Origin of the sequence: Escherichia sp. MOD1-EC6021, from assembly GCF_002965245.1 — a bacterium.
GTDB lineage: Bacteria > Pseudomonadota > Gammaproteobacteria > Enterobacterales > Enterobacteriaceae > Escherichia > Escherichia coli_F.
The window spans coordinates 1-50,245 of record NZ_PTRU01000027.1; the positions used below are offsets into that span (position 1 = coordinate 1).

Annotated in this window: 38 protein-coding genes and 2 pseudogenes; 27 read left to right on the plus strand and 13 right to left on the minus strand. The window is 48.4% G+C overall.

What is annotated here, in order from left to right; genetic code table 11:
- Positions 1 to 211: pseudogene (locus tag BEB54_RS29445) on the minus strand (hypothetical protein); the annotation flags it as partial.
- A 618-nt stretch (positions 212 to 829) separates the two neighbouring features.
- Between BEB54_RS29445 and BEB54_RS22305 the strand changes: the two are divergent.
- From BEB54_RS22305 to opgB, 6 genes are all read left to right on the plus strand, one after another.
- Complete coding sequence (locus BEB54_RS22305; protein ID WP_001361172.1) at positions 830 to 1,600, plus strand: threonine/serine ThrE exporter family protein; 771 nt, start codon at positions 830 to 832, stop codon at positions 1,598 to 1,600.
- Positions 1,591 to 2,064: a threonine/serine exporter gene (locus BEB54_RS22310; RefSeq protein WP_000538188.1), complete on the plus strand. Its 474-nt coding sequence runs from the start codon at positions 1,591 to 1,593 to the stop codon at positions 2,062 to 2,064. The genes BEB54_RS22305 and BEB54_RS22310 overlap by 10 nt, the downstream gene beginning before the upstream one ends.
- A 107-nt stretch (positions 2,065 to 2,171) precedes the next feature.
- On the plus strand, positions 2,172 to 2,711 hold the full coding sequence (gene dnaT, locus BEB54_RS22315) for a primosomal protein DnaT (protein WP_000098818.1): 540 nt from the start codon (positions 2,172 to 2,174) through the stop codon (positions 2,709 to 2,711).
- Positions 2,712 to 2,713: 2 nt separating this feature from the next.
- A complete protein-coding gene (gene dnaC / locus BEB54_RS22320; protein ID WP_000799911.1) occupies positions 2,714 to 3,451 on the plus strand; it encodes a DNA replication protein DnaC in 738 nt (245 codons plus the stop codon).
- 48 nt (positions 3,452 to 3,499) lie between these two features.
- Positions 3,500 to 3,994, plus strand: coding sequence for a DUF2501 domain-containing protein YjjA (gene yjjA, locus BEB54_RS22325; RefSeq protein WP_105277312.1), 495 nt, complete (start codon positions 3,500 to 3,502; stop codon positions 3,992 to 3,994).
- Positions 3,995 to 4,247: 253 nt separating this feature from the next.
- Complete coding sequence (gene opgB, locus BEB54_RS22330; protein WP_001292659.1) at positions 4,248 to 6,539, plus strand: phosphatidylglycerol--membrane-oligosaccharide glycerophosphotransferase; 2,292 nt, start codon at positions 4,248 to 4,250, stop codon at positions 6,537 to 6,539.
- Positions 6,540 to 6,673: 134 nt separating this feature from the next.
- On the opposite strand, the gene lgoD is transcribed toward opgB, so the two are convergent.
- Positions 6,674 to 7,699: an L-galactonate oxidoreductase gene (gene lgoD, locus BEB54_RS22335; protein ID WP_000106034.1), complete on the minus strand. Its 1,026-nt coding sequence runs from the start codon at positions 7,697 to 7,699 to the stop codon at positions 6,674 to 6,676.
- 138 nt (positions 7,700 to 7,837) lie between these two features.
- Here lgoD and BEB54_RS22340 point away from each other — a divergent pair, with 138 nt between their 5' ends.
- Positions 7,838 to 8,752 carry a GntR family transcriptional regulator gene (locus BEB54_RS22340; protein ID WP_000091572.1) on the plus strand — a complete coding sequence of 305 codons (915 nt, stop codon included), beginning with the start codon at positions 7,838 to 7,840 and terminating at the stop codon, positions 8,750 to 8,752.
- Positions 8,753 to 8,966: 214 nt separating this feature from the next.
- On the plus strand, positions 8,967 to 10,328 hold the full coding sequence (locus BEB54_RS22345; protein ID WP_000410142.1) for an MFS transporter: 1,362 nt from the start codon (positions 8,967 to 8,969) through the stop codon (positions 10,326 to 10,328).
- Between the two features lie 48 nt (positions 10,329 to 10,376).
- Here BEB54_RS22345 and tsr read toward each other — a convergent pair whose 3' ends face one another.
- Complete coding sequence (gene tsr, locus BEB54_RS22350; protein WP_105277261.1) at positions 10,377 to 12,041, minus strand: methyl-accepting chemotaxis protein; 1,665 nt, start codon at positions 12,039 to 12,041, stop codon at positions 10,377 to 10,379.
- Between the two features lie 181 nt (positions 12,042 to 12,222).
- On the opposite strand from tsr, the gene BEB54_RS22355 reads away from it, so the two are divergent.
- The gene (locus BEB54_RS22355; protein ID WP_105277260.1) at positions 12,223 to 13,086 is read left to right on the plus strand and encodes a MurR/RpiR family transcriptional regulator; all 864 of its coding nucleotides are present in this window, start codon (positions 12,223 to 12,225) and stop codon (positions 13,084 to 13,086) included.
- 9 nt (positions 13,087 to 13,095) lie between these two features.
- Here the strand turns inward: BEB54_RS22355 and BEB54_RS22360 are convergent, their stop codons facing one another.
- The 3 genes from BEB54_RS22360 to BEB54_RS22370 all read right to left on the minus strand — a co-directional run bounded on the left by BEB54_RS22360 (position 13,096) and on the right by BEB54_RS22370 (position 16,509).
- Positions 13,096 to 14,565 carry a sodium:solute symporter family protein gene (locus BEB54_RS22360; protein ID WP_105277259.1) on the minus strand — a complete coding sequence of 490 codons (1,470 nt, stop codon included), beginning with the start codon at positions 14,563 to 14,565 and terminating at the stop codon, positions 13,096 to 13,098.
- A 102-nt stretch (positions 14,566 to 14,667) separates the two neighbouring features.
- Positions 14,668 to 15,057, minus strand: a complete 390-nt coding sequence (locus BEB54_RS22365) for a RidA family protein (protein ID WP_000023754.1) — start codon at positions 15,055 to 15,057, stop codon at positions 14,668 to 14,670.
- A gap of 9 nt (positions 15,058 to 15,066) precedes the next feature.
- A complete protein-coding gene (locus tag BEB54_RS22370) occupies positions 15,067 to 16,509 on the minus strand; it encodes an N-acyl-D-amino-acid deacylase family protein (RefSeq protein WP_105282284.1) in 1,443 nt (480 codons plus the stop codon).
- Between the two features lie 200 nt (positions 16,510 to 16,709).
- Here BEB54_RS22370 and BEB54_RS22375 point away from each other — a divergent pair, with 200 nt between their 5' ends.
- From BEB54_RS22375 to yjiA, 4 genes are all read left to right on the plus strand, one after another.
- A complete protein-coding gene (locus BEB54_RS22375; RefSeq protein WP_105277258.1) occupies positions 16,710 to 17,930 on the plus strand; it encodes an amino acid deaminase in 1,221 nt (406 codons plus the stop codon).
- Between the two features lie 267 nt (positions 17,931 to 18,197).
- Positions 18,198 to 20,348 carry a pyruvate/proton symporter BtsT gene (btsT, locus tag BEB54_RS22385; protein ID WP_105277257.1) on the plus strand — a complete coding sequence of 717 codons (2,151 nt, stop codon included), beginning with the start codon at positions 18,198 to 18,200 and terminating at the stop codon, positions 20,346 to 20,348.
- A 49-nt stretch (positions 20,349 to 20,397) separates the two neighbouring features.
- The gene (locus BEB54_RS22390; RefSeq protein WP_000467859.1) at positions 20,398 to 20,601 is read left to right on the plus strand and encodes a YbdD/YjiX family protein; all 204 of its coding nucleotides are present in this window, start codon (positions 20,398 to 20,400) and stop codon (positions 20,599 to 20,601) included.
- Between the two features lie 10 nt (positions 20,602 to 20,611).
- Positions 20,612 to 21,568 carry a GTPase gene (gene yjiA / locus BEB54_RS22395; RefSeq protein ID WP_001297640.1) on the plus strand — a complete coding sequence of 319 codons (957 nt, stop codon included), beginning with the start codon at positions 20,612 to 20,614 and terminating at the stop codon, positions 21,566 to 21,568.
- A gap of 65 nt (positions 21,569 to 21,633) precedes the next feature.
- On the opposite strand, the gene BEB54_RS22400 is transcribed toward yjiA, so the two are convergent.
- From BEB54_RS22400 to BEB54_RS22410, 3 genes are read right to left on the minus strand one after another with little or no spacing between them, the layout of a single operon-like run.
- Positions 21,634 to 22,383: a hypothetical protein gene (locus tag BEB54_RS22400; RefSeq protein ID WP_105277256.1), complete on the minus strand. Its 750-nt coding sequence runs from the start codon at positions 22,381 to 22,383 to the stop codon at positions 21,634 to 21,636.
- A gap of 38 nt (positions 22,384 to 22,421) precedes the next feature.
- Positions 22,422 to 23,438: an AAA family ATPase gene (locus BEB54_RS22405; protein WP_105282285.1), complete on the minus strand. Its 1,017-nt coding sequence runs from the start codon at positions 23,436 to 23,438 to the stop codon at positions 22,422 to 22,424.
- Positions 23,422 to 24,552 carry a DUF262 domain-containing protein gene (locus tag BEB54_RS22410; protein WP_105277254.1) on the minus strand — a complete coding sequence of 377 codons (1,131 nt, stop codon included), beginning with the start codon at positions 24,550 to 24,552 and terminating at the stop codon, positions 23,422 to 23,424. The genes BEB54_RS22405 and BEB54_RS22410 overlap by 17 nt, the downstream gene beginning before the upstream one ends.
- A gap of 240 nt (positions 24,553 to 24,792) precedes the next feature.
- On the opposite strand from BEB54_RS22410, the gene hsdR reads away from it, so the two are divergent.
- The 4 genes from hsdR (at position 24,793) to symE (ending at position 31,066) form a co-directional block, all read left to right on the plus strand.
- Entirely contained in the window at positions 24,793 to 27,225 is a 2,433-nt protein-coding gene (gene hsdR, locus BEB54_RS22415; RefSeq protein WP_105277253.1) for an EcoAI/FtnUII family type I restriction enzme subunit R, read from the plus strand.
- 66 nt (positions 27,226 to 27,291) lie between these two features.
- Positions 27,292 to 28,761 carry a type I restriction-modification system subunit M gene (locus BEB54_RS22420; RefSeq protein WP_001387312.1) on the plus strand — a complete coding sequence of 490 codons (1,470 nt, stop codon included), beginning with the start codon at positions 27,292 to 27,294 and terminating at the stop codon, positions 28,759 to 28,761.
- A complete protein-coding gene (locus BEB54_RS22425; protein WP_105282286.1) occupies positions 28,761 to 30,503 on the plus strand; it encodes a restriction endonuclease subunit S in 1,743 nt (580 codons plus the stop codon). The genes BEB54_RS22420 and BEB54_RS22425 overlap by 1 nt, the downstream gene beginning before the upstream one ends.
- Positions 30,504 to 30,724: 221 nt before the next feature.
- Entirely contained in the window at positions 30,725 to 31,066 is a 342-nt protein-coding gene (gene symE / locus BEB54_RS22430; RefSeq protein WP_000132619.1) for an endoribonuclease SymE, read from the plus strand.
- A 46-nt stretch (positions 31,067 to 31,112) separates the two neighbouring features.
- Here symE and BEB54_RS29450 read toward each other — a convergent pair whose 3' ends face one another.
- The 3 genes and pseudogenes from BEB54_RS29450 to BEB54_RS29990 form a co-directional block, all read right to left on the minus strand.
- A complete protein-coding gene (locus BEB54_RS29450; protein WP_143425165.1) occupies positions 31,113 to 32,276 on the minus strand; it encodes a GmrSD restriction endonuclease domain-containing protein in 1,164 nt (387 codons plus the stop codon).
- Positions 32,277 to 32,552: 276 nt separating this feature from the next.
- A pseudogene (locus BEB54_RS29455) lies at positions 32,553 to 33,206 on the minus strand (DUF262 domain-containing protein); the annotation flags it as partial.
- 96 nt (positions 33,207 to 33,302) lie between these two features.
- Positions 33,303 to 33,467, minus strand: coding sequence for a DUF1127 domain-containing protein (locus BEB54_RS29990; RefSeq protein WP_000394264.1), 165 nt, complete (start codon positions 33,465 to 33,467; stop codon positions 33,303 to 33,305).
- 176 nt (positions 33,468 to 33,643) lie between these two features.
- On the opposite strand from BEB54_RS29990, the gene BEB54_RS22445 reads away from it, so the two are divergent.
- Positions 33,644 to 35,056 (plus strand): aminotransferase-like domain-containing protein, encoded by a 1,413-nt coding sequence (locus BEB54_RS22445; RefSeq protein ID WP_000199312.1) that lies wholly within the window; start codon positions 33,644 to 33,646, stop codon positions 35,054 to 35,056.
- 241 nt (positions 35,057 to 35,297) lie between these two features.
- Here BEB54_RS22445 and BEB54_RS22450 read toward each other — a convergent pair whose 3' ends face one another.
- Entirely contained in the window at positions 35,298 to 36,254 is a 957-nt protein-coding gene (locus BEB54_RS22450; RefSeq protein WP_105277737.1) for an Rpn family recombination-promoting nuclease/putative transposase, read from the minus strand.
- A 478-nt stretch (positions 36,255 to 36,732) separates the two neighbouring features.
- On the opposite strand from BEB54_RS22450, the gene mdtM reads away from it, so the two are divergent.
- From mdtM to BEB54_RS22510, 9 genes are all read left to right on the plus strand, one after another.
- On the plus strand, positions 36,733 to 37,965 hold the full coding sequence (mdtM, locus tag BEB54_RS22455) for a multidrug efflux MFS transporter MdtM (RefSeq protein ID WP_105277736.1): 1,233 nt from the start codon (positions 36,733 to 36,735) through the stop codon (positions 37,963 to 37,965).
- 40 nt (positions 37,966 to 38,005) lie between these two features.
- Positions 38,006 to 39,286, plus strand: coding sequence for a DUF445 domain-containing protein (locus BEB54_RS22460; RefSeq protein ID WP_105277735.1), 1,281 nt, complete (start codon positions 38,006 to 38,008; stop codon positions 39,284 to 39,286).
- Positions 39,287 to 39,401: 115 nt separating this feature from the next.
- Positions 39,402 to 40,553: a double-cubane-cluster-containing anaerobic reductase gene (locus BEB54_RS22465; RefSeq protein ID WP_105277734.1), complete on the plus strand. Its 1,152-nt coding sequence runs from the start codon at positions 39,402 to 39,404 to the stop codon at positions 40,551 to 40,553.
- Between the two features lie 9 nt (positions 40,554 to 40,562).
- A complete protein-coding gene (gene yjiL, locus BEB54_RS22470; RefSeq protein WP_105277733.1) occupies positions 40,563 to 41,330 on the plus strand; it encodes a putative 2-hydroxyacyl-CoA dehydratase activator YjiL in 768 nt (255 codons plus the stop codon).
- Entirely contained in the window at positions 41,327 to 41,593 is a 267-nt protein-coding gene (locus BEB54_RS22475) for a DUF3343 domain-containing protein (protein WP_105277732.1), read from the plus strand. The genes yjiL and BEB54_RS22475 overlap by 4 nt, the downstream gene beginning before the upstream one ends.
- A 312-nt stretch (positions 41,594 to 41,905) precedes the next feature.
- Positions 41,906 to 43,996 carry a pentapeptide repeat-containing protein gene (locus tag BEB54_RS22480; RefSeq protein WP_105282287.1) on the plus strand — a complete coding sequence of 697 codons (2,091 nt, stop codon included), beginning with the start codon at positions 41,906 to 41,908 and terminating at the stop codon, positions 43,994 to 43,996.
- Positions 43,997 to 44,256: 260 nt separating this feature from the next.
- Entirely contained in the window at positions 44,257 to 45,099 is an 843-nt protein-coding gene (locus tag BEB54_RS22490; RefSeq protein ID WP_123059760.1) for an SdiA-regulated domain-containing protein, read from the plus strand.
- A gap of 66 nt (positions 45,100 to 45,165) precedes the next feature.
- On the plus strand, positions 45,166 to 46,344 hold the full coding sequence (locus BEB54_RS22495; protein WP_105277730.1) for an MFS transporter: 1,179 nt from the start codon (positions 45,166 to 45,168) through the stop codon (positions 46,342 to 46,344).
- 209 nt (positions 46,345 to 46,553) lie between these two features.
- Positions 46,554 to 50,245, plus strand: a 3,692-nt coding sequence (locus BEB54_RS22510; protein WP_236943378.1) for an inverse autotransporter beta domain-containing protein, incomplete at its 3' end; no start/stop codon positions are given.

The following is a 50,245-nucleotide window of genomic DNA, read 5'->3' on the forward strand; positions in this document are numbered from 1 at the left end:
CCACGGGAATATCTACGGCAGCAAGCCAGTAATGGGTTAAGTGATAACAGGTGTCTGGAAATATAGGGGCAAATCCAGTAAGGTCCTCCGCAGAGGCGCTGGATATTATTTTATATTCAGGGAAGTGAGTCCTCATGACCTCTTTTAACCCTGCTTGCATAACAGGTATTTTACTGATAACAATTCCATTTTTGCAGCATCCTGGCAACATATTTCCTCCACATCCACTGTCTAAAAATCATGATGGTCTATTCAGGATATTCATTCCTTAAATGTTTCCAGCAAATTAATAGATTAAGCGAATAAATTATCCTTTGCATTCACTTTCATATCAGCATACTCCTGCTGCACAATAACTCCACTGCATGTGTCAGAAGGTTAGCATCAAATGATAACCTGGTGAAATAGCCTGGAGACATTTAAAATATCTACATTAAGTTGTTAGAAATACTTAATGAAAAACAGAATTCTCATTCATTTAATTTATAATTAAGTGATATCCCTTCCCGCAGGATGCAAAATCACACAATCAATATTTATTCAATAAAATCTGATAGTTTTAACTTGTTAAAATTAAAAAACGCGCCCAGTTATCTTTTATCCTGATTCGTAAGGGCTAAACAATAAATTCATTATAGTGATAATATTCATGCGATAATTTGTTTGCGGCGAGAGATAATTCGCTTTTTAACACCGAGCTTCTCCCGATAACCAGGATTAATCAGCGCAATTTTGATCTTAACCTGCCGCAAAACAACCGCGCTTCATGATACAAATGGATTCTCATTATCTGAACAATACGCAGCACGTCTATGACAAAGGGCGAGTTATGCAAACTGAGCAACAGCGAGCCGTAACACGGCTTTGTATCCAGTGCGGATTATTTCTTTTGCAACATGGTGCGGAAAGCGCGTTGGTTGATGAACTTTCCTCACGACTGGGTCGGGCGTTGGGAATGGACAGCGTCGAAAGTTCTATCTCTTCGAACGCCATCGTGCTGACAACCATTAAAGATGGGCAATGCCTGACATCGACACGTAAAAATCACGATCGCGGCATTAATATGCATGTGGTGACTGAAGTCCAGCACATTGTGATTCTGGCGGAGCATCATCTGCTGGATTACAAAGGCGTAGAGAAAAGATTTAGCCAAATTCAGCCATTACGTTACCCGCGATGGCTGGTAGCCTTGATGGTCGGCCTTTCTTGCGCCTGTTTCTGTAAACTCAATAACGGTGGCTGGGACGGTGCCGTCATCACCTTCTTTGCCAGTACGGCCGCGATGTATATCCGCCAGCTGCTGGCACAGCGTCATCTTCATCCACAGATCAACTTTTGCCTCACCGCTTTCGCCGCCACCACCATTTCCGGTTTGCTTTTGCAACTTCCCACTTTCAGCAATACACCCACCATCGCGATGGCCGCCAGCGTTCTGCTGCTGGTGCCGGGCTTTCCGTTGATTAATGCCGTCGCCGATATGTTTAAAGGCCACATCAATACCGGACTGGCACGCTGGGCGATCGCCAGTCTGCTGACACTGGCTACCTGCGTCGGCGTGGTGATGGCACTGACGATTTGGGGGCTACGCGGATGGGTGTGATCGAATTTCTGTTGGCGTTGGCGCAGGATATGATCCTCGCCGCCATTCCTGCAGTCGGCTTTGCGATGGTGTTCAACGTTCCCGTTCGGGCGTTACGCTGGTGTGCGCTGCTTGGTGCGATAGGTCATGGTTCCCGAATGATCTTAATGACCAGCGGGCTGAATATTGAATGGTCAACCTTTATGGCCTCTATGCTGGTCGGCACCATTGGTATTCAATGGTCGCGCTGGTATCTGGCACATCCGAAAGTGTTTACCGTGGCGGCTGTTATCCCCATGTTTCCGGGCATCTCTGCTTATACTGCAATGATTTCGGCGGTAAAAATCAGCCAGCTAGGTTACAGCGAACCGTTGATGATTACCCTGTTAACCAACTTTCTTACAGCTTCATCGATTGTTGGTGCATTATCCATCGGCCTTTCCATTCCTGGATTATGGTTGTACCGCAAGCGCCCTCGCGTATAAAATTGCCTCACTTAAAGCACGCGGATGAGAGACAGCCTCCTCTCCTCCGTGTGTTACTATAAAAGTTATCTCCCTTCTCGTTCATCGTTCCATATTTGAGAAACAGTATGTCTTCCAGAGTTTTGACCCCGGACGTCGTTGGTATTGACGCCCTGGTACACGATCACCAAACCGTTCTGGCAAAAGCTGAAGGCGGTGTGGTTGCCGTATTTGCTAACAATGCCCCGGCGTTTTATGCCGTCACGCCTGCGCGCCTGGCTGAACTGCTGGCGCTGGAAGAAAAGCTGGCGCGTCCAGGAAGCGATGTCGCTCTGGACGATCAACTCTATCAGGAACCGCAAGCCGCTCCCGTTGCTGTACCCATGGGGAAATTCGCCATGTATCCGGACTGGCAACCCGATGCCGACTTTATCCGCCTGGCGGCGCTATGGGGCGTGGCGCTAAGAGAGCCGGTGACCACCGAAGAACTGGCCTCATTCATTGCCTACTGGCAGGCGGAAGGTAAAGTCTTTCACCATGTACAGTGGCAACAAAAACTGGCGCGTAGCCTGCAAATCGGCCGTGCCAGCAACGGCGGACTGCCGAAACGAGATGTGAATACGGTCAGCGAACCTGACAGCCAAATTCCACCAGGATTCAGAGGGTAACGATGAAAAACGTTGGCGACCTGATGCAACGCCTGCAAAAAATGATGCCTGCCCATATCAAACCTGCGTTTAAAACGGGTGAAGAACTACTGGCCTGGCAGAAAGAACAAGGGGCGATCCGCTCCGCCGCTCTCGAACGTGAAAATCGGGCGATGAAAATGCAGCGCACCTTTAACCGCTCCGGTATTCGTCCACTGCATCAGAACTGCTCCTTTGAGAACTATCGCGTTGAGTGTGAAGGGCAGATGAATGCGTTAAGCAAAGCGCGCCAGTATGTCGAAGAGTTTGACGGCAACATCGCCAGCTTCATCTTTTCTGGCAAGCCAGGAACCGGCAAAAACCATCTGGCGGCGGCAATCTGCAACGAGCTACTGCTACGCGGTAAATCCGTATTGATCATCACCGTGGCCGATATTATGTCGGCGATGAAAGATACCTTCAGGAATAGCGGTACCAGCGAAGAACAACTGCTTAACGATCTGAGCAACGTTGATCTGCTGGTGATCGATGAGATCGGTGTGCAGACCGAATCGAAATACGAAAAAGTGATCATCAACCAGATCGTCGATCGCCGCTCTTCTTCCAAACGCCCAACCGGGATGCTGACCAACAGTAATATGGAAGAGATGACCAAGTTGCTGGGCGAACGCGTGATGGATCGTATGCGCCTGGGTAACAGTTTGTGGGTGATCTTCAACTGGGATAGCTACCGTAGCCGGGTAACGGGTAAAGAGTATTAATCCCCGTTTCTGGCGGTATACTGCGACACAATTCCACCTTGAGTAATGATGATGAAAACTGTTAAACACTTTCTGTGCTGTGCCCTTGCCGCCAGCGCATTAATTTCCACCGGGGTGCATGCAGCATCCTGGAAAGATGCGCTCTCCAGCGCCGCCAGCGAACTTGGCAACCAAAACAGCACGACACAAGAAGGCGGTTGGTCGCTCGCTTCATTAACTAGCTTGCTTAGCAGCGGGAACCAGGCCTTAAGCGCAGATAACATGAACAATGCCGCAGGCATACTGCAATACTGCGCCAAGCAAAAGCTAGCTTCGGTAACCGATGCCGAAAACATCAAGAACCAGGTGCTGGAAAAGCTGGGCCTGAACAGTGAAGAGCAAAAAGAAGACACCAACTATCTGGATGGCATTCAGGGTTTGCTGAAAACCAAAGATGGTCAGCAACTCAATCTGGATAACATCGGAACGACTCCGCTGGCAGAAAAGGTGAAAACCAAAGCCTGCGATCTGGTGTTAAAGCAGGGGCTAAACTTCATTTCCTGATCCGCGAAACGCCGCGTTTTAGCTGTTACCCGGCTGACGCGGCTCTCTCCTGCCCTTTTCCCTGTTCCTGGACAGTTTTCCCCCTGTTACACGGGAAGCGACCGTAATCAAAAAAGTCTGTTTATAAACTAATTCCTAACAACATCGCATTTTTTTGACACTAGAATTGCAGCAATATGGCGACGCCATTACATTGTGCTTCTCAAAAAGCTTAAACGTTGGCTAAACGGCCCGGTTTAGTGAGGATCGCCCGTTGTCAGAACTACTCTCTTTCGCCCTTTTTCTCGCCTCTGTGCTGATTTACGCATGGAAAGCGGGACGTAACACCTGGTGGTTTGCAGCCACGTTAACGGTGCTGGGGCTATTTGTCGTTTTAAATATTACCCTGTTTGCCAGCGACTATTTTACTGGTGATGGTATTAACGACGCGGTTCTCTATACCTTAACCAACAGCCTGACCGGTGCTGGCGTCAGCAAATACATTCTTCCGGGTATCGGCATTGTGCTGGGGCTGACGGCGGTGTTCGGTGCTCTGGGCTGGATCCTGCGCCGTCGTCGTCATCATCCGCACCATTTTGGTTACAGCCTGCTGGCACTCTTACTGGCGCTGGGTTCAGTGGATGCCAGCCCGGCATTTCGTCAGATAACGGAACTGGTGAAATCCCAGTCACGCGACGGTGACCCGGACTTCGCGGCTTATTATAAAGAGCCGTCGAAAACTATCCCTGACCCGAAACTCAACCTGGTTTATATCTACGGCGAAAGTCTCGAGCGAACCTATTTTGATAACGAAGCTTTCCCGGATCTCACGCCTGAACTGGGCGCGTTGAAAAATGAAGGCCTGGATTTCAGCCACACGCAGCAGCTGCCGGGAACGGATTACACGATTGCAGGCATGGTGGCTTCTCAGTGCGGCATTCCGCTGTTTGCTCCCTTTGAAGGCAACGCCTCCGCTTCTGTTTCCAGCTTCTTCCCACAGAACATCTGCCTGGGCGATATCCTGAAGAACTCGGGTTATCAGAACTATTTCGTGCAGGGCGCGAATCTGCGTTTTGCCGGTAAAGATGTGTTCCTGAAGTCGCACGGCTTCGACCATTTATATGGCTCAGAAGAGCTGAAAAGCGTGGTGGCAGACCCACACTATCGCAACGACTGGGGATTCTACGACGATACCGTTCTCGATGAAGCGTGGAAAAAGTTTGAAGAGCTTTCCCGCTCTGGCCAGCGATTCTCACTGTTTACCCTGACAGTCGATACCCATCACCCGGATGGTTTTATCTCGCGTACCTGTAACCGCAAAAAATATGATTTTGACGGTAAGCCGAATCAGTCATTCAGTGCGGTAAGTTGCAGCCAGGAGAATATCGCGGCGTTTATCAACAAAATCAAAGCGTCACCGTGGTTTAAAGATACCGTTATCGTCGTCTCATCTGACCATTTAGCGATGAACAACACGGCGTGGAAATACCTCAATAAGCAAGATCGCAATAATCTGTTTTTCGTCATTCGTGGCGACAAGCCGCAGCAAGAAACGCTGGCGGTGAAGCGTAATACGATGGATAACGGCGCGACGGTGCTGGACATTCTCGGTGGCGATAACTATCTCGGACTTGGTCGTAGCAGTTTATCCGGGCAGTCAATGTCGGAAATCTTCCTCAATATCAAAGAGAAAACGTTGGCGTGGAAGCCGGATATCATCCGCCTGTGGAAATTCCCTAAAGAGATGAAAGAGTTCACCATCGACCAGCAGAAAAACATGATTGCCTTCTCAGGTAGCCATTTCCGTTTGCCGCTGCTGTTGCGGGTTTCAGACAAACGCGTGGAACCGCTGCCGGAAAGTGAATACTCAGCACCGCTGCGTTTCCAGTTGGCCGATTTTGCTCCACGCGACAATTTCGTCTGGGTTGACCGTTGCTATAAGATGGCACAACTCTGGGCTCCGGAACTGGCACTTTCCACCGACTGGTGTGTCTCGCAAGGGCAGCTTGGCGGTCAGCAAATTGTCCAGCATGTTGATAAAACAACATGGAAGGGCAAAACGGCATTTAAAGATACGGTCATCGACATGGCGCGTTACAAAGGCAATGTCGATACGCTGAAGATTGTTGATAACGATATTCGCTACAAAGCCGACAGTTTCATCTTTAACGTCGCCGGTGCGCCAGAAGAGGTGAAACAGTTTAGCGGGATTTCTCGTCCGGAGTCGTGGGGCCGCTGGTCCAACGCACAGTTGGGCGACGAAGTAAAAATCGAGTACAAGCATCCGCTGCCGAAGAAATTTGACCTGGTGATTACCGCCAAAGCATACGGCAATAATGCCAGCCGCCCTATTCCGGTACGCGTAGGCAATGAAGAACAAACCCTTGTGCTGGGCAATGAAGTAACCACCACTACGCTGCATTTCGATAACCCAACCGATGCTGACACGCTGGTGATTGTGCCACCTGAACCCGTCTCAACCAACGAAGGGAATATCCTCGGACACTCGCCGCGTAAGCTTGGTATCGGCATGGTGGAAATTAAAGTGGTGGAACGTGAAGGGTAATTCCTGACTGATTTGTAGGTCGCATAAGGTGCGACCTACACACCTTCTCCGGCTCACAACACATTATTAAGAAACAAAAAAAACAGCGCCCAACACTTCCCCGGACGCTGCATGGCAACTTTAATAATCTCGCCTTATAAGAAAGTAATTACACCCTTAATCAACTCACGGTTGTTAATCACATCGCGCTCATAGGTTTCTGCCAGCGTGGCGAACGGATAGCGATGGGTTAACATCATGTCGGCAGTGATTTTTCCTTCCGCCATCAGTCGACCGACTTTAGCGAAATCTTCCGGCGTGGCGTTGCGGCTGCCCATCATCGTCGTTTCTTTTTTATGGAATTCCGGATCGGAGAACTGCAACTCACCTTTAAACAGACCGACAAACACCACCGTGCCGCCGTGACGAATCAGATTCACGGTGTTATTCATTGCATGTTGATTACCTGTCGCGTCGATCACTTTCTGCGCCAGCGAACCACCAAACTGCGCCCGCAGCTGCGCGTCAAAATCTTCGGCTGACGGGTCCAGCACGGGCAACTCCAGACGCGTTGCCACATGTTCTCGGCGTGCCGGACTGGTATCCGCCACCACCACCTGTGCGCCATCAGCTTTAGCGATTGCCGCCGCGCCCAGACCAATTGGCCCCGCCCCGACCACCAGCACCTGCTCGCCGGGAGCAATAGCCGCACGACGCACCGCATGAGCGCTAATAGCGAAAGGTTCAATCAATGCTGCCGCCTGCGGGTCAATACCGTCTGCGGGCAAAATGTTCGCCACCGGCACGCTCAAATACTCACTAAAACCACCATCCTGATGCACACCAATAACTGAAATTTTTTCACAGCAATTGGTGCGACCGCTTTTACATGCCGGGCATTGCTGACAGGCAACATAAGGGATCACAGCAACTTGCTGACCATTTTTAAGATCAGCAATATTTTTACCCAGCCCAACAATCTCCCCACATATTTCATGGCCTAAAACGCGTGGATAACTAAAAAATGGTTGATTTCCACCCCAGGCATGAATATCGGTACCGCAAATCCCGACAGACTTAATTTTTATTAATGCTTCATTGTCACCCGGAATAGGTATCTCGCGTTGTTTCCAGACTAATTCTTTCGGCTGCTGGCAAATTAAAACATTCATCGTAGACATGATTCGGCTCTCCATTTTTTGTTGCCTTAGATATCAATGAAAATGAAAAATGGCAGCGGAACGGAAAATCTGTTTTGTGAAAACACACGCATAAAAATGTTTTAAATCGGGTTTTAATGGACTCACAAGGAGGAAAATATGAGTCGCTCACAAAATTTACGCCACAATGTGATTAACCAGGTCATTGATGATATGGCACGAGGTCATATCCCTTCGCCACTTCCATCGCAAAGTGCGCTGGCAGAAATGTACAACATCAGCCGCACCACAGTGCGTCATATTCTCAGCCACTTACGCGAATGCGGCGTCTTGACGCAGGTTGGAAACGACTATGTTATTGCGCGTAAACCTGACCATGATGACGGTTTCGCCTGTACTACCGCTTCAATGAGTGAACAAAACAAAGTGTTTGAGCAGGCTTTTTTCACGATGATAAACCAGCGCCAGTTACGCCCAGGGGAAACTTTTTCTGAACTGCAACTGGCTCGGGCCGCGGGTGTCAGCCCGGTGGTAGTAAGAGAATATCTTTTAAAATTCGGTCGTTATAATCTTATTCAGAGCGAAAAGCGCGGCCAGTGGAGCATGAAGCAATTCGATCAATCCTACGCCGAGCAGCTGTTTGAGCTACGCGAAATGCTCGAAACACATTCACTTCAGCACTTTCTCAACCTGCCTGATCACGATCCCCGCTGGCTGCAGGCGAAAACCATGCTCGAACGTCATCGACTACTGCGTGACAACATCGGCAATAGCTTCCGCATGTTCTCGCAACTTGACAGAGATTTTCACTCCTTACTGCTTTCAGCTGCCGACAATATCTTTTTTGATCAATCGCTTGAGATCATCTCAGTCATCTTTCATTTTCACTATCAATGGGACGAAAGCGATCTTAAACAGCGCAATATCATTGCCGTCGATGAGCATATGACCATTCTCAGCGCTCTGATTTGCCGCAGTGACCTGGATGCCACCCTTGCGCTCCGTAACCATTTGAATTCAGCTAAACAATCAATGATTCGATCCATTAATGAGAACACGCGTTATGCTCATTAAGTACGGATTAAAAACAGCAAACTATTAGCGGGTGCACGGTTTTATCAAAAGATAAATACCGGAAAATTCCCGCTTACCTATGCTCACAATCAGTCGACTAAAAATGTTTTTGTGAGCGGTAGTAAAGTCCTAAAACTTTTACCTGCCGTTAATGTCAACCTTGCGTAATGCACAATTACGTAAACAATTAAAATTATAAATACAGGAGTCCGGCGTGGAAAAAGAAAATATCACCCTCGATCCGCGTTCTTCATTTACTCCATCTTCGTCGGCAGATATTCCCGTGCCACCAGATGGATTAGTTCAACGCAGTACCCGAATTAAACGCATTCAAACCACCGCCATGTTGTTATTATTTTTTGCGGCGGTAATCAATTATCTCGACCGCAGTTCACTGTCGGTAGCAAATTTAACGATTCGTGAAGAATTGGGATTAAGTGCCACCGAAATCGGCGCTTTGCTCTCCGTGTTTTCACTCGCCTACGGGATTGCGCAGCTTCCTTGCGGCCCGCTATTGGATCGTAAAGGCCCGCGCCTGATGCTGGGACTGGGGATGTTCTTCTGGTCACTGTTCCAGGCAATGTCTGGCATGGTGCACAGCTTCACGCAGTTCGTGTTGGTGCGTATCGGTATGGGAATTGGTGAAGCACCAATGAACCCGTGCGGCGTAAAAGTCATTAACGACTGGTTCAACATCAAAGAGCGCGGACGCCCAATGGGCTTCTTCAACGCCGCCTCCACCATTGGCGTTGCCGTAAGCCCGCCAATTCTGGCGGCGATGATGCTGGTGATGGGTTGGCGCGGGATGTTTATTACCATTGGTGTACTGGGGATTTTTCTCGCCATCGGTTGGTATATGCTCTATCGCAACCGCGAGCACGTTGAACTGACTGCCGTTGAACAAGCCTATCTCAATGCCGGTAGCGTCAATGCCCGCCGTGATCCACTCAGTTTTGCTGAATGGCGCAGCCTGTTCCGTAACCGCACAATGTGGGGAATGATGCTCGGATTCAGTGGCATCAATTACACTGCGTGGCTGTATCTGGCCTGGCTGCCAGGTTACCTGCAAACAGCCTATAACCTGGATTTAAAAAGCACCGGGTTGATGGCGGCTATCCCTTTCCTGTTTGGGGCTGCCGGGATGCTGGTCAATGGTTACGTTACCGACTGGCTGGTCAAAGGAGGAATGGCTCCGATTAAAAGCCGTAAGATCTGCATTATTGCCGGGATGTTCTGTTCTGCCGCCTTTACGCTGATAGTACCGCAAGCGACAACATCCATGACGGCGGTTCTGCTGATTGGCATGGCACTGTTCTGCATTCACTTTGCTGGAACATCCTGCTGGGGATTGATCCACGTCGCTGTCGCTTCTCGCATGACTGCATCGGTGGGCAGTATCCAGAACTTTGCCAGCTTCATCTGCGCTTCTTTCGCGCCGATCATTACTGGTTTTATTGTCGATACCACCCACTCATTCCGTCTGGCGCTAATCATCTGCGGTTGCGTCACCGCGGCGGGTGCACTGGCATACATCTTCCTGGTTCGTCAGCCGATCAACGACCCACGTAAAGATTAATTTCCCTATGCCCGATAACATTTTGCTTATCGGGCATTTTTATGGCGATTAAAACGTTTCCCAGTTCTCTCCGCTATCTGCCACTGCCACTTTGCGCGGCGCAGCTGGCGTCACAGTTTTTACTACTGCCGATGCTTCGCGCTGGCGTTGCTGCTCTTGCTGAATCCGGAACACTGCCACAGCTTCGGTCAGGCGACTGGCCTGCTCCTCCAGCGCGGCGGCGGCGGCGGCAGATTCTTCCACCAGCGCGGCGTTTTGTTGGGTTACTCGGTCCATCTCAGCTACTGCTAAGCCAACCTGATCGATACCACGGCTCTGCTCATCAGAAGCCGAAGCAATTTCGCCCATAATGTCCGTCACGCGGGTCACAGCGCTGACAATCTCTGCCATGGTTTCCCCGGCGCTTTCGACCAGCGTAGAGCCAACATCCACTTTGCCCACCGAGTCTTCAATCAGGCTTTTAATTTCGCGAGCCGCCTGAGCGCTACGCTGGGCCAGATTACGCACTTCTCCCGCAACCACCGCAAAACCGCGCCCTTGCTCACCTGCACGCGCTGCTTCAACCGCCGCGTTCAAAGCCAGAATATTGGTCTGGAAGGCAATGCCGTCAATTACGCTGATAATATCGGCGATTTTCTGCGAGCTGGTGGAGATATCGCGCATGGTCTGCACCACGTTATCCACCACTTTGCCGCCACGTTGCGCCGTTTCGGAAGCACTTAATGCCAGATGGCTAGCCTGACGCGCATTCTCGGCGTTCTGTTTCACCGTTGCGGTCAGTTGCTCCATGCTGGCTGCCGTCTCTTCCAGCGAAGCGGCCTGTTGCTCGGTGCGCGAAGAGAGATCGTTATTGCCGGTGGCGATTTCGCTGGCACCGCTATAGATAGCATTGGCCCCGTTGCGCACATCACCGACGGTACGCATCAGCTCTCCCTGCATATGGCGCAAACTCTCTGCCAGTTGCCCCATCTCATTAGAACCATCCACCTCAATCGGTTTCACCAGATCGCCACCTGCAATATGACGAATGCTGTCAATCAGGCGATTCATTGGCGCTACCAACGAGGCTTTAATACCGAACCAGACGGCGAAGATGACCGCCAGTACGACGATCATCACGCCCACCAGAATCCACATCGCCTGGCTGTAGGAGGCATTATTATCGCTGACGGCGATATCATAGAGCCGATCGTTTTGCTCCATGTAAGCCACATACTGCTTCTCGAAACCGTCCTGATATCCCTGAGTCGGCTGATCAAAGAATTCGTTGATTTTGCCTGCACCTAACAGTTGGATCAGTTCCGCCAGCGCATTGTGATAAATATCGTAATTACGTTTGATCTCTGCCGCTGCGGCGGTGCTCTGACGCGGGTCACGCGGCAATGCTTCGTAATCCGCCCAGTTTTTTTCCGCCTGTTTCAGCGAAATACTGGCACTCTGCATCAGCTCGGCAACGGTTGAACCGCTACCAATATTGTTCTGATCCATCATGTAGCGGATACCCGCGCGGTTGAGGGTGTTACGCGTCTGCAACAACGCGACCCAGCTGCCATTCAGCGTGGATTGCTGCTGGCGAATGGTTTGTAAAACAGTGAAATTTTCTTTGTCATTCTTTAAGGCATTAAAGAACAGACCGCCTGATGTCAGTTGTAAAAGGCCAAAAACGGCCAAAACCAGCAGTAAGCTGGTCACGATCTTGATACGTTTTAACATGGTTTCTCTTTCCACTAGACAGATACACTGGTTGTCGGCCTGGTGGTGGAAAACTTTATGCTGTGGAAAAGCGTCGGCACTGCTTTTGTTGCAGCAAACTTGCGTTTTTTGTGAGGATCACACTCTATAGCGGCAGTTTATGGTACAAAGTATCAATCTTCTTCGAATCAGTGATACTCCCATGGCTTATAGCATCGATATCATCTCCTGTATTACCGAACGGTTTATGGCGTTAACCGCCACTGAAAAGCGTATCGCACAATTTATTCTTGATGATGTCCCCGCCGCGGTGGAACTGCCTATTGCTGAGCTGGCGCGGTTAACGCAAACCAGTCAGGCGTCGGTGACGCGTTTTGCCCGTGCTCTGGGGTGTAAAGATGTCCGCGAGCTGAAAGTCAAACTGGCGCAGTCACTGGCTGTCGGGCAGCGATTTATTCTCGATGTACCGGATCTTGACGGTGTTCAGGGGATCTACGAATCAATTATCAGCGTGCTGGAAACGCATCGTCGTTCGCTGGATATGAACGCCATTAGCCAGGCGGTAAGCTGGTTAAGTCAGGCGCGGCAAATTCTTGCATTGGGAACTGGCGGCGGTTCCACCATCTGTTCACAGGAGATTCAGTACCGTTTATTCCGTCTGGGGCTACCTGTGGTTAGTCAGAATGATGCCCTGATGATGAGAATGATGTGCTCGGCAGTGATGCCGCAGGATGTGGTGATTGTGCTGTCGCTGGGCGGTTATACACCGGAAATCATCGAAAGTGCGGCAATCGCCCGTCAGTATGGCGCGCGTGTTATTGCCATTACGCCAGCACAAACGCCGCTGGCAGAACAGGTGGATCTGGTATTGCCGCTGCTGGTTCAGGAGAGTGATTACATCTTTAAACCCACGCCTTCCCGCTACGCGATGTTAGCCATGGTCGATGTACTGGCAACAGAACTGGCAATGGCAAATAAAGCGCAGGCGAAAGATCGCCTGCGGCGGATAAAACTGGTGTTAGACAGCCACCGTGGGGGCGCTAACCGCCAGCCACTTGGCGATTAGCACTGTCGGTTATGCTTCTTCAGGTTTGGTGATCACGACACTCTGGTTTTCACGCTCATTGGTGATAATAGCCAAAGCTTCTTCCCGGCTGACCTGACTTGCTGGCGTTACCAACGTCACCAGTACGCCAGCGACCAGGCTGCCCAGCACTGACGGAATACACGGATTACCCCAGTAAGCCAGCCAGTCGGCATTCATCAGCACCACAATGGACATCACCATACCGCTCACTAACGCCGCCAGCGCGCCCTGCCAGTTAAAGCGTAGCCAGAAGCGACCGAGGATTGAGCAGATAAACAGCCCGGACATCAGCATCGAAATCATTTTGGTAATGTAGCTGATGATGTCATTAGAGGTCAGAGCAAAGGCCAGCGCCAGGCCAATAACAAAGGTCAACATCCAGCGTGAGTAAGTAATGGCCTTGTCCTCCGGCGGCATTCTGCCGGTAATCATGGTGTAGACGTCGCGCATCATAATCGCCACTGCCGCAATGGCATCGGAGCTGGCAGAAGACATGGTGGCAGAAAGCCCGGCAATCAGTACCACCAGCCCAAGAATGGCGGGTAAGAAGCTGGTCGCGAACAAGAAGGCATAGTTACTGTTTTCCAGATTCGGGTTCATGGTGAACGCCGCCATGCCGATAATGGCAGGCAGAATCGAGAAGAACAGATACAACACGCCAGTAATAACAAATGAACGCCGTACAGAGGGAACGTCTTTTCCCGAGTAAATACGCTGGCGATAAGATGGTGTGGCCAGTACGCCGACACCAATAACCAGCGACAGCGAAAGCGCAGGCAGCACGCCCATTTTATCAATCGCAAACAGGCTCATCGCTTTTGGGTCCATCGCCTGTTCAATCGCACTCCAGCCGCCAACGTGAACAACGGCAAGAATAGCCATTAATATAAAGCCAAAGAACAGAATTAGGGCCTGAATAGTATCTGTCCACACTACCGCCGAATAACCGCCGATAATAACGTAAATCGCAAAAGCTAAGGCAATAATTAATTTTGCCACCGTAAGATCAATACCTGTTGCCCAGGCAAGATACATACTTCCACCTAATATATGCGCCCCCAGCCAGCCAATAGAGGCAATAAATATCATCAGGCCGACAATATTTTTAATTAAATGGCTGCCGCCAGTATAATAAGATATTTCTTCACTCATGGTCATAAAACGTAATTTACGTACCGGTGCAAACAGCCACGCCACCAGTAATATACCTACGGCCCCACCGACGCCATAAAGCATTCCGGCCCAGCCATTGCTGTAGCCAAAGCCCACTGCGCCCATACTGGAACCCGTGCCAACCATCGTGGCAACGGTTGACCCCAGCGTCAGAAACAGCGGCAGCGAACGCCCGCCCAACAGAAAATCTTCTCCGCTTTTCTGATTACGAGAAACAAACCAACCAAGCCAAATCATGGCGATGGCATAAATAATAAAGCCGACTAAAAAGATATGACTGTTCATAATTCACATCCTGCCAGTAGAGAGAGAATAATGTAAGAGTTCCCGGAGTGCTGAATGTATTCAGCACTCAATTGCGGTCTGTTTTTTTAATTCTTAAATTTATTAGCGGGTCGCGTTATAACAGGTCACATCGACTTCGACTTTACAATCGACAACCAGATCAGCCACACAACAAATACGTGCAGGCGGATTCTCGCCAAAAAATTCTCTGAATACTTTATTAAATGACTGGAAATAGCGGGCGTCGGTCAGGATCACTTTCACGTGAACCACATCCGCCAGGCTATAACCGGCTTCAGTCATGATGTCGACACAGTTTTGGATCGCCAGTCGTGACTGTTCAACGATTCCGCCTTCTACCACTTCACCGTTTTTCATGGGTGTTTGCCCGGAGACGTACAGCCAGCCGCCCGCCTCAACCGCCCTGGCAAAAGGCAAATGCTGCCCGCCAGTGCCTGTTCCACCTTCCGTACCGTAACGTTTAATGCTCATATTCACTCCTTAATGTGAGGTCTGCCGGCGCAGGAAGCGTCCCGCACGGCCTGTAATATGTTTATCGCGACCATAGCTCATAACGCCGTTCACCATCACCGCCTCAATGCCATCTGCCGGGCGTTTGGGATCAGAAAAGCTGGCAACATCACGAATGGTTTGTGGATCGAACAACACCAGGTCCGCAAAATAGCCAACTTTCACCAGTCCACGCTGGGGCAGGCGAAAACGGCTGGCAGAAAGCCCGGTCATTTTGTGGATAGCCGTGGTCAGAGGGAATAAACCTTCATCACGGCAATAGTGACCCAGCACGCGAGGGAAGGCGCCCCATAAACGTGGATGCGGCATGGGATCATTGGGCAGGCCGTCAGAGCCAATCATACTGACCGGATAACTCAACACTCGGCGGACGTCGCGCTCGTCCATGTTGTAATAGATAGCCCCGGCAGGCATTAGCAGCTTCGCGGCCTCCAGCATACTCATCTGCCAGTCGATGGCGATTTGTGCCAGTGTTTTCCCGGCCTGCTGCGGATGCGTTTGTGACCAGGTGATCACAATATCGAATTCGTCGGTGACTTGTTTGAGATCCAGCGTTGAAGAGCTGGCTGAGTAAGGGTAGACATCGCAGCCAATTTCCTGGTGTTGACGCATTTGGTCAAAAAAGGCCAACGTTTCTTTTGTCCGCCCCCAGTTTTTCGCCCCGGCGCATTTATGATGGGAAACCACGACAGGCACTTTGCCATGACGCCCAATACGAAACGCCTCATCCAGGGCATCGAGAATCGGTTCAAATTCAGAACGCAGATGGGTGGTATAAACACCCTTCTCACCGGCTAATTCTTCCGCCAGCGCCATGACTTCTTCGGTAGTCGCCTGAAATGCTGTGGCATAGGCCAGCCCGGAACTTAACCCCAGCGCCCCCTGACTCAACGCCAGACGTAAGTCGGCACGCATAGCGGCAATTTCATCCACCGTCGCCGGGCGAAACAGGTCGTCCATATGGTTATTACGCAGTGCCGTATGACCAATCAGCGTGCCAACGTTCAGTGACGGCCTTGCTGCTTCCACTGCCTGGGCATAGCTTTCAACGGTAGGATAAATAAAGTGCTCTGCTTCCCCCAACAGATTCATCGGGTCAGGAACTTCACCTTTCATTTTCGCCGACGCCGCACTAATCCCGCAGTTACCGACAATCACCGTAGTGATCCCCTGACTGATCTTTGGCAGATATTCCGGGATGCGAATAACGTTGATATCGTCATGGGTATGAACGTCGATAAACCCTGGTGCCAGCACCCGCCCTTCCCCGTCAATGACCTGCTGCGCCGTAACGTTAAGCGCAGGGGCAATATCGACAATCCGATCACCTGTTATTGCCACGTCACCGCGAAATTCAGGGCCGCCGCTACCGTCGATAACGGTCACATTTTTGATTAACCAGTCAGCCTGCATGTTCGTCACTCCATTTCTGCAATGGTGACAAGTTAACCATTTACAAGGACGAAAAACAGTGGAAAACTACGCAAAACCCAGATGATTTTATGATACTTTTATTCATAAACTATAAGATAAATAAACTAAATATTTATATTTCATTTAGTTACAAATGATACTCACATCCGATACGGTGAAAAACTTAAAAGGTAAATGTTATGAAATACCACTCAGAACCTCTGGTTCCCCATAAATCTGCCCTGATGCAAATGCCCGCAAATCTCCTTGCCGAAGATGTCTGTTTACCTGCCGCGATCATTAAAAAGCAGGCCCTGGAGAACAACATTACGTGGATGCAACGCTACGCTGACGCGCGCGGCGTTTCACTGGCACCGCACGGTAAAACCACCATGACGCCGTGGATTTTTCAGGCGCAGCAGGCGGCTGGTGCCTGGGCAATAGGTGTCGGTAGCGCATGGCAGGCTGGTGCGGCAATGGCGAGCGGTATTCAGCGAGTGCTGATGGTTAACCAGTTGGTCGGCAAGGCGAATATGCAGTTGATTGCCCAGTTGCAACGGCATTACCCGACGGTCGATTTTATCTGCTGTATCGACAGCATTGAGAACGCCCGCGCTTTGTCTGCCTTTTTTGCCAGTCAGCAACAGACACTGAACGTGATGATTGAGCTGGGTGTTCCCGGCGGACGCTGTGGTTGCCGCTCAACGGATGCCGCACTGGCACTGGCTAAACAGGCGGCCCAATTACCAGGGCTACGTCTGCGCGGGCTTGAGTTATATGAAGGTGTTTTACACGGTGACGATCCACAACCGCAGGTAGAAGCTCTGCTGCGGAATGCCGCGCAACTGGCCTGTGATATGGCAAGTCTGGTTGATGGCGAGTTTATTCTCACCGGAGCAGGCACGGTCTGGTTTGACGTGGTGTGCAATATCTGGCTGGCGGCAGAAAAGCCTGATAACTGCCGCATTGTTATTCGCCCTGGCTGCTACATCACTCACGACACCGGAATCTACGACGCGGCACAACAACAGTTGCTCGCCCGTGATCCTGTGGCCTGTGATCTGGCAGGCGATCTCACATCTGCGCTGGAACTGGTCGCCATGGTGCAATCGGTGCCGGAAGCTGATCGTGCGGTGGTAAATTTTGGTAAGCGTGATTGCGCCTTCGACGCCGGACTGCCGCAACCAGTCGCCCACTATCGCAACGGCAAATCACTGGCATTTGATCCACAGGCGATTCGCAGTACAGGTATTATGGATCAGCACTGCATGTTGCAACTGTCAGCTAATAGCGACGTGCAAGTGGGGGATATTCTGGTGTTTGGCACATCGCATCCGTGCCTGACCTTCGACAAATGGAAAACGTTGTTATTGGCTGATGACGACTACAACGTACTGGCGGAATTAGACACTCTCTTCTAAGAATACCCCTTCGGTTAATTATCGAAGGGGCATTTTTATTGTGATCTCAATCACATATCCACCCGACGAATAATTCTTGCCCAACCGCTTACCGCCATTCCTGACCGCTTACGTCCCTAAAATAACCACTCAGTTATTTACCTTACTTTACGCGCGCGTAACTCTGGCAACATCACTGCAGGATAGCGGTCAATTTACCTCCTCAAACGCAACGCAAACCTAGAACGGCTTCGGCCAACTATTAATCAATACATGCCAGGTTTTACTATGGATACTAAAAAGATATTCAAGCACATACCCTGGGTGATTCTTGGAATCATCGGTGCATTCTGCCTCGCGGTAGTTGCATTACGTCGGGGGGAGCACGTCAGCGCCCTGTGGATCGTGGTCGCCTCTGTGTCGGTGTATCTGGTGGCTTATCGCTACTACAGTCTGTACATCGCCCAGAAGGTGATGAAACTCGACCCCACGCGCGCGACGCCTGCGGTTATTAACAACGACGGTCTGAACTATGTTCCGACTAACCGTTACGTGTTGTTTGGTCACCACTTCGCCGCTATCGCCGGTGCTGGTCCGCTGGTTGGTCCGGTTCTCGCCGCGCAGATGGGCTACCTGCCTGGCACGCTGTGGCTGCTGGCGGGGGTAGTGCTGGCCGGTGCGGTACAGGACTTTATGGTGCTGTTTATCTCCTCTCGCCGTAACGGCGCATCTCTCGGTGAGATGATCAAAGAAGAGATGGGGCCAGTACCGGGGACTATCGCGCTGTTTGGCTGTTTCTTAATCATGATCATCATCCTTGCCGTCCTGGCACTGATTGTGGTTAAAGCCCTGGCCGAAAGTCCGTGGGGAGTCTTCACCGTTTGCTCAACCGTACCGATTGCGCTGTTTATGGGTATCTACATGCGCTTTATCCGTCCGGGGCGTGTAGGTGAAGTCTCTGTTATTGGTATCGTGCTGCTGGTTGCCTCTATCTACTTCGGTGGCGTAATTGCTCACGATCCGTACTGGGGTCCGGCACTGACCTTTAAAGACACCACCATTACCTTCGCGCTGATTGGCTATGCGTTTGTTTCCGCACTGCTGCCGGTGTGGCTGATCCTCGCACCGCGCGACTATCTGGCAACCTTCCTGAAAATCGGCGTTATCGTCGGCCTGGCGCTGGGTATCGTAGTGCTGAACCCGGAACTGAAAATGCCTGCGATGACGCAGTACATTGACGGTACTGGCCCGCTGTGGAAAGGCGCTCTGTTCCCGTTCCTGTTCATCACCATCGCATGTGGTGCGGTATCTGGCTTCCACGCGCTGATCTCTTCCGGTACGACGCCGAAACTGCTGGCTAACGAAACCGACGCGCGTTTCATCGGCTACGGCGCAATGCTGATGGAGTCCTTCGTGGCGATTATGGCGCTGGTTGCTGCGTCCATCATCGAACCGGGTCTTTACTTCGCGATGAATACCCCGCCTGCGGGCCTTGGCATCACCATGCCTAACCTGCATGAAATGGGTGGCGATAACGCGCCGATCATCATGGCGCAGCTGAAAGACGTTACCGCACACGCGGCAGCGACTGTCAGCTCCTGGGGCTTCGTGATATCGCCAGAGCAGATCCTGCAAACCGCGAAAGACATTGGTGAGCCTTCTGTCCTGAACCGTGCAGGTGGTGCGCCGACGCTGGCGGTAGGTATCGCTCACGTGTTCCACAAAGTGCTGCCGATGGCTGACATGGGCTTCTGGTATCACTTCGGTATTCTGTTCGAAGCCCTGTTCATCCTGACCGCGCTGGATGCGGGTACCCGTTCTGGCCGCTTTATGCTGCAAGACCTGCTGGGTAACTTCATCCCGTTCCTGAAAAAAACCGATTCTCTGGTTGCCGGTATCATCGGTACTGCGGGCTGTGTGGGTCTGTGGGGCTACCTGCTGTATCAGGGCGTGGTCGATCCGCTGGGCGGCGTTAAGAGCCTGTGGCCGCTGTTCGGTATCTCCAACCAGATGCTGGCAGCCGTAGCGCTGGTACTGGGCACCGTTGTGCTGATTAAGATGAAGCGCACCCAATACATCTGGGTAACTGTTGTTCCGGCTGTATGGCTGCTTATCTGCACCACCTGGGCGCTGGGCCTGAAACTGTTCAGCACCAACCCGCAGATGGAAGGCTTCTTCTACATGGCAAGCCAGTACAAAGAGAAGATTGCTAACGGTACTGACCTGACGGCACAGCAGATTGCCAACATGAACCACATCGTTGTGAACAACTACACCAACGCGGGCCTGAGTATTCTGTTCCTGATTGTGGTGTACAGCATCATCTTCTACGGTTTCAAAACCTGGTTGAAGGTGCGTAACAGCGACAAACGTACTGACAAAGAAACCCCGTACGTTCCAATCCCGGAAGGCGGCGTGAAGATCTCTTCGCACCACTAACCGTGTTTAGCCCCGCTTCGGCGGGGCTTTGTTCTTATCAGAGTGAACTATGTTTGGTAACTTAGGACAGGCAAAAAAATATCTCGGCCAGGCGGCGAAGATGTTGATTGGCATTCCAGACTACGACAACTACGTCGAGCATATGAAGACCAACCATCCCGACAAGCCGTACATGAGCTATGAAGAATTCTTCCGCGAACGCCAGAACGCGCGCTACGGCGGCGATGGTAAAGGCGGTATGCGCTGTTGTTAATGGAGAGAGCATGAACCCGATTGCAGTTACCCTACTCACCGGTTTTTTAGGCGCAGGCAAAACCACCCTGCTGCGCCATATTCTTAATGAACAGCACGGCTACAAGATTGCCGTGATTGAAAACGAATTCGGCGAAGTCTCCGTTGATGATCAACTGATTGGCGACCGCGCCACGCAGATCAAAACGCTGACCAACGGCTGCATCTGTTGTTCGCGCTCCAACGAGCTGGAGGACGCGCTACTCGACCTGCTGGACAATCTCGACAAGGGCAATATTCAGTTCGACCGTCTGGTCATTGAATGCACCGGCATGGCCGATCCCGGCCCGATTATTCAGACCTTTTTCTCCCATGAGATTTTATGCCAGCGTTACCTGCTGGACGGCGTGATTGCGCTGGTGGATGCGGTACATGCCGATGAGCAGATGAACCAGTTCACCATCGCCCAGTCACAGGTTGGCTACGCCGACCGCATTCTGCTGACCAAAACCGACGTCGCAGGCGAAGCAGAAAAACTGCGTGAACGCCTGGCACGCATCAACGCCCGCGCACCGGTCTACACCGTCACCCACGGCGACATCGATCTGGGCCTGCTGTTCAACACCAACGGTTTTATGCTGGAAGAAAACGTCGTCAGCACCAAACCGCGTTTCCACTTTATCGCGGATAAACAAAACGATATTTCGTCGATTGTGGTAGAACTGGATTACCCGGTAGATATCAGCGAAGTTTCCCGCGTGATGGAAAACCTGCTGCTGGAGTCGGCGGATAAACTGCTGCGTTACAAAGGGATGCTATGGATTGACGGCGAACCAAATCGCCTGCTGTTCCAGGGCGTCCAGCGCCTCTACAGCGCCGACTGGGACCGCCCGTGGGGCGATGAAAAACCGCATAGCACGATGGTGTTTATCGGGATTCAGCTGCCGGAGGAAGAGATTCGGGCTGCGTTTGCGGGGTTGAGGAAGTAAAATTTCACATTTTTCTTAAGCCGGAAGATATATATACCCCACCGGCTTAAGAAAGTGCAATTCTCTTATGAAACATCACGAAATACACAGGTAAGTTCTTTAGGACTTGCTTTCCATATATGGTCAAAGCCACTCGACAGCATGACTTCTATTTTTCCTTCCGGACTTTCAATTAGTAAATAGCGATCATGGCAGTTTGTATATTTGGGATTTGTAGTGATTTGCACACTCCATTCAGGATGGATACAATGAACAAAATTACTATTTATTTTACTTCCGTTTTGGACTGCAGCGACACCTACTGCGATTTCTGAAAATTCAATAACAAGCTCTTTTCTAGGTAGTACGGAATGAAATAAGCTGCATGTATTCTCCCAATTCTGTGCAAAGTAATTATCGCATATAATTACTTTTTTTGCATTGCAACATAGCATTTCCAGATACTTTTTTAAATATATTCTATTATCTGTAGGGCTTAATGTAACGGTAACTTGATTATTAACCATACCTTTTTTATAATGTACAAAGGGAAGTGATAAATTATCATTCTCAGTAAGGATTATTTTCAACAACGATTTAGATGCTAAAGTAACAAGATCATCATCACTTTCAGGCTGACTTGCTAACATAGATAAATATTGTCGATATTCTAACTCCGGCATCTTCAATCCTAAATTTCTTGCCTCAATCCATTGCCTTTTGTTAGTTAAATAAGGTAGTACTAGTTTTTTATGTAATCTCTTCACCTTATTCTTATCATCCATATTTTCATATGCAACTAATAAAGATGTATCAAGAACCATTTGATAAGACATTTCTTTACCTCATCTTCATCAAATCATCTAAGGTTGCATCAAAAAAAACCTAAAGGGAATCCCGTAACATTCTCTTGCAGATCGGTAAATTTCCCACCTTCATTAACTCTCATCGAGATAAAATCTTTATCCACATCAGGTTTATAATGTACAGAAATATCCTCAGAAGTTATAACATCTTCATAAACCAAATACGCAAGTTTATTGATTAAATGTTCACAATGCGTTTCTACAATAATCTGGATACCCTTACTTGCTACAAATGCTAAAAAAATTGCCAAATGAGACTGCGCTTTCGGATGCAATTGAATTTCGGGATTTTCTAGCAAAATAAGATCGCCTTTTTTTGCCATCAAACAAATAATCAAAACCTTTGCAATATAACTCATCCCAGCCCCAAGATTAAGAGGAGAAACATTTCCTTCAAGCTCTTTTAAGGTAAAAGCGACCTTAATCTGGTCACCAACTTTTTCAGTAACTAATTCAGACGTCGTTCCTGTAATCAGTTTCAACCAATAAGATAATTGATATGCAAGTGTTGTAGATTCGTGAACTTTCACCAGATATTCAGGTACTGGCAAATGTTTCATTTTATCAAATGTTGAAAACAAGAATTCTCCTGCAACACCTACTCGACGTTCTGCGGTGGGCACAAATTCTTGTGCCCCCAAGCGGTTGGCATTCAGATAGAGCAACTCAGGTTCACTACCAGGCACTCTTGGCTCGTATTGATATCCCAGACGACTATCAATTTCGATATTTTCTGAGTTGAGCGTTAACGAATGAGAATTTTTTTCTGTATCCTGGACTGTTATAACAATAGATTTTGCGTTATTTTTTTTATTTCTAATAACAGGAAAATCAGCTAGAAATCGGATAACTTCTTCCATACTATACTGATTAACAGAAGCGCTATTTTTAATTAGTAACATCAATGCCTGAATAACGCTGGATTTACCAGAAGAGTTAGTTCCAGTTAAAATGGTCAGTGGTGATAACACCAGACTTGTTGAGCCTAAACTTTTAAATCCTTGAATGTTAATATTTGTAAGCATTTTTAATCCTTTCCATTATTTCCTTCGCAAAATCAAAACGCATATTTACATATTGTGTTGTATCAATTGCACCAGAAAAAATACCAATCTCATCAAAATTATACTTGTATTGTTCAATAAGCTGTTTTAATTCAATATTTTTTGATAAAAATTCAAAACTTATCTGACTGAATACCATAACTAACACTTCGAATAATCCCATATTCACTGGTCGCCTTTTAGCACCTGATTTTGTTGAAAATCTAAATGCTTCTGAACCCAACGCTTTATAGACATTAGTCATACCAGTTATACAAGCATCTTCAACTTCTTCCAGTAACTCATCATCAGCTTTTGTATTAATGAATTTCATCGCAGATGCTAAAAAAGCATCAATATCAGACCTAAATTCAACACCTGGCATTTGATTTGTTACAAGCAAATAAAATCCTACGAACCGCAAAACCAGATATCTGTCTCGCATACGCTCAGATTTTACGCCATTACCTGTTGCAAGCCTGAAAGACTCGTGTTCAGCGAGATCCTTAATTAACTTTGTGGCCTTGCCTTGATAAAGAGCATGCCGCATTTCCTGTTTATTTAGATTAATACCACTTCGATTTACACGCTCAAAAATATTAAATTTCACATATTCAGGTGTTGGGGGTTGAATCACATAAGAATGTAACTGGCAATCTTCAAGCTTTGCTTGTAATAATGGAGGAATATCAGAAAATTTTTTTCCTCTCAAGTCAGGCAACATAGATAAATCAGTTAAAGAAAATTCATTGTTAACATAGCGTTTCAATGCAGATATTCGTTGTTTGCCATCAATGATTTGCCTGACACCATTTTCATCCTCAAAAAGATAAATTAATGGAATAGGAATCCCCATTAAAATAGATTCAATTAATTCTGACTGGTGTTTTCTATCCCAGACAAGTTTACGCTGAAAATCTGGAGCAAGAACCAGTTGCCCACGAGCTTCGCGACGGAGTAATTCGAAAACACTGGATTGCTCTTTTGCAATTCGAACCTCAGTATCTGTCCCCATTTGATGCGGATGAGATGTTAACTCAAGCTCTTCTTGATCTTCGAGTTCAATGCTGTCGTTTTCTACATCCGCATTACTCATGGTAAAATTACCTTTAAAAATTTATCGAATTATTTATTCATAAAAATAGGGCGCTGAATCAAAATTTCAGCCCCTTAATCAACATGAATTATACCCTAACTTCCTTCTTGACTGCGACCTTCACTGCACCATTATGCGAGTTATCTCCAGAACATAATGCTCTCATACCGCCCTAAGTCATAGCCAGGCTATTGATTTTATGTACAATCAGAATCGTCCTGATAAAAGCGAGAACACCCCATGGCGGAACTGAACCTAAGTAACCTGACGGAAGCAGACATCATTACCAAATGCGTTATGCCAGCCATTCTCAATGCAGGCTGGGACAACACAACGCAAATCAGACAGGAGGTCAAACTCCGGGACGGTAAAGTCATCGTACGTGGTAAAGTTGCGGCACGCAGAACGGTAAAATCTGCTGACATCGTGCTGTATCACAAACCAGGCATTCCCTTAGCCGTGATTGAAGCAAAAGCCAACAAACATGAAATTGGCAAAGGGATGCAACAGGGCATTGAATATGCGCGCCTGCTGGACGTTCCTTTTGTTTTTGCCACCAACGGGGATGGCTTTATCTTCCGCGATGCCACCGCAGCCGAAGGTGAATGCCTTGAAAAGCAAATAACGCTGGATGACTTCCCCTCCCCCGCTGAACTCTGGCAAAAATTCTGCCTCTGGAAAGGATACACACAAGCTCAGCTTCCGGTGATTACTCAGGACTATTACGACGATGGCAGCGGTAAATCGCCACGTTATTACCAGCTTCAGGCAATCAACAAAACCATTGAAGCCGTCTCCAACGGGCAAAACCGCGTTCTGTTGGTCATGGCGACCGGAACAGGGAAAACCTATACCGCATTCCAGATCATCTGGCGCCTGTGGAAATCAAAAAATAAAAAACGCATTCTGTTCCTTGCCGATCGCAACATTCTGGTCGACCAAACCAAAAATAATGATTTCCAGCCATTTGGTACGGCAATGACCAAAGTCAGCGGACGCACCATTGATCCCGCTTATGAAATTCACCTCGCGCTCTATCAGGCTATAACTGGCCCGGAGGAAGACCAAAAAGCGTTTAAACAAGTCGCACCAGATTTCTTCGATCTGATAGTCATCGACGAATGCCATCGCGGCAGCGCATCCGAAGACAGCGCCTGGCGAGAGATCCTTGATTATTTCAGTTCCGCCACCCAAATTGGCTTAACCGCCACGCCAAAAGAGACGCATGAAGTCTCCAGCACGGATTACTTCGGCGATCCGGTTTACGTCTACTCGCTAAAAGAAGGGATCGAAGACGGCTTCCTCGCCCCTTATAAAGTTGTCCGTGTTGATATTGATGTTGATCTGCAAGGCTGGCGCCCAACCAAAGGGCAAACTGACTTAAACGGCGAAGTGATCGACGATCGTATCTATAACCAGAAAGATTTCGATCGCACGATGGTAATCGACGAACGCACAGAACTGGTTGCCAGAACCATTACCGACTACCTCAAGCGCACCAATCCGATGGATAAAACCATCGTCTTCTGTAACGACATCGATCATGCAGAACGTATGCGCCGCGCCCTGGTTAATCTCAACTCGGAGCAGGTGAAAAAGAACGACAAATACGTCATGAAAATCACCGGCGATGATGAAATTGGCAAAGCTCAGTTGGATAACTTCATCAACCCGAAAAAACCGTACCCGGTTATCGCGACCACTTCAGAGCTGATGACCACCGGTGTGGATGCTAAAACCTGCAAACTGGTAGTACTGGACCAGAACATCCAGTCGATGACCAAATTCAAGCAGATTATCGGTCGTGGTACACGCATCGACGAACGTTACGGCAAACTCTGGTTTACCATCCTCGACTTTAAAAAAGCCACCGAACTGTTTGCCGATGAGCGTTTCGATGGCATTCCCGAAAAAGTCATGGATACCACACCAGAGGATATCACCGATCCAGAATCTGATTTTGAAGAGAAACTCGAAGAAATCAGCGAACATGACGACGAACAGGTAACGGGCGTTGATGAACCGCCTGCGCCACCATACCAGGTTACCGATACCGATGATGTCGGCCCACTTCCGGAAGAAGACGAGAAGAAAATCCGCAAGTTTCACGTCAACGGTGTCGCGGTGGGCGTTATTGCGCAGCGTGTTCAGTATTACGATGCCGACGGTAAACTGGTTACCGAATCTTTTAAAGATTACACCCGCAAAACACTGCTCAAAGAATATGCCTCGCTGGATGACTTTACCCGCAAGTGGCAGGACGCCGATCGCAAAGAAGCGATCATTCACGAGCTGGAGCAACAGGGGATCATCTGGGAAGTACTGGCAGAAGAAGTCGGTAAAGATCTCGACCCGTTCGACATGCTTTGCCACGTAGTGTATGGTCAGCCGCCGTTAACCCGCAAAGAGCGCGCCGAGAACGTGCGCAAGCGGAACTACTTCACAAAATACTCTGAAGCAGCGCAAGCCGTGCTCGATAATCTGCTGGATAAATACGCCGATGCGGGCGTACAGGAGATCGAAAGTATTCAGGTGCTGAAACTTAAACCATTCGACAGCATGGGCACTTTACCGGAGATTATTAAAACCGGATTTGGCGACCGTAACGGGTATAATCAGGCGCTCAGCGAGCTGGAAAACGAAATCTACCAATTACCGCCCCGCTCTGCTTAACAACTCTCTTTTGCGCCTTCTGCAACCATCATGTTGCAGAAGGCCTTGTTTTTCATGGAATACAACATGTCTATCAGCTCAGTAATCAAATCATTACAAGATATTATGCGCAAAGATGCCGGTGTGGATGGCGATGCGCAGCGTCTCGGTCAGCTCTCCTGGCTGCTGTTTTTGAAAATCTTCGATGCCCAGGAAGAGGCGCTGGAACTGGAGCAGGATAACTATCAATATCCGATCCCACAGCGTTATTTGTGGCGCAGTTGGGCCGCCAACGCGCAGGGCATTACCGGTGATTCCCTGCTGGAATTCGTTAATGATGATCTGTTCCCGGCGTTGAAAAACCTCACTGCGCCTATCGATAAAAACCCACGCGGCTACGTGGTGAAGCAGGCGTTCAGCGATGCCTATAACTATATGAAAAACGGTACGCTACTGCGTCAGGTGATCAACAAGCTGAACGAAATTGACTTTACCAGCGCCAGCGAACGCCATCTGTTTGGTGATATTTACGAACAGATCCTTAAAGATCTGCAATCTGCGGGCAATGCTGGCGAATTCTATACTCCACGCGCCGTCACTCGCTTTATGGTGGATCGCGTTGATCCGAAACTCGGCGAATCCATTATGGACCCGGCCTGCGGTACGGGCGGTTTTCTTGCCTGCGCATTTGATCATGTAAAGAACAAATACGTGAAGAGCGTCGCCGATCATCAGACTCTGCAACAACAGATCCACGGTGTCGAGAAAAAACAGCTTCCGCACCTGCTGGCGACCACCAATATGCTGCTGCACGGCATTGAAGTACCGGTACAAATTCGTCACGACAACACCCTGAATAAACCGCTTTCCTCCTGGGATGAGCAACTGGATGTGATTGTTACCAACCCGCCATTTGGTGGCACGGAAGAAGACGGTATTGAGAAGAACTTTCCGGCAGAGATGCAAACCCGCGAAACGGCGGATCTGTTCCTGCAACTGATTGTGGAAGTACTGGCGAAAAACGGTCGCGCGGCGGTGGTATTGCCGGATGGCACACTATTTGGCGAAGGCGTTAAAACCAAAATCAAAAAACTGCTTACCGAAGAGTGCAACCTGCATACCATCGTGCGTTTACCGAATGGGGTGTTTAACCCCTATACCGGCATTAAAACCAACCTGTTGTTCTTTACCAAAGGTCAGCCAACCAAAGAGATTTGGTTCTATGAGCATCCGTATCCGGCGGGCGTGAAAAATTACAGTAAAACCAAGCCGATGAAGTTTGAAGAGTTTCAGGCGGAGATCGACTGGTGGGGGAACGAGGCCGATGGTTTTGCCAGCCGCGTCGAGAATGAGCAGGCGTGGAAAGTCAGCATTGATGACGTGATTGCGCGTAACTTCAATCTGGATATTAAAAACCCACATCAGGCGGAAACCGTTAGCCATGATCCGGACGAGCTGTTAGCGCAGTATGCAAAGCAGCAGGCGGAGATCCAGACGCTGCGTAATCAACTGCGCGATATTCTTGGCGCTGCGCTGTCTGGCAAGGAGGTTAACTGATGAGTGTGGAAAAGCTGATCGTTGATCATATGGAAACCTGGACCTCGGCGTTGCAAACCCGTTCCACCGCCGGGCGCGGCAGTTCCGGAAAAATTGATTTATATGGCATTAAGAAATTACGTGAGCTGATTCTGGAACTGGCTGTGCGCGGTAAACTGGTGCCGCAGGATCCGAATGATGAACCGGCGTCGGAGCTGCTGAAGCGTATTGCGGCGGAAAAAGCGGAGCTGGTGAAGCAAGGTAAAATTAAAAAGCAAAAACCGCTGCCGGAAATTAGCGAGGAAGAGAAGCCGTTTGAATTGCCGGAGGGATGGGAGTGGACGAGGTTAGGATTTATTTCAAACTATGGTTTTTGTGATAAAGCAGAACCTGAAGACGTAACACCTGAAACATGGATCCTTGAATTAGAGGATATAGAGAAAGTCACATCAAAGCTTCTCAATAAGGTAACTTTTGCAGAAAGACCATTTAAAAGCTCTAAGAATCGATTCTCACAAGGTGATGTACTTTATGGAAAATTACGTCCGTACCTAGATAAAGTGATCGTTGCTAATGAACCGGGTGTATGTACTACTGAAATTATCCCAATAACAAGCTATGGTAATATTTACCCAGAGTTCTTACGTCTATTGCTGAAAGCACCAAATTTCATTACTTATGCAAATAGCTCTACACATGGAATGAACTTACCAAGGCTTGGTACAGAAAAAGCTCAGCAGGCTGTCATCGAATTAGCTCCTATCCAGGAGCAACTGCGAATTGTTTCACGTGTTGATAAACTCATGTCTCTCTGCGACCAACTGGAACAACAATCCCTGACCAGTCTGGACGCACATCAGCAACTGGTTGAAACCCTATTGGGAACGCTTACAGACAGCCAAAACGCCGAGGAACTGGCTGAAAACTGGGCGCGTATTAACGAGCACTTCGACACACTATTTACCACCGAAGCCAGCGTGGATGCGTTAAAACAGACCATTCTGCAACTGGCCGTAATGGGTAAACTTGTGCCGCAGGATCCGAATGACGAACCAGCCTCTGAACTGCTCAAACGAATTGCGCAGGAAAAAGCTCAACTGGTGAAAGAAGGGAAAATTAAAAAACAGAAATTGATATCAGCAATTTGTAATAAAAATACTTACCCAGCTTTACCTTCTACTTGGGAATGGGCGCGATTAATTGATTTAGTGTATTTAATAACTGATGGAGCCCATCACACACCTACCTATACTCAAGCAGGTATTCCTTTCATTTCAGTAAAAGATATTAGCTCCGGGAGTATCAATTTTAATGAGACAAAATTCATATCACATGAACAACATAAAGAATTAATTAAAAGATGCCATCCTCAGCGTGGGGACTTATTACTTACTAAAATTGGCACCACGGGAATTCCAGTAATCATCGACACAGATAAGGAGTTCAGTATATTCGTAAGTGTTGCCCTTATCAAATTCCCGAATCATCTGATAAACCCTAATTATTTGAAATTATTAATCTCATCTCCTTTTGTAAAAAAACAATCAGAAGAGGGAACACAAGGGGTTGGTAACAAAAACCTTGTTCTTAAAACAATATCTATGTTTACACTTATGATTCCTCCTTTTGAGGAGCAAGCTCGTATAGTTGATCAGGTAGAAAGAATGCATGTATATTGTGATAAATTAATTAATTACATTAAATCCGCCCAGCAAACCCAACTGCACCTTGCAGACGCACTCACTGACGCGGCGGTAAACTAATTTACCTGCCCTCGCAAAAACCAATAAAGCGGCTAAATAGCCGCTTTATTCACATCACCAAAAATTATATCTCACGCTAATTTTCATCTTATTTTCATTAATTTTTAGCTGGACTTTCCCCATATTTACTGATGATATATACAGGTATTTAGCGCGGTGCGGATGTGCGCCAACACACCCGCACCGCTAATCACAATCCCTATTTCTAAGGAATAGTAATCATGACTGACACGCATTCTATTGCACAACCGTTCGAAGCAGAAGTCTCCCCGGCAAATAACCGTCAATTAACCGTGAGTTATGCGAGTCGCTACCCGGATTACAGCCGTATTCCCGCCATCACCCTGAAAGGTCAGTGGCTGGAAGCCGCCGGTTTTGCCACCGGCACGGCGGTAGATGTCAAAGTGATGGAAGGCTGTATTGTCCTCACCGCCCAACCACCCGCCCCCGAAGAGAGCGAACTGATGCAGTCGCTGCGCCAGGTGTGCAAACTGTCAGCGCGTAAACAGAAGCAGGTGCAGGAGTTTATTGGGGTGATTGCCGGTAAACAGAAAGTCGCCTGATACATTGACCCGGTAGCGCCAGTGCTACCGGGTATTATTCGCCACGTTATACCAACGCGCTCTCCATCTGTTTTTCAAATGCCTGACGGATTAATCCCATAATGTAAGGAAGTTGTGCGAGGTCGCTGAAACCAATTTCTACATCGCCATTGCCCCAGCGCCCAACATTTGTCACATCTTTGGCAATACCTTTCGGATCGACCAGTTCATGAAACTGCATATTAAGCGACAATCGCAGTCGGCTTTTTTGCGGCACAACATCAACAAAATTCGTTTCCGCTTTAAACGCAATATAGAGCTTCAATACTTCCTGCGTGATCCCTGCGTCCAGGCGCATAACTTCATCGCGAAGATGATCGAATAACACCCGGCTATGCGAACCATCAGCAAGAAAAGGATAATCACTCAGGCTGTAACTGGTTTTGTTCTCCGGTTGCCCCCGATAAACAGCTAAAATCTCTTCAGGAAGAGAAGGCGCTTGCCAGACCTGAACCGCGAGATCGGCCAGACGATCGGCTCGGGCGTGAATAGCGGCTTCATCCCATTTTTCGCACTGTCCAAGACCGATATTCAAATAGAGCGGGCTATGTTTAAAGCCATCTTCAATATCGCGTTTTTCCGCGAAAGGTCTGTCACTGTAGCGGGAGTTATAGCGCGTTAATGTGAGATTCCCCAACGTATGCAACAGTTCTTTATGAATGCGTTGCCAGTCACTTCCCAGCTCTTCACGCCATTTAGCCGACAAATTTTCGTTCTGCGGCATAATGTGCTCAATCGTAAACTCTTCCACGCGCTCTCTGCGTTTATCGTTTTCCAGTCGTCGTAACCAGTAACTGCGGCTGCGGAAGTTATAGAGATCGCGAACTTTTAATTCCCGTTTAAATTCATCATCGTTGGGGAAACGACGATATGAAGGCAGGTTCGTAAAATGTACCTGAATACTTTCCAGATATTTTTCTTTATTAATGACCTTATAAAAAGTAGCAAACGTCTTGTTAAGAGAATTTGTCGGAATCGCACACACTGCACGGCGGAAAACATAAGATTCAATTAAACGAATTATGCTCAGGAAATCTTCGTGAGACAAATCGCCATTTTTATAGTCATGATAAAGCGCCAGTAAGAAAGGATACGCTACATCGACCTTTAACTCGCGCAAATCCTGAAAAGCCGTAGCAAGCGATTTGTCACTTTCTTTTCCCAATGCCATTGCACAGTAATACTCCGCGTAGATGTGAATATCTTCAACCAGCCGATCCACGCCCTTTTCAGCAACACTCTGGCTGCGGGCATGCAGTTTAAATGCCTCATAGACTTCATCTGTCCGAGGGATCTCCCCCGTTTTTACCGTCAGATAATGACGCATAAAACTGTCAAAATATTCGCTGTAACCTTGCTGACCAAAAGCGACTTCCATTGGACGCCAGTGATCTTCATACAACCGGGTTTGATACTCTGGTTCGAGACCCATCAGAATAAAATTGCGCACCAGATCGGCCTGACTTAACGCCTTACCGGTGGAGTTCATACTTTCAAAAATCAGTTGCGGATTATCCTGACCACGATTAAGCGCCACATCGACAATTAATAACTTTGCTAACCCACGACATAAGGGAATCAAGTCATCCCCGAGTTTGGCAATTTGTTCATCAAAGAAAGTAAAGTTTTCCACTATTCGATGGGAATAGTTTTCTGGCATTGGTCTTTGTTTTATTAACGCCAGCAAACTGTCTTTATCAGTCTCGGTCAGCAGTAATTTAAATCCTTTCTCGCCGGACTCATAAGGATTGAGCAAATAGTAATTACGCAATTTCATTGCTGAAAAGCCATCAAAAACTTCGTCTTCACCAAGATGGCGCGATAAAGCTTCAATCAGCAACATTGCGGTCGTCAGCCGCTGTTGACCATCAATGACCAGCAACGGAGAAATACCAGAAACCTGATACAATCCCTGCTCTATATAAACAACCGAACCGATAAAATGCGCTGATATATCGTCACGCTTTCCGGCACGAATGATGTCGTCCCAAAGTTGCCGACATTGTTGTTCTGTCCATGAATAAGTCCGTTGATAAATGGGAATAACAAACTGCTGCGAACGTTTTAAAAAATCGAGTAGGCGAGCTTCTGTAGCTTTCATTCTGACGTCTATCCGTGAAGCGATGATTTCGCAATAATAACCACTTCCTTGTGAAGGTTATAGAGAAATCCGGTTTATCTGCGATGAATTGCCCCCTCACTCCACATCCTCCCTGCGTAACCCGATATCCCTCAACCGCTCATCACTCATCTGCTGTAACACGCGTCGGGTCTGCATTTGCCGCCGCCAACGCCTCACCGCCTGCCAGAGTTGCACCAGGCCGATAAACGGCGCTTTAGCTTTGTTTTCGTGAAATTCCATCTGCTGCCTCCTCATCTTTCAGAGGCTTCATCATCCGTCTTCTGGCAGTTCACAATACAGATGCAAATATTAGTTTTATTTAACATACAGACAGGTTAAAACAGCATCTGCATCCGGTTTTTTAGCCCCATCTGTACCGGTTTTTCTCTCTGTATGGTCCACATAAGGAATACAGCATGACGCGTTATCAACATCTGGCGACTCTGCTTGCCGAACGGATTGAGCAAGGGCTGTATCGTCACGGGGAGAAATTGCCGTCGGTGCGCAGCTTAAGTCAGGAGCACGGCGTCAGTATCAGCACCGTGCAGCAGGCGTATCAGACGCTGGAGACGATGAAGCTCATCACTCCGCAGCCGCGTTCGGGTTATTTTGTCGCACAACGTAAAGCCCAGCCGCCAGTACCGCCGATGACGCGTCCGGTGCAGCGCCCGGTGGAAATTACCCAGTGGGATCAGGTGCTGGATATGCTGGAGGCGCATAGCGACAGTTCCATTGTTCCGTTAAGCAAAAGCACGCCGGATGTCGAAACGCCCAGCCTGAAACCGCTGTGGCGGGAGCTAAGCCGGGTGGTGCAGCATAATCTGCAAACCGTTCTCGGTTATGACTTGTTAGCCGGTCAGCGAGTATTGCGAGAGCAGATTGCCCGCCTGATGCTCGACAGCGGCTCGGTAGTCACCGCCGATGACATCATTATTACCAGCGGCTGCCATAACTCGATGTCGCTGGCGTTAATGGCGGTGTGTAAACCGGGCGATATTGTCGCGGTCGAATCCCCCTGTTATTACGGTTCGATGCAGATGCTGCGCGGCATGGGCGTGAAAGTGATTGAAATCCCAACCGATCCAGAAACAGGCATCAGCGTTGAAGCGCTGGAACTGGCGCTGGAACAGTGGCCAATTAAAGGCATCATTCTGGTGCCAAACTGTAATAATCCGCTGGGATTTATTATGCCGGACGCGCGCAAACGGGCCGTTCTCTCTCTCGCTCAGCGTCATGATATTGTGATTTTTGAAGATGATGTCTATGGCGAACTGGCAACGGAGTATCCGCGCCCGCGGACCATTCATTCCTGGGATATCGACGGGCGAGTGCTGTTGTGCAGCTCGTTCAGTAAAAGTATTGCACCAGGCCTGCGCGTGGGTTGGGTCGCACCGGGGCGTTATCACGATAAACTGATGCATATGAAATACGCCATCAGCAGCTTTAATGTGCCGTCCACGCAAATGGCGGCGGCAACGTTTGTGCTGGAAGGTCATTATCATCGCCATATCCGGCGGATGCGGCAGAATTATCAGCGCAATTTGGCGCTTTATACCTGCTGGATACGGGAATATTTTCCCTGCGAAATCTGTATTACGCGCCCGAAAGGCGGATTTTTACTGTGGATAGAATTGCCTGAACAGGTCGATATGGTCTGCGTTGCGCGACAGCTGTACCGCATGAAAATCCAGGTGGCGGCAGGCTCGATTTTCTCGGCTTCCGGCAAATACCGTAATTGTCTACGCATCAACTGCGCTTTACCGCTCAGCGAAACCTATCGCGAAGCACTGAAGCAAATTGGCGAGGCCGTGTATCGGGCAATGGAATGAATTCGAAATAGTGGCGAAGCGCCTGATTTCCTCTCACGAATCGCGTGTGACTCGTTTTATCTTTGCTGGGTCATCGCCACGTTCCAGCCTGAATTAGGCAAACTACGCTTTGTTCATGCCGGATGCGGCGTGAACGCCTTATCCTGCCTACAAACCGCGCAAATTCAATAGATTGTAGAGAAAATGTAGGTCTGATAAGCGTAGCGCATCAGGCTGCTTTGCGTTTGTCATCCGTCTCTGATTAGTACTCGATCCATGGATCACGCTTGCTTTCAGGCAAGGGCTGATCTAATGCCTGCATTTGCTCTGCCGAAAGTCCGGTATATCGTTGTATCCATTCAGGATCGGCCCCATTCTGCAACAACAATCGGAGGAGGCTCCGTTCCCCTTCTACTTTCCCTTCTTTCCTCCCCCTCTCCCTTCCCAACAGCCATCCATCATTATGAATTCGCTCTGCAATTGTCATTATTCGCTCCCTGTGGTGTGGCATTCGCCTGGTAAGTTCGCTGATAAACGCCTTAAAACGCGCTTCATCGCCAGTCAGTAAAATGTAATTTAACAGCGCAGTTATCTGGCTGTCATTAGCGCACCCTGTAACCAGTAATACTGCCAGTTGATCAATAAGCCCCATTAGATCGCGCTGGCGAATATGCTTTTGGATCAACTCCAACAGGGCGACTCTGCGATGCTGCACAATCTCGTCGTCTGGCACGACAGTAACATCCACCAGCGGGAACGCGGCGGTATAAAGCTTCCGTGCGATAGTCGGGTCGGCAAATTCGTCCAGCCAGCACAAAGACCAGGGATAAGGACTACGGCTACCGTGATAAAACAGCATCGGGATGACCAGCGGTAGCGGCCGGCGTTTATCATGTTCGATATGGCGCTGCATCACCGCCATGGAATAGCGCATCAGGCGAAAAGCCATGTGAATATCCTCGCGGCTCTGATGTTCAATCACCACATAGATATAGCCATCGCCTTTACGGGTCTTTACCGACCACAGAATATCGGAATGTAGCGCCCGTAATTTTTCATCGACAAAGCTGGCGGATTCCAGTTTTAAGCTATCGAGATCGCACAGTTCACGTAAATCTATTGGTAAGTGGATCTCCATAAAATCCCGCGCGGTGTCAGGGTGGGTGAGAAAGGATTTAAATAATGCGTCATGCGGCGTGCTGGTCGTGAAGTTTGTCATGGCGATCCATCACCTGTTGAAAAAGATGGCCTGACTTTAGCGACTAACAAAACCATTCTCACCCGGCAATTTCCCATTCCCCGAGGCGCTTTCCAGGCTATTTTTATTCTTCTGCAAACGATACATTTTTCCGGAAACAAGCTCGCGTTTTACATGTCCTGTACCCGGCAGATATTCCCCATTCCACCGCGCTCTTTTGATTAACCGCAAATTTTAATTACACTTAAGGTGTATATTTTCTATGCAACCCATCAATTCAAGAGGTGTAATGTGCTGATGACTATTTGTAATCGTTATACATTCTGACCCGAAGTCAGAAAGTATTTCTCTGTCTGTGTGTTCACAGGCAGTGTGGTTGATTACATGAAATTCAGTACATTTGCAGTCTCGTTGCCCTTCTCACCTGCCTTTCGTCATTACCGACGGTATTGAATTTCGTTTTCCCCGTTGGGGTTCTCCGGACAAGGAGTTGTTTGTTATGCCTCGTTTTTTTGCCCGCCATGCCGCCACGCTGTTTTTCCCGATGGCGTTGATTTTGTATGACTTTGCCGCGTATCTGTCGACGGATCTGATCCAGCCTGGGATCATTAATGTGGTCCGTGATTTTAACGCCGATGTCAGTCTGGCCCCGGCTGCCGTCAGTCTCTATCTCGCTGGCGGTATGGCGTTACAGTGGCTGCTGGGGCCGCTTTCCGACAGAATTGGCCGCAGGCCGGTGCTGATTACCGGGGCGCTAATTTTTACCCTTGCCTGCGCCGCGACAATGTTCACAACGTCAATGACACAATTTCTTATCGCGCGTGCAATTCAGGGCACCAGTATCTGTTTTATTGCTACCGTCGGTTATGTCACGGTGCAGGAAGCGTTCGGGCAGACAAAAGGGATCAAGTTGATGGCGATTATCACCTCCATCGTACTGATTGCGCCAATTATCGGCCCGCTTTCCGGCGCAGCTCTGATGCACTTTGTGCACTGGAAAGTCCTTTTTGCCATCATTGCGATTATGGGTTTTATCTCATTTGTTGGCTTACTGCTGGCGATGCCAGAGACAGTGAAGCGCGGCGCGGTTCCGTTTAGCGCCAAAAGCGTCTTGCGCGATTTTCGTAATGTCTTTTGCAATCGGCTGTTCCTCTTTGGCGCAGCAACCATCTCTTTAAGCTATATCCCGATGATGAGCTGGGTGGCTGTCTCGCCGGTGATCCTTATCGATGCAGGCGGCTTAACAACTTCGCAGTTCGCCTGGACACAGGTTCCGGTGTTCGGTGCGGTGATTGTCGCGAATGCCATCGTGGCGCGTTTTGTTAAAGATCCGACCGAACCGCGGTTTATCTGGCGTGCCGTACCTATTCAACTGGTCGGCCTCGCTCTGTTGATTGTCGGCAATCTGCTGTCGCCGCATGTCTGGCTGTGGTCGGTGCTGGGCACCAGTCTGTATGCTTTCGGGATTGGTTTGATTTTCCCGACCTTATTCCGCTTTACGCTGTTTTCCAATAACTTACCGAAAGGGACCGTCTCCGCATCGCTAAATATGGTGATCCTGATGGTGATGTCGGTCTCGGTCGAAATCGGCCGCTGGCTGTGGTTTAACGGCGGTCGCTTGCCGTTTCATCTGTTAGCCGTTGTGGCGGGCGTTATCGTCGTTTTCACCCTGGCGGGATTGCTCAATCGCGTGCGCCAACATCAGGCTGCCGAGCTGGTGGAGGAGCGGTGATTTTTGCGCGATCCTGCCGTCAGGCTCTATTCTTAACGTTATGAATAAACTCATCGAACTCAGACGCGCCAAAAGGTTGGCGCTCTCTTTACTGCTTATCGCCGCTGCTACCTTTGTCGTTACGCTGTTTTTACCGCCCAATTTTTGGGTGAGCGGCGTGAAGGCGATTGCTGAAGCGGCGATGGTCGGCGCGCTGGCTGACTGGTTTGCGGTGGTGGCGCTATTTCGCCGCGTGCCGATTCCGATCATTTCTCGTCATACGGCGATTATCCCGCGTAATAAAGACAGGATTGGTGAAAATCTCGGCCAGTTCGTGCAGGAAAAATTTCTCGATACCCAGTCGCTGGTGGCATTGATTCGGCGTCATGAACCAGCGTTATTGATCGGTAACTGGTTTAGTCAGCCGGAGAACGCCCGCCGCGTCGGTCAACATCTGCTGCAGATCATGAGTGGTTTTCTTGAACTGACCGATGATGCGCGTATTCAACGCCTGCTTAAGCGCGCAGTCCATCGGGCGATTGATAAGGTCGATCTTTCTGGCACCAGTGCACTGATGCTGGAAAGCATGACTAAAAACGATCGCCATCAGGTGCTGCTGGATACGCTGATCGCACAGTTGATCGCCCTGCTTCAGCGCGATAAATCGCGCAAGTTTATCGCCCAGCAAATTGTTCGCTGGCTGGAGAGCGAGCATCCGCTAAAAGCCAAAATTTTGCCCACTGAATGGCTGGGCGAACATAGCGCGGAGTTAGTTTCTGACGCGGTGAATTCTTTGCTTGATGATATTAGTCGCGATCGTGCGCATCAGATCCGCCATGCATTTGATCGCGCCACCTTCGCCCTGATCGACAAGCTGAAAAACGATCCGGAAATGGCAGCGCGAGCCGATGCCGTAAAAAGCTATCTGAAAGAAGATGAAGCTTTTAACCGCTATCTAAGTGAATTGTGGGGGGATTTACGGGAATGGCTGAAAGCGGATATCAACAGCGAAGATTCTCGTGTGAAAGCACGTATCGCGCGGGCGGGGCAATGGTTTGGCGAAACGTTAATTGCCGATGATGCCTTGCGGGCGTCGTTAAATGGTCATCTGGAACAAGCCGCGCACCGTGTCGCGCCTGAGTTTTCCGCATTCCTGACGCGCCATATCAGCGATACGGTAAAAAGCTGGGATGCGCGGGATATGTCGCGGCAAATCGAGTTAAATATTGGCAAAGATCTGCAGTTTATCCGTGTCAACGGTACGCTAGTTGGCGGTTGTATTGGGCTAATTTTGTATTTGCTGTCGCAGCTCCCGGCCTTGTTCCCCCTCGGCAATTTTTAGAAATCCATGAAAAACTAAGTGGCTAACCGCGAGAGAGATCAAATAAACCACACTAAAAGAATGGTAATAATGTGGCCTCTTTTCATTATCTCCCGTGGTACGGGGAAGGAAAATCATGTCACTTGTCACCGATCTACCCGCTATTTTCGATCAGTTCTCTGAAGCTCGCCAGAAAGGCTTTCTCACCGTCATGGATCTCAAGGAGCGCGGCATTCCGCTGGTTGGTACCTACTGTACTTTTATGCCGCAAGAGATCCCAATGGCAGCCGGTGCGGTTGTGGTTTCGCTCTGTTCCACCTCTGATGAAACCATTGAAGAAGCGGAAAAAGACCTGCCGCGCAATCTCTGCCCGCTGATTAAAAGCAGCTATGGCTTCGGCAAAACCGATAAATGCCCCTACTTCTACTTTTCCGATCTGGTGGTGGGTGAAACCACCTGCGACGGCAAAAAGAAAATGTATGAATACATGGCAGAGTTTAAGCCCGTGCATGTGATGCAATTGCCCAACAGCGTTAAGGACGATGCCTCGCGTGCATTATGGAAAGCTGAGATGCTGCGCTTACAAAAAGCGGTAGAGGAACGTTTTGGACACGAGATTAGCGAAGATGCTCTGCGCGATGCCATTGCGCTGAAAAACCGCGAACGTCGCGCACTGGCCAATTTTTATCATCTTGGGCAGTTAAATCCTCCAGCGCTTAGCGGCAGCGACATTCTGAAAGTGGTCTACGGCGCAACCTTCCGGTTCGATAAAGAGGCGTTGGTTGACGAACTGGATGCAATGACCGCCCGCGTTCGTCAGCAGTGGGAAGAAGGCCAGCGACTGGACCCGCGTCCACGCATTTTAATCACCGGCTGCCCAATTGGCGGCGCAGCAGAGAAAGTGGTGCGCGCGATTGAAGAGAATGGCGGCTGGGTTGTCGGTTATGAAAACTGCACCGGGGCGAAAGCGACCGAGCAACGCGTGGCAGAAACGGGCGATGTCTACGACGCGCTGGCGGATAAATATCTGGCGATTGGCTGCTCCTGTGTTTCGCCGAACGATCAGCGCCTGAAAATGCTCAGCCAGATGGTGGAAGAATATCAGGTCGATGGCGTAGTTGATGTGATTTTGCAGGCGTGCCATACCTATGCGGTGGAATCGCTGGCGATTAAACGTCATGTGCGTCAGCAGCACAACATTCCTTATATCGCTATTGAAACAGACTACTCCACCTCAGATGTCGGGCAGCTCAGCACCCGTGTCGCGGCCTTTATTGAGATGCTGTAAGGAGTGGCAGTGGCATATTCGATTGGCATTGATTCCGGCTCAACCGCCACCAAAGGGATCTTACTGGCAGACGGCGTGATTACGCGCCGTTTCCTCGTTCCAACACCCTTTCGCCCGGCAACAGCAATTACTGAAGCCTGGGAAACTCTGCGCGAAGGGTTAGAAACAACGCCGTTTCTGACGCTCACCGGCTACGGGCGGCAACTGGTGGATTTTGCCGATAAACAGGTGACGGAAATCTCCTGTCACGGGCTGGGCGCTCGGTTTCTTGCGCCAGCAACGCGCGCGATAATTGACATCGGCGGTCAGGACAGCAAAGTGATTCAGCTTGATGATGACGGTAACCTGTGCGATTTCCTGATGAATGACAAATGCGCGGCGGGCACCGGGCGTTTCCTGGAGGTGATCTCGCGCACGCTTGGCACCAACGTCGAACAGCTCGACAGCATAACGGAAAATATCACGCCGCACGCCATCACGAGTATGTGTACAGTGTTTGCCGAATCAGAAGTGATCAGCCTGCGCTCAGCGGGCGTCGCGCCAGAAGCGATTCTCGCTGGAGTGATTAACGCGATGGCGCGGCGGAGTGCCAATTTCATTGCTCGTCTCTCCTGTGAAGCGCCGATTCTGTTTACTGGTGGCGTTAGTCATTGCCAGACGTTTGCCCGGATGCTGGAATCTCATCTGGGAATGCCGGTAAATACCCATCCTGATGCGCAATTTGCTGGCGCAATTGGCGCGGCGGTAATTGGTCAACGAGTGTGGACACGCCGATGAAAGAGTTTTTATTTTTGTTTCACTCCACGGTCGGCGTCATACAAACCCGCAAGGCGTTGCAGGCAGCGGGCATGACTTTTCGCGTCAGCGATATTCCCCGTGATTTACGCGGCGGCTGCGGGTTATGCATTTGGCTGACCTGTCCCCCCGGCGAGGAAATACAATGGATGATCCCTGGGCAGACCGAAGCGATATATTGCCAGCAGGGCAGCGACTGGCAGTGCGTGGTGCATTACGATTCAGAAGCGTCAACCATGCAATAAGATCTTTAAATATAACGCCCGGATATTTGGCTGCACATAATCCTGCATGAAGGAAGTTGTATTAAATATCTCGCCTGCTGTGAAATATTTCCCGTCCACAAAATGAGCGATTTTTGATAGCACCTTACTATTGCGCGTCTAAAATACAATATACATTGTATTATACTTAAACCCATAATTATACATAGAGCAATAAAATGATTACCGGGTGTGGTAATGATAAAGATAAGTTTCAGTGTGAAGCTTATCTTTACCCACACCCCCTGATTATATTAGATTTAGAAGAACATTTCACAATTCAAGGATAAAAATATGGGCTCCACATTTAACATATACGGCGATATTCTTCCAACACTCGACATGTATTCGGGACTAAAACCTTGCCATAAAAAAAGCAACCAACCATTTGACATTAACACGGAAATTGAAACCATACAAAAACAAATTAATTATGATATAAATCATTTGAATGATGGTTTTATTAAGCGTGTACTGAATGTTTTTATTCACCTTATCTCTAATCCCGACAATCTCGAATTAACCTTAAATCGATATTCATCAACAACAGAACAAATCATCGCCAAAACCAAAAGAAATGGTTTAAATGAGTTTGAAATTAACGATCTAAAAATAATATTTAATCGACAAGATGATAATGAAAGCGTATTAACTGTTTACCACAAAGATATAAGTCATAGTTGCAATGTTAAAACCGAGCAACTGCAGCAGTTTATTAAAATAATGGAACAAAAAGCGCAACTACCAATCTATATTGACAAGAACAATTTGAAAGAGAGCATTTTCTCTGTTTTGCGAAATGACCCACAGCACGTAGAAAAAGAGCAATACCTTCCCTTTGATAAGTTTTTAACACATGCCTGCAAAAGTTCAAATTCATTTGAAGTGAAATTAGATGCCACTCATCAATATCGACATCTGAATAACTTCATAATTTCTTTTGACCCAGTAGAAAGTCAATTAACCATACGGGATAATAATAACGAGACTGAAACTATCTCGTTGACAAACTTACAATGGGAAAATGTGCTGCAATACTACAGAGAAAATCACCAGCAGCCAAATATATCAGGATCACGAAATCTCACGGATAATAGAGATAAAATAAAAAATACAATATCCACCTCTGAAATTATAGAGTGCGCCTCTCCTGAAATAAGAAATAGCGTTCTGAACGATCTTTATAGCATTGCTCACTTCCTCCCGGACAATAATCTGACACCAAATGAGAGCTGGAAAAGATTTTGTCATACATGCGAGCGCTTTTACGTTGCTCAGAAGAGTATCACTGGAGATAAGAGTGAACGTCTTACGCGAAAACTCTCTGTCTCTGATGCAGGAATTACAATGACCTTCAAGATAGGTGATATTGTCATCAATACTATTAGCACTGCTATTCCTAAAGATGAATCGGGTCAACGGTGTATCAAAGGGTTGAATTTAGCGGGAATGGATTTAACCGGCATAGACTTGTCTAAAATGGCTCTAAGGAATGTCAATTTTAATGGCAGCATTCTTAGAAAAGCGGATTTCTCCGGTACGATCTGTGAAGGCGTGGATTTTACAGATTGTGATCTGCGTAATGCAAAATTCGAAAATGCCACATTAGAAAATAATGATTTTCGTAAAGTTCGCCACTTGACTTATGTAAATTTCAAAAACGCAAATCTACGAAACTGTAACTTCAGCGGAAAAGTTCTCACTGGCGTTAATTTTACTGGAAGTGACCTTAGTAATGCTTATCTTGAACACATAGATTTCACATCAGTCATTCTATATGAAACATCTGCAACATCTGCAACATCTGCAACATCTGCAACATCTGATACTTCTAAAATACCTGAAATACCTGGAGCACCTAAAATACCTGCAACACCTCGAATACCTGGTACACCTAAAGTAATTCTTACTGGAGCAATACTAAATTATTCCGATCTATCGGATAAAGATCTTTCAGAATATGATCTTACTGGTACTGTCTGCATGTTTACCAATTTTACAAACGCTAATTTAACAAAATGCAAACTGTTTAATACAAACTTTTCTGCTGCAACATTTAACAATACTAATTTCACTGGTACAGAAGGTTCTAATATTCTATTTAACCATGCATGGTTGTTCAATACGATATTTATAGATACAATTTTTAAAAATGCCTGTTTTTTCAATACCAAAGTGAATAATGTTTCTCTTAAGAGTGCATATCTTTACAATGATAATATCGATAAAAAAGCCAATGACAGTACCGATAAACAAGCCAAGAACAGTACCGAGCAACAGGACAGTAACAGTTTTAATCAAGCCCGTTTAAAGAAAGAAGTGAATAGTAGTTTTTCCATTCCGGGTTTAACGTCTTATCAGCCAACGTATATAGTTGACGAATAGTTCAATAATCACCCAAACAGAGTGAGTATGGCAGAGGATATAAATTGTTAACCGCCTCATCTATCATTCATGGATGAGGCGCATTTATCAGTCGATGTAAGCTGAAAATGTTCCGCCATCCAAAGACAAACGCCGCAACTCCCCTGCGGCGTTTACTATTTCATCGCCCCGCGTTAAGAATTCATTAAGCTTCATCCGTATACTCCTTATCTGTCGCACTGAATTTGATGAGAAAAAAAGCAATAATAAGGAGCAACAAGTTGAAAAAGCGCATCACCTTAATCGTTTTTCTTTGCGCCATCGTGGCGGTAAGCCTGTTTTTTGTGCAATCCTGCGTCCGTAAAAGCCAGCATGTCGCAGGGTTTCAGAATTATCAGGCCACTATCGATGGTAAAGAGATTACAGGAGTAACTAAAAATATCTCCTCACTGACCTGGTCTGCGCAGAGCAATACCTTGTTTAGCACTATCAACAAACCTGCAACCATCGTTGAAATGACGACCGAGGGCGATCTGATCCGCACCATTCCGCTCGATTTCGTTAAGGATCTCGAGACGATTGAATACATTGGTGATAATAAATTTGTCATCAGTGATGAACGTGATTATGCCATTTATGTGATTTCACTTAACGCTGATTCGGAAGTGAGCATCCTCAAAAAAATTAAAATCCCATTGCAGGAAACGCCAACCAACTGTGGCTTTGAAGGGCTGGCTTATTCCTCTCAGGACCATACCTTCTGGTTTTTTAAAGAGAAAAATCCGATAGAGGTCTACAAAGTTACCGGGCTATTGCGTAGCGATGAGTTGCATATCAGCAAAGATAAAGCGTTGCAGCGTCAGTTTACTTTGGATGATGTTTCTGGCGCGGAATTTAACCCACAAAAAAATACGTTGCTGGTGTTGTCACATGAGTCACGCGCCCTGCAGGAAGTGACCGTGACAGGTGACGTGATCGGCGAAATGTCGTTAACCAAAGGCAGGTATGGCCTTTCACACAATATCAAGCAGGCGGAAGGGATAGCGATGGATGCCAGTGGCAACATCTATATCGTTGGCGAACCCAATCTTTTTTATCGCTTTACGTCGACAAAATCACAATAACAGTCTGGCAGGCTCGCCTTTTTTGTTATTAAATTGTTAACTCAATTAATACAAATCAGGCAGAACATGAATTCGACATCGCATCCTGTAGAACGTTTTTCTTTCAGCACCGCGTTATTCGGGATGCTGGTTCTGACCTTAGGTATGGGTTTAGGCCGCTTTCTCTATACGCCTATGCTGCCAGTCATGCTAGCGGAAGGCGAGTTTTCCTTTAGCGAACTCTCGTGGATCGCCAGTGGTAACTATGCCGGGTATCTGGCGGGGAGCCTGCTGTTTTCATTCGGCGCGTTTCATTTGCCCTCACGCCTGCGCCCATTCCTGTTAGCTTCCGCCCTCGCAACCGGATTATTAATCCTCGCGATGGCGTGGCTACCGCCGTTTCTTCTGGTTTTCATCATTCGCTTTCTGGCGGGAGTCGCCAGCGCCGGGATGTTGATTTTCGGCTCAACGCTCATCATGCAACATACCCGCCATCCCTTTGTTCTTGCGGCGCTATTTTCTGGCGTTGGCGTCGGTATTGCTCTGGGTAATGAATATGTACTGGCAGGCCTGCATTTTTCCCTCTCTTCACAAACGTTGTGGCAAGGTGCCGGGGCACTTTCTGCCATAATATTGCTTGTTCTGGCGCTGCTCATTCCGTCGAAGAAACATATTATCGCACCAGCACCATTGGCAAAAATTGCCCGACAACCCATGAGCTGGTGGTTACTGGCGATTCTGTATGGTCTGGCGGGTTTTGGTTATATCATCGTCGCCACGTACCTGCCGCTCATGGCGAAAGACGCGGGCCAGCCTGTGCTGACGGCTCACCTTTGGACACTGGTTGGCTTGTCAATTGTCCCAGGTTGCTTTGGCTGGCTATGGGCAGCCAAACGGTGGGGAGCATTACCTTGCCTGACCGCGAATTTGCTGGTGCAGGCTGTCTGCGTACTGTTAACCCTCGCCAGTAGCTCTCCTTTATTACTCATCATCAGCAGTATTGGTTTTGGCGGCACCTTTATGGGGACGACCTCGCTGGTGATGACCATCGCCCGCCAGCTTAGCGTGCCGGGAAATCTTAACCTTTTGGGCTTTGTGACACTCATTTATGGTATCGGGCAAATTCTTGGCCCGGTGCTGACCAGCATGCTCGGCAACGGAACGTCGGCGCTCGCCAGTGCCACGCTCTGTGGCGCAGCTGCGCTATTTATCGCAGCGTTAATCTGCGGGATGCAAATATTCAAAATACATACGAATTACTCTTAGTTGATTTAATGAATTTAACTTTTCAGTACAGCACGTAAAATAACTAAAACCCCCTTGTTCTTTGGCGGTGCTCAGCCACCGCCACTATTATTCATGGTTTAGCAAATTTACGGCTAATTCATTATTTCTGGTCATATTATAGTCAGGATCGTTTTATACCTCCGTGCTAGAAAAAACACGTTTAATTCTGTTTTTTACGGAAGGTCACTATGGCTTCGACAAATGCGCAGCAAATAAAAAATAATGATCAAAACTCTTTATGCGGTCTGGGTGACAAAATACGCCGCCTGGCCGCCGGAGTTTGTTTATTCACACAAATTTTTTTCCCCGTCATGGTGACGGCACAAAATGTGGTACACGCTAAACCCCAGATGACAGTTTCATCTCCTCCCCCTCTTACAGAAAATAAAACCGTACCTTACACGCTTGGCGCGCTGGAATCAGCGCAAAGTGTTGCTGACCGGTTTGGTATTTCACTGGAAGAGCTTCGTCGTCTTAATCAGTTTCGTACTTTTGCCCGCGGCTTTGATAACGTGCGTCAGGGTGAAGAACTGGATGTTCCGGCAACAACCTCGCAGAGAAGTCATGAGCTACAAAATGCCGTATCACCGGCGAATGCCGAAAACACTCTGGAGAATCAAATAGCCAGTACTTCACAGCGAGTTGGCACTCTGCTTTCACAAGATATGAATAGTGAGCAGGCGAGCAGCATGGCGCGTGGTTGGGCGTCTTCAGAAGCCTCTGGCACGATGACTGATTGGTTAAATGACTTTGGCACCGCGAAAATCTCTCTGGGCGTGGATGAAGATTTTAGCCTGAAAAATTCGGAATTCGACTTCCTGCATCCATGGTATGACACACCCGATTATCTGCTCTTCAGCCAGCATACTCTTCACCGAACGGACGATCGCACCCAGATCAACACCGGTTTAGGCTGGCGTTACTTCACCCCCAGTTGGATGTCAGGCATCAACCTGTTTTTTGATCACGACCTGAGCCGCTATCACTCCCGCGCGGGACTTGGCGCAGAATACTGGCGTGACTATCTGAAGTTGAGCAGCAATGCTTATATCGGCCTGACCGGCTGGCGTAGCGCACCAGAATTGGATAATGACTACGAAGCCCGCCCGGCTAACGGCTGGGATTTACGCGCAGAAGGCTGGTTACCTGCCTGGCCGCATCTGGGTGGAAAACTGGTCTATGAACAATACTATGGCGATGAAGTGGCGCTGTTTGACAAGAATGATCGTCAAAGTAATCCCCATGCTATTACCGCAGGCCTCAACTATACCCCCTTCCCGCTTCTGACTCTCAGTGCAGAACAGCGTCAGGGGAAACAAGGTGAAAATGACACACGGTTTGCCGTTGATCTGACCTGGCAACCCAGCAGTTCAATGCAGAAACAGCTTAACCCGGACGAAGTGGCCGGACGGCGCAGTCTGGCCGGTAGTCGTTATGACCTGATTGATCGCAACAACAACATCGTTCTGGAATATCGCAAGAAAGAGCTGATTCGCCTGAGTCTGCTGGATCCGGTGAAAGGAAAGTCTGGAGAAATAAAACCGCTGGTTTCCTCGCTACAGACCAAATATGCCCTGAAAGGCTATAAAATCGACGCTGCTGCGCTGGAATCTGCTGGAGGAAAAGTCAGCACTTCCGGAAAAGATATCACGGTCACGCTGCCTGGTTACCGCTTCACTAACACCCCGGAAACCGATAATACGTGGCCGATAGACGTTACCGCTGAGGATGTAAAAGGTAATCTGTCACATCGTGAGCAAAGCATGGTCGTCATCCAGGCTCCGGCATTAAGCCAGAAAGATTCTCTGTTATCCGTTAATCCGCTAACCCTGGCAGCAGATAAAAAATCGACTACCACATTGACTGTGACTGCGCACGATTCCGACGGTACCCCGGTTCCGGGGCTGGCACTGCAAACCCGCAGTGAAGGTGTTCAGGATATCACTCTGTCTGACTGGACAGATAACGGGGATGGTAGCTACACACAGATGCTGACTGCAGGAACGACTTCAGGTTCAGTTACACTGACACCGCAACTTAACGGTGAGAGTGCGGTAAAAGAATCCATCGTCGTTAATATCGTCCCTGTTGTCTCATCCCGCGACCATTCTTCAATATCCATAGATAACATATTGTATTATGCCGGAGACGACATCAAAGTCAGGGTAGAACTGAAAGACGACAAAAATAAACCGGTTGAATATCAAGAAGACGCGTTGGTAAAAGCCGTCACTGTCGAGAACAGCAAACCAGGCGCCACGGTTGTCTGGCACGAAGAGCATCCGGGCGTTTATGCAGCGAATTATCCGGCCCATAAGCAAGGAGCAGCCCTGAGGGCACAACTTAGCCTTCACAACTGGAATACTCCTCTGCAATCGCATATTTATAATATCGAAGCAAACCAGAATAAGGCTCACGTCGCCACATTATCCGCAACGAATAATGACGTTTACGCCGATAAAAAGACGTTTAATACCATCACTATTAACGTCACTGATGAGAGTGATAATCCCCTGAGAAATCATCAGGTCACCTTTAAGAATGAGAAAGGAAGCGCGGAATTTGTAGAACCGACGCAGCAAAATACTGATGCACATGGTGTTGCCACAATTAACATGATAAGTCAGGTTGCGGAAGAAAATACGATTAGCGCTACGCTGCCAAATGGTTCTACTCAACGGGTAACTGCGAAATTTGTTAGCGATTCGAATACGCCAAAACTCAAACAACTGGTTGCCGCGCCAGATACCATTAGTGCTGGTAATAGCCAGGGTAGTACCCTGACCGCCACCGTCACAGACTTTCATAACAACCCGTTAAAAGATATGAAAGTGAATTTTGTGGCACCAACTGACTCGCAACTGGACAACACGACCGCCACAACTGACCAGTCCGGGATTGCGCGGGTGCACCTGACCAGTTCAAAAGCAGGTAACTATACCGTCGATGCCTCGCTTGAGGCGGATAAAAATATTCACCAGTCGGTTACGGTTACCGTGGTCCCAAACAGGGAACAATCGGTAATTATTTTGAATGCCGGATCGGGCAGTACGATTGCTAACAATACAGATACCGTTACCCTGACTGCCAGTGTGAAAGATGTTTATGGACACTCACTACCGGATGAGGATGTGAAATTTACCTTGCCAGCATCTATGACAGGGAACTTCACGCTAAGTAGTGACACCGCTCGCACCGATTCAAACGGCAATGCCGTGGTCACATTGCGAGGCACAAAAGCGGGTGAGTTTACAGTGACGGCGACACTGAGCAGAAATAATACCAGTGCTAATCAGCTAGTCTATTTTATTGGGGATACAAGCAGCGCGCAGCTCCAGCCGCTGACTGCCTCATTAAATACCATAGTTGCTGGCAACAGTACGGGGAGTACCCTGACAGCAACGATCCTGGACGCTTACCAAAATCCGCTTAAAGACCAACAGGTCACTTTCCAGAGTAACGATGTCACACTAAGCGGAACAGAAGTCGCCACTAATACGCAGGGTCAAGCGACGGTAATAATGACCAGCAATATTGCCGGACAACATAACGTAGTGGTGAGCCGGAAAGCGCAATCATCTGATAATAAAACGTTTAGTTTATCAGTGCTCCCGGATGAAAGTTCGGCGAAGATAATAAGTATAACCGGAGCCGAAAAAACGATAATGGTTAGCGAAAACATCACGCTACGTATATACGTACAGGATGCGTTTAATAACATCATAGCCGGTCAACGCGTCAGATTAAGTGCGCTGCCAACCGCTAACATTACGATAGACGATACGGCTTACACCGATAATAACTGGATTTGCCCCTATATTTCCAGACACCTGTTATCACTTAACCCATTACTGGCTTGCTGCCGTAGATATTCCCGTGG

Bases quoted from the DNA above. Each gene is read 5' to 3' on its own strand.
- BEB54_RS22305 (WP_001361172.1), top strand. From the start codon at position 830: ATGCAAACTGAGCAACAGCGAGCCGTAACACGGCTTTGTATCCAGTGC.
- BEB54_RS22310 (WP_000538188.1), top strand. From the start codon at position 1,591: ATGGGTGTGATCGAATTTCTGTTGGCGTTGGCGCAGGATATGATCCTC.
- dnaT (WP_000098818.1), top strand. From the start codon at position 2,172: ATGTCTTCCAGAGTTTTGACCCCGGACGTCGTTGGTATTGACGCCCTG.
- dnaC (WP_000799911.1), top strand. From the start codon at position 2,714: ATGAAAAACGTTGGCGACCTGATGCAACGCCTGCAAAAAATGATGCCT.
- yjjA (WP_105277312.1), top strand. From the start codon at position 3,500: ATGATGAAAACTGTTAAACACTTTCTGTGCTGTGCCCTTGCCGCCAGC.
- lgoD (WP_000106034.1), bottom strand. From the start codon at position 7,699: ATGTCTACGATGAATGTTTTAATTTGCCAGCAGCCGAAAGAATTAGTC.
- BEB54_RS22340 (WP_000091572.1), top strand. From the start codon at position 7,838: ATGAGTCGCTCACAAAATTTACGCCACAATGTGATTAACCAGGTCATT.
- tsr (WP_105277261.1), bottom strand. From the start codon at position 12,041: ATGTTAAAACGTATCAAGATCGTGACCAGCTTACTGCTGGTTTTGGCC.
- BEB54_RS22355 (WP_105277260.1), top strand. From the start codon at position 12,223: ATGGCTTATAGCATCGATATCATCTCCTGTATTACCGAACGGTTTATG.
- BEB54_RS22360 (WP_105277259.1), bottom strand. From the start codon at position 14,565: ATGAACAGTCATATCTTTTTAGTCGGCTTTATTATTTATGCCATCGCC.
- BEB54_RS22365 (WP_000023754.1), bottom strand. From the start codon at position 15,057: ATGAGCATTAAACGTTACGGTACGGAAGGTGGAACAGGCACTGGCGGG.
- BEB54_RS22370 (WP_105282284.1), bottom strand. From the start codon at position 16,509: ATGCAGGCTGACTGGTTAATCAAAAATGTGACCGTTATCGACGGTAGC.
- BEB54_RS22375 (WP_105277258.1), top strand. From the start codon at position 16,710: ATGAAATACCACTCAGAACCTCTGGTTCCCCATAAATCTGCCCTGATG.
- btsT (WP_105277257.1), top strand. From the start codon at position 18,198: ATGGATACTAAAAAGATATTCAAGCACATACCCTGGGTGATTCTTGGA.
- BEB54_RS22390 (WP_000467859.1), top strand. From the start codon at position 20,398: ATGTTTGGTAACTTAGGACAGGCAAAAAAATATCTCGGCCAGGCGGCG.
- yjiA (WP_001297640.1), top strand. From the start codon at position 20,612: ATGAACCCGATTGCAGTTACCCTACTCACCGGTTTTTTAGGCGCAGGC.
- BEB54_RS22400 (WP_105277256.1), bottom strand. From the start codon at position 22,383: ATGTCTTATCAAATGGTTCTTGATACATCTTTATTAGTTGCATATGAA.
- BEB54_RS22405 (WP_105282285.1), bottom strand. From the start codon at position 23,438: ATGCTTACAAATATTAACATTCAAGGATTTAAAAGTTTAGGCTCAACA.
- BEB54_RS22410 (WP_105277254.1), bottom strand. From the start codon at position 24,552: ATGAGTAATGCGGATGTAGAAAACGACAGCATTGAACTCGAAGATCAA.
- hsdR (WP_105277253.1), top strand. From the start codon at position 24,793: ATGGCGGAACTGAACCTAAGTAACCTGACGGAAGCAGACATCATTACC.
- BEB54_RS22420 (WP_001387312.1), top strand. From the start codon at position 27,292: ATGTCTATCAGCTCAGTAATCAAATCATTACAAGATATTATGCGCAAA.
- BEB54_RS22425 (WP_105282286.1), top strand. From the start codon at position 28,761: ATGAGTGTGGAAAAGCTGATCGTTGATCATATGGAAACCTGGACCTCG.
- symE (WP_000132619.1), top strand. From the start codon at position 30,725: ATGACTGACACGCATTCTATTGCACAACCGTTCGAAGCAGAAGTCTCC.
- BEB54_RS29450 (WP_143425165.1), bottom strand. From the start codon at position 32,276: ATGGCATTGGGAAAAGAAAGTGACAAATCGCTTGCTACGGCTTTTCAG.
- BEB54_RS29990 (WP_000394264.1), bottom strand. From the start codon at position 33,467: ATGGAATTTCACGAAAACAAAGCTAAAGCGCCGTTTATCGGCCTGGTG.
- BEB54_RS22445 (WP_000199312.1), top strand. From the start codon at position 33,644: ATGACGCGTTATCAACATCTGGCGACTCTGCTTGCCGAACGGATTGAG.
- BEB54_RS22450 (WP_105277737.1), bottom strand. From the start codon at position 36,254: ATGACAAACTTCACGACCAGCACGCCGCATGACGCATTATTTAAATCC.
- mdtM (WP_105277736.1), top strand. From the start codon at position 36,733: ATGCCTCGTTTTTTTGCCCGCCATGCCGCCACGCTGTTTTTCCCGATG.
- BEB54_RS22460 (WP_105277735.1), top strand. From the start codon at position 38,006: ATGAATAAACTCATCGAACTCAGACGCGCCAAAAGGTTGGCGCTCTCT.
- BEB54_RS22465 (WP_105277734.1), top strand. From the start codon at position 39,402: ATGTCACTTGTCACCGATCTACCCGCTATTTTCGATCAGTTCTCTGAA.
- BEB54_RS22475 (WP_105277732.1), top strand. From the start codon at position 41,327: ATGAAAGAGTTTTTATTTTTGTTTCACTCCACGGTCGGCGTCATACAA.
- BEB54_RS22480 (WP_105282287.1), top strand. From the start codon at position 41,906: ATGGGCTCCACATTTAACATATACGGCGATATTCTTCCAACACTCGAC.
- BEB54_RS22495 (WP_105277730.1), top strand. From the start codon at position 45,166: ATGAATTCGACATCGCATCCTGTAGAACGTTTTTCTTTCAGCACCGCG.